This is a genomic window from Streptomyces sp. NPDC012935 (assembly GCF_042900345.1).
In the GTDB taxonomy this organism is placed as follows: Bacteria; Actinomycetota; Actinomycetes; order Streptomycetales; family Streptomycetaceae; genus Streptomyces.
The window spans coordinates 619,009-676,240 of record NZ_JBIBBC010000002.1; the positions used below are offsets into that span (position 1 = coordinate 619,009).

General features: G+C 71.0%; 48 protein-coding genes and 1 tRNA gene (2 of these 49 running past the window's edge). 26 read left to right on the forward strand and 23 right to left on the reverse strand.

Annotated elements, in window-relative coordinates; all coding sequences use genetic code 11:
* Together ACFY5C_RS08215 and ACFY5C_RS08220 are read left to right on the forward strand one after the other, a co-directional pair.
* Positions 1-135, forward strand: the end of a protein-coding gene (locus ACFY5C_RS08215) for a RidA family protein (RefSeq protein WP_389441898.1). 333 nt of this gene lie to the left of the window's left edge; 135 of the gene's 468 nt are visible here — the last part of the coding sequence; its start codon lies beyond the left edge, outside the window; its stop codon occupies positions 133-135.
* Between the two features lie 169 nt (positions 136-304).
* The gene (locus tag ACFY5C_RS08220; RefSeq protein WP_389441900.1) at positions 305-1,126 is read left to right on the forward strand and encodes a nucleotidyltransferase domain-containing protein; all 822 of its coding nucleotides are present in this window, start codon (positions 305-307) and stop codon (positions 1,124-1,126) included.
* A gap of 42 nt (positions 1,127-1,168) precedes the next feature.
* On the opposite strand, the gene ACFY5C_RS08225 is transcribed toward ACFY5C_RS08220, so the two are convergent.
* From ACFY5C_RS08225 to ACFY5C_RS08235, 3 genes are all read right to left on the reverse strand, one after another.
* Positions 1,169-1,999 carry an MBL fold metallo-hydrolase gene (locus ACFY5C_RS08225; protein WP_389441903.1) on the reverse strand — a complete coding sequence of 277 codons (831 nt, stop codon included), beginning with the start codon at positions 1,997-1,999 and terminating at the stop codon, positions 1,169-1,171.
* Between the two features lie 85 nt (positions 2,000-2,084).
* Entirely contained in the window at positions 2,085-2,951 is an 867-nt protein-coding gene (locus ACFY5C_RS08230; RefSeq protein WP_389441905.1) for an NUDIX hydrolase, read from the reverse strand.
* A 142-nt stretch (positions 2,952-3,093) separates the two neighbouring features.
* Positions 3,094-3,768 (reverse strand): Crp/Fnr family transcriptional regulator, encoded by a 675-nt coding sequence (locus tag ACFY5C_RS08235; RefSeq protein ID WP_007492020.1) that lies wholly within the window; start codon positions 3,766-3,768, stop codon positions 3,094-3,096.
* A 366-nt stretch (positions 3,769-4,134) separates the two neighbouring features.
* On the opposite strand from ACFY5C_RS08235, the gene ACFY5C_RS08240 reads away from it, so the two are divergent.
* The 4 genes from ACFY5C_RS08240 to ACFY5C_RS08255 all read left to right on the forward strand — a co-directional run bounded on the left by ACFY5C_RS08240 (position 4,135) and on the right by ACFY5C_RS08255 (position 7,501).
* Positions 4,135-4,278, forward strand: a complete 144-nt coding sequence (locus tag ACFY5C_RS08240; RefSeq protein WP_389441907.1) for a hypothetical protein — start codon at positions 4,135-4,137, stop codon at positions 4,276-4,278.
* 62 nt (positions 4,279-4,340) lie between these two features.
* Positions 4,341-5,381 (forward strand): endonuclease III, encoded by a 1,041-nt coding sequence (gene nth / locus ACFY5C_RS08245; protein WP_389442213.1) that lies wholly within the window; start codon positions 4,341-4,343, stop codon positions 5,379-5,381.
* A 211-nt stretch (positions 5,382-5,592) separates the two neighbouring features.
* Positions 5,593-6,288 carry an NUDIX hydrolase gene (locus tag ACFY5C_RS08250; protein ID WP_389441910.1) on the forward strand — a complete coding sequence of 232 codons (696 nt, stop codon included), beginning with the start codon at positions 5,593-5,595 and terminating at the stop codon, positions 6,286-6,288.
* Between the two features lie 13 nt (positions 6,289-6,301).
* Positions 6,302-7,501 (forward strand): MarP family serine protease, encoded by a 1,200-nt coding sequence (locus tag ACFY5C_RS08255; protein ID WP_389441912.1) that lies wholly within the window; start codon positions 6,302-6,304, stop codon positions 7,499-7,501.
* Between the two features lie 42 nt (positions 7,502-7,543).
* Here ACFY5C_RS08255 and ACFY5C_RS08260 read toward each other — a convergent pair whose 3' ends face one another.
* The 6 genes from ACFY5C_RS08260 to ACFY5C_RS08285 form a co-directional block, all read right to left on the reverse strand.
* Positions 7,544-7,726, reverse strand: coding sequence for a hypothetical protein (locus ACFY5C_RS08260; protein ID WP_369272531.1), 183 nt, complete (start codon positions 7,724-7,726; stop codon positions 7,544-7,546).
* Positions 7,727-7,853: 127 nt separating this feature from the next.
* Positions 7,854-8,792 carry an alpha/beta hydrolase gene (locus tag ACFY5C_RS08265; protein WP_328880228.1) on the reverse strand — a complete coding sequence of 313 codons (939 nt, stop codon included), beginning with the start codon at positions 8,790-8,792 and terminating at the stop codon, positions 7,854-7,856.
* A complete protein-coding gene (locus tag ACFY5C_RS08270) occupies positions 8,789-9,292 on the reverse strand; it encodes a phage holin family protein (protein ID WP_389441914.1) in 504 nt (167 codons plus the stop codon). Before ACFY5C_RS08270 ends, ACFY5C_RS08265 begins: the two co-directional genes overlap by 4 nt.
* Positions 9,293-9,371: 79 nt before the next feature.
* A complete protein-coding gene (nhaA, locus tag ACFY5C_RS08275) occupies positions 9,372-10,811 on the reverse strand; it encodes a Na+/H+ antiporter NhaA (RefSeq protein WP_389441916.1) in 1,440 nt (479 codons plus the stop codon).
* Between the two features lie 219 nt (positions 10,812-11,030).
* Positions 11,031-12,989, reverse strand: a complete 1,959-nt coding sequence (gene acs / locus ACFY5C_RS08280; protein WP_389441918.1) for an acetate--CoA ligase — start codon at positions 12,987-12,989, stop codon at positions 11,031-11,033.
* 414 nt (positions 12,990-13,403) lie between these two features.
* Positions 13,404-16,040: a bifunctional SulP family inorganic anion transporter/carbonic anhydrase gene (locus ACFY5C_RS08285; protein ID WP_389441919.1), complete on the reverse strand. Its 2,637-nt coding sequence runs from the start codon at positions 16,038-16,040 to the stop codon at positions 13,404-13,406.
* Positions 16,041-16,409: 369 nt separating this feature from the next.
* Between ACFY5C_RS08285 and ACFY5C_RS08290 the strand changes: the two genes are divergently transcribed.
* Positions 16,410-17,696, forward strand: a complete 1,287-nt coding sequence (locus ACFY5C_RS08290) for a hypothetical protein (RefSeq protein ID WP_389442216.1) — start codon at positions 16,410-16,412, stop codon at positions 17,694-17,696.
* Positions 17,697-17,706: 10 nt separating this feature from the next.
* Here the strand turns inward: ACFY5C_RS08290 and ACFY5C_RS08295 are convergent, their stop codons facing one another.
* Positions 17,707-18,720: an ATP-binding protein gene (locus ACFY5C_RS08295; RefSeq protein WP_389441921.1), complete on the reverse strand. Its 1,014-nt coding sequence runs from the start codon at positions 18,718-18,720 to the stop codon at positions 17,707-17,709.
* Between the two features lie 101 nt (positions 18,721-18,821).
* Between ACFY5C_RS08295 and ACFY5C_RS08300 the strand changes: the two genes are divergently transcribed.
* Positions 18,822-19,646 (forward strand): oxidoreductase, encoded by an 825-nt coding sequence (locus ACFY5C_RS08300; protein ID WP_389441924.1) that lies wholly within the window; start codon positions 18,822-18,824, stop codon positions 19,644-19,646.
* Between the two features lie 447 nt (positions 19,647-20,093).
* On the opposite strand, the gene ACFY5C_RS08305 is transcribed toward ACFY5C_RS08300, so the two are convergent.
* On the reverse strand, positions 20,094-20,927 hold the full coding sequence (locus tag ACFY5C_RS08305) for an HAD family hydrolase (protein WP_389441926.1): 834 nt from the start codon (positions 20,925-20,927) through the stop codon (positions 20,094-20,096).
* Between the two features lie 573 nt (positions 20,928-21,500).
* On the opposite strand from ACFY5C_RS08305, the gene ssd reads away from it, so the two are divergent.
* The 7 genes from ssd to ACFY5C_RS08340 all read left to right on the forward strand — a co-directional run bounded on the left by ssd (position 21,501) and on the right by ACFY5C_RS08340 (position 27,584).
* Positions 21,501-22,613 (forward strand): septum site-determining protein Ssd, encoded by a 1,113-nt coding sequence (ssd, locus tag ACFY5C_RS08310; RefSeq protein WP_389441929.1) that lies wholly within the window; start codon positions 21,501-21,503, stop codon positions 22,611-22,613.
* 452 nt (positions 22,614-23,065) lie between these two features.
* Positions 23,066-24,271, forward strand: coding sequence for a TadA family conjugal transfer-associated ATPase (locus ACFY5C_RS08315; RefSeq protein WP_389442219.1), 1,206 nt, complete (start codon positions 23,066-23,068; stop codon positions 24,269-24,271).
* Between the two features lie 189 nt (positions 24,272-24,460).
* Positions 24,461-25,321, forward strand: coding sequence for a type II secretion system F family protein (locus ACFY5C_RS08320; protein WP_389441931.1), 861 nt, complete (start codon positions 24,461-24,463; stop codon positions 25,319-25,321).
* Positions 25,322-25,361: 40 nt separating this feature from the next.
* Positions 25,362-26,150, forward strand: a complete 789-nt coding sequence (locus tag ACFY5C_RS08325; RefSeq protein WP_389441933.1) for a type II secretion system F family protein — start codon at positions 25,362-25,364, stop codon at positions 26,148-26,150.
* Between the two features lie 171 nt (positions 26,151-26,321).
* Positions 26,322-26,531: a DUF4244 domain-containing protein gene (locus ACFY5C_RS08330; RefSeq protein ID WP_389441935.1), complete on the forward strand. Its 210-nt coding sequence runs from the start codon at positions 26,322-26,324 to the stop codon at positions 26,529-26,531.
* A complete protein-coding gene (locus tag ACFY5C_RS08335; protein ID WP_389441938.1) occupies positions 26,518-26,931 on the forward strand; it encodes a TadE family type IV pilus minor pilin in 414 nt (137 codons plus the stop codon). The genes ACFY5C_RS08330 and ACFY5C_RS08335 overlap by 14 nt, the downstream gene beginning before the upstream one ends.
* 173 nt (positions 26,932-27,104) lie before the next feature.
* Positions 27,105-27,584 (forward strand): Rv3654c family TadE-like protein, encoded by a 480-nt coding sequence (locus ACFY5C_RS08340; protein ID WP_389441941.1) that lies wholly within the window; start codon positions 27,105-27,107, stop codon positions 27,582-27,584.
* Positions 27,585-28,060: 476 nt separating this feature from the next.
* Here the strand turns inward: ACFY5C_RS08340 and ACFY5C_RS08345 are convergent, their stop codons facing one another.
* Positions 28,061-30,559 carry a DEAD/DEAH box helicase gene (locus ACFY5C_RS08345; protein WP_389441944.1) on the reverse strand — a complete coding sequence of 833 codons (2,499 nt, stop codon included), beginning with the start codon at positions 30,557-30,559 and terminating at the stop codon, positions 28,061-28,063.
* Between the two features lie 82 nt (positions 30,560-30,641).
* Here ACFY5C_RS08345 and bldG point away from each other — a divergent pair, with 82 nt between their 5' ends.
* From bldG to ACFY5C_RS08400, 11 genes are all read left to right on the forward strand, one after another.
* Positions 30,642-30,983, forward strand: a complete 342-nt coding sequence (gene bldG, locus ACFY5C_RS08350; RefSeq protein WP_003975386.1) for an anti-sigma factor antagonist BldG — start codon at positions 30,642-30,644, stop codon at positions 30,981-30,983.
* A gap of 124 nt (positions 30,984-31,107) precedes the next feature.
* The gene (locus ACFY5C_RS08355) at positions 31,108-31,545 is read left to right on the forward strand and encodes an ATP-binding protein (protein WP_389441945.1); all 438 of its coding nucleotides are present in this window, start codon (positions 31,108-31,110) and stop codon (positions 31,543-31,545) included.
* A 298-nt stretch (positions 31,546-31,843) separates the two neighbouring features.
* Positions 31,844-34,249 (forward strand): sodium-translocating pyrophosphatase, encoded by a 2,406-nt coding sequence (locus ACFY5C_RS08360; RefSeq protein ID WP_389441947.1) that lies wholly within the window; start codon positions 31,844-31,846, stop codon positions 34,247-34,249.
* Between the two features lie 214 nt (positions 34,250-34,463).
* Positions 34,464-35,060, forward strand: coding sequence for a small secreted protein (locus tag ACFY5C_RS08365; RefSeq protein ID WP_389441949.1), 597 nt, complete (start codon positions 34,464-34,466; stop codon positions 35,058-35,060).
* 37 nt (positions 35,061-35,097) lie between these two features.
* Positions 35,098-36,648, forward strand: a complete 1,551-nt coding sequence (locus tag ACFY5C_RS08370) for a methyltransferase (RefSeq protein WP_389441951.1) — start codon at positions 35,098-35,100, stop codon at positions 36,646-36,648.
* 413 nt (positions 36,649-37,061) lie between these two features.
* Entirely contained in the window at positions 37,062-37,259 is a 198-nt protein-coding gene (locus ACFY5C_RS08375) for a hypothetical protein (RefSeq protein WP_369272551.1), read from the forward strand.
* A gap of 249 nt (positions 37,260-37,508) precedes the next feature.
* The gene (topA, locus tag ACFY5C_RS08380; protein ID WP_389441953.1) at positions 37,509-40,346 is read left to right on the forward strand and encodes a type I DNA topoisomerase; all 2,838 of its coding nucleotides are present in this window, start codon (positions 37,509-37,511) and stop codon (positions 40,344-40,346) included.
* Between the two features lie 188 nt (positions 40,347-40,534).
* Positions 40,535-43,738 carry a dTMP kinase gene (gene tmk, locus ACFY5C_RS08385; RefSeq protein WP_389441955.1) on the forward strand — a complete coding sequence of 1,068 codons (3,204 nt, stop codon included), beginning with the start codon at positions 40,535-40,537 and terminating at the stop codon, positions 43,736-43,738.
* A gap of 313 nt (positions 43,739-44,051) precedes the next feature.
* Complete coding sequence (locus ACFY5C_RS08390) at positions 44,052-45,257, forward strand: DNA polymerase III subunit delta' (RefSeq protein ID WP_389441958.1); 1,206 nt, start codon at positions 44,052-44,054, stop codon at positions 45,255-45,257.
* A gap of 154 nt (positions 45,258-45,411) precedes the next feature.
* Entirely contained in the window at positions 45,412-47,049 is a 1,638-nt protein-coding gene (locus ACFY5C_RS08395) for an alpha/beta hydrolase (RefSeq protein ID WP_389441961.1), read from the forward strand.
* A gap of 244 nt (positions 47,050-47,293) precedes the next feature.
* Positions 47,294-47,370, forward strand: a tRNA-Thr gene (locus tag ACFY5C_RS08400).
* 144 nt (positions 47,371-47,514) lie between these two features.
* Here ACFY5C_RS08400 and ACFY5C_RS08405 read toward each other — a convergent pair.
* The 11 genes in view from ACFY5C_RS08405 to ACFY5C_RS08455 are tightly spaced (at most 20 nt apart) and all read right to left on the reverse strand, a layout consistent with a single transcriptional unit that may run on beyond the window.
* The gene (locus tag ACFY5C_RS08405) at positions 47,515-48,786 is read right to left on the reverse strand and encodes an MFS transporter (protein ID WP_389441964.1); all 1,272 of its coding nucleotides are present in this window, start codon (positions 48,784-48,786) and stop codon (positions 47,515-47,517) included.
* Entirely contained in the window at positions 48,783-49,940 is a 1,158-nt protein-coding gene (locus ACFY5C_RS08410; protein WP_389441966.1) for an acetyl-CoA carboxylase biotin carboxylase subunit family protein, read from the reverse strand. Before ACFY5C_RS08410 ends, ACFY5C_RS08405 begins: the two co-directional genes overlap by 4 nt.
* Positions 49,937-50,620: a metallophosphoesterase family protein gene (locus tag ACFY5C_RS08415; protein WP_389441968.1), complete on the reverse strand. Its 684-nt coding sequence runs from the start codon at positions 50,618-50,620 to the stop codon at positions 49,937-49,939. Before ACFY5C_RS08415 ends, ACFY5C_RS08410 begins: the two co-directional genes overlap by 4 nt.
* 20 nt (positions 50,621-50,640) lie before the next feature.
* Positions 50,641-51,843 carry an ATP-grasp domain-containing protein gene (locus ACFY5C_RS08420; protein WP_389441969.1) on the reverse strand — a complete coding sequence of 401 codons (1,203 nt, stop codon included), beginning with the start codon at positions 51,841-51,843 and terminating at the stop codon, positions 50,641-50,643.
* Positions 51,840-52,145 carry a glutaredoxin domain-containing protein gene (locus ACFY5C_RS08425; RefSeq protein ID WP_389441971.1) on the reverse strand — a complete coding sequence of 102 codons (306 nt, stop codon included), beginning with the start codon at positions 52,143-52,145 and terminating at the stop codon, positions 51,840-51,842. Before ACFY5C_RS08425 ends, ACFY5C_RS08420 begins: the two co-directional genes overlap by 4 nt.
* Complete coding sequence (locus ACFY5C_RS08430) at positions 52,145-53,287, reverse strand: pyridoxal-phosphate-dependent aminotransferase family protein (protein ID WP_389441973.1); 1,143 nt, start codon at positions 53,285-53,287, stop codon at positions 52,145-52,147. The genes ACFY5C_RS08425 and ACFY5C_RS08430 overlap by 1 nt, the downstream gene beginning before the upstream one ends.
* A complete protein-coding gene (locus ACFY5C_RS08435; RefSeq protein WP_389441974.1) occupies positions 53,284-53,760 on the reverse strand; it encodes a YjbQ family protein in 477 nt (158 codons plus the stop codon). Before ACFY5C_RS08435 ends, ACFY5C_RS08430 begins: the two co-directional genes overlap by 4 nt.
* Positions 53,757-54,878 (reverse strand): hypothetical protein, encoded by a 1,122-nt coding sequence (locus ACFY5C_RS08440; RefSeq protein ID WP_389442246.1) that lies wholly within the window; start codon positions 54,876-54,878, stop codon positions 53,757-53,759. The genes ACFY5C_RS08435 and ACFY5C_RS08440 overlap by 4 nt, the downstream gene beginning before the upstream one ends.
* Complete coding sequence (locus ACFY5C_RS08445; RefSeq protein WP_389441976.1) at positions 54,875-55,810, reverse strand: isocitrate lyase/phosphoenolpyruvate mutase family protein; 936 nt, start codon at positions 55,808-55,810, stop codon at positions 54,875-54,877. The genes ACFY5C_RS08440 and ACFY5C_RS08445 overlap by 4 nt, the downstream gene beginning before the upstream one ends.
* Positions 55,807-56,832, reverse strand: coding sequence for a hypothetical protein (locus ACFY5C_RS08450; RefSeq protein WP_389441978.1), 1,026 nt, complete (start codon positions 56,830-56,832; stop codon positions 55,807-55,809). The genes ACFY5C_RS08445 and ACFY5C_RS08450 overlap by 4 nt, the downstream gene beginning before the upstream one ends.
* Positions 56,829-57,232, reverse strand: the 3' portion of a protein-coding gene (locus ACFY5C_RS08455; RefSeq protein WP_389441980.1) for a thiamine pyrophosphate-dependent enzyme. 169 nt of this gene lie beyond the right edge of the window; 404 of the gene's 573 nt are visible here — the last part of the coding sequence; its start codon lies beyond the right edge, outside the window — the gene reads right to left on this strand; it ends in the stop codon at positions 56,829-56,831. The genes ACFY5C_RS08450 and ACFY5C_RS08455 overlap by 4 nt, the downstream gene beginning before the upstream one ends.

Here is a 57,232-nt window from a genome sequence, read left to right on the forward strand (position 1 = left end):
AACGGCGCGAGTGAACTCCTCGCCCAGGTCCTGGGCGACAAGGGCGTCCACGCGCGCAGCGCGGTCGGCGTGGCGGTGCTTCCGCTGGACGCGCCGGTGGAGGTCGAGGTCCAGGTGGAGCTCACCGAGGCGTAGGCGACGGCGCCGGCGCAGGCCTTCGGCGGTGCGGCTGTCTGGCGGCCGGCCGCCGGGTGCCGGCCGCCGGGTGCCGGGCGGGGTGCCGGCCGCCCGGAGAGGTTGAACATCGCTGAACGGCACCGTAAATGAGCGGCCCGCCGCCCTCCCGGCAGGGCAAGGTGGCCCCATGGCTGAAACCGTCCTCCGCAGTGGGCTGGACGCCCAGGGGTACATCGCGCGCGAAGGGGCGCTCGAGCGCGTCCCCCGCGCGTTCCGGCCCGTCGTCGCCGCCGCGCGCGACCGCCTGCTGGATGTGTTCGGGGCGCGGCTGCACAGCGCGTACCTCTACGGGTCCATTCCGCGGGGCACCGCGCGCGTGGGGCGCAGCGACCTGGATCTGCTGGTCGCCCTGCGCGAGGAGCCGACCGAGGCGGACCGCGCGGACGCGCGCGGGCTCGACGAGGGGCTGGACAAGGAGTTCGCGCAGATCGACGGGGCGGGCACGCTGCTGTGCAGCCGCAGGCAGCTGCTGAGTGACCTGGAGCGGTACGACGGCGGGTGGTTCGTCGCCTGCCTCTGTACGCCCCTTCTGGGGGACGATCTCGCCGAGTATCTGCCGCGCTACCGGCCCGACTCGCTGCTCGCGCGCGAGACGAACGGCGATCTCGGCCTCCTGCTGCCTCGGTGGCGGGCGCGGATCGCCGGCGCCGACGACAGCGATGACGCCCGACGGCCGCTCGTCCGGTTCATGTCGCGGCATCTGGTGCGGACGGGGTTCACGCTCGTCATGCCGCGCTGGGGCGGGTGGACCAGCGACCTGGTGGAGATGGCGGAAGCCTTCGGCTCGTACTACCCCGCGCGCGCCGAGCAGATGCGGACCGCGGCACTCCTCGGACGGGAGCCGACGGGCGACGCGGCTGTCCTGCGGTCGTACGTCGAGGATCTCGGTCCCTGGCTTGCCGCGGAGTACGCGCGCGTGCACGGCGTCAAAGCCCCCAGGCCCGACTGAAGACGCTCAGAAGGCAGCCCTCGGCTCGACCGGATGGGCCGGTCAGATGAGCCCGTGCTCCTCCAGGTAGTCCAGCTGCGCCCGCACCGACAACTCGGCCGCGGGCCACAGGGAGCGGTCCACGTCCGCGTACACGTGGGCGACGACCTCGGCCGGGGTGCCGTAGCCGTCCTCGACCGCCGTCTCGACCTGGGCGAGGCGGTGCGCGCGGTGGGCGAGGTAGAACTCGACGGCGCCCTGGGCGTCGTCGAGGACGGGGCCGTGCCCCGGGAGGACGATGTGCACGCCGTCGTCGACCGTGAGGGACCGGAGCCGCCGCAGGGTGTCCAGGTAGTCGCCCAGGCGGCCGTCGGGGTGCGCCACGACCGTGGTGCCGCGTCCCAGGATCGTGTCGCCGGTCAGGACGGCCCGGTCGGCCGGGAGGTGGAAGGAGAGCGAGTCGGCGGTGTGGCCGGGCGTCGGGACGACCCGCAACTCCAGGCCGCCCATGTCGATCACGTCCCCGGCGCCGAGCCCCTCGTCGCCGAGCCGCAGCGCCGGGTCGAGGGCACGCACGCGTGTGCCGGTCAGTTCGGCGAACCGTACGGCGCCCTCGGCATGGTCCGGGTGGCCGTGGGTGAGCAGCGTCAGCGCGACGCGCTTGCCGGCCTTCTCGGCCGTGTCGACGACATTGCGCAGGTGTCCCTCGTCCAGCGGGCCCGGGTCGACCACCACGGCCAGGTCCGAGCCGGGCTCCGACAGCAGCCAGGTGTTCGTGCCGTCCAGAGTCATCGCGGAGGGGTTGGGCGCGAGGATGTTGACGGCGCGGGCGGTGGCGGGCCCGGAGAGGACCCCGCCTCGCGGCTGGCCGGGGAGGGCTGCTGCGTCCGTCATACGAGGGGGCCTTCCAGGGCTGTCGACGCCGCGGGAACTTCGGGAAACTCCGAAACCGCGGGCGTTGCGGACACTGCGGGCAAGGTCATGCGGGGGCTCCGCCGGTCGGGATGTGCTTGGTGAACTCGTCGTGGCCGGGCCAGGACAGCACGATCTCGCCGTCGTCCAGGCGGGCCTGCGCCAGGACGGGCGTGAGGTCGCGTTCGGGAGCGGCGGCGAGGGCCTGCGCGGCGCTGTCGTACGGGGTCAGCTGGCGCAGTGTGGCGATGGTGGGCGGCATCATCAGCAGCTCGCCCTTGTCGTAGGACTCGGCGGCCTCCGCGGGACGGATCCACACTGTGCGGTCGGCCTCGGTGGAGGCGTTGCGGGTGCGCTGGCCCTCCGGGAGGGCGGCCACGAAGAACCACGTGTCGTAGCGGCGGGGTTCGAACTCCGGGGTGATCCAGCGGGTCCAGGCGCCCAGCAGATCCGAGCGCAGCACCAGTCCCCGGCGGTCCAGGAACTCGGCGAACGAACCGTCCCGGGCCACCAGAGCGGCGCGGTCCGCCTCCCAGTCCTCGCCGGTGGTGTCACCGACGACGGAGTCGTGGGTGGGGCCGGCGAGCAGGACACCCGCTTCCTCGTAGGTCTCCCGCACGGCCGCGCAGACGATCGCCTGGGCCGCCGCCTCGTCGACACCGAGCCGCTGTGCCCACCACGCGCGCGTGGGGCCCGCCCAGCGGATCTGATGCTCGTCGCGAGGATCGACGCCGCCGCCCGGGTAGGCGTACGCCCCACCCGCGAAGGCCATGGACGCGCGGCGGCGCAGCATGTGCACGGCCGGGCCGGTGTCGGCGTCCCTGAGCAGCATGACGGTGGCCGCGCGCTTCGGCGCGACGGGGGTGAGGCTTCCGTCCGCAAGCGCGCGGATACGGTCCGGCCACTCCGGTGGGTACCACTGCCCGTTTGCCATGGGCGGAGGCTATCTCCTGGTGAGCGGATGTTCGAGGGGTGGCCGATCAGGGGCTGCCGAACGCGCCGGGGCCCCGCCTCACGGAGAGACGGGGCCCCGGCGTCGTACGGCATGAGATGCGCCCGACGCTGACTCGGTGTGCCTAGCGCGAGCGCTTGGCCAGCCGCTCCACGTCCAGCAGGATCACCGCGCGGGCCTCCAGGCGCAGCCAGCCGCGACCTGCGAAGTCGGCCAGGGCCTTGTTGACCGTCTCGCGGGACGCGCCGACCAGCTGGGCCAGCTCCTCCTGCGTCAGGTCGTGCACGACGTGGATGCCCTCCTCGGACTGCACGCCGAAGCGGCGGGAGAGGTCCAGGAGCGCACGGGCCACGCGGCCGGGGACGTCCGAGAAGACCAGGTCGGACATCGCGTCGTTGGTCCGGCGCAGTCGGCGCGCGACGGCGCGCAGCAGCGCGGTGGCAACCTCGGGGCGGGCGTTCAGCCAGGGCTGGAGGTCGCCGTGGCCCAGGCCCAGCAGCTTGACCTCGGTCAGCGCGGTGGCGGTCGCCGTGCGCGGGCCCGGGTCGAAGAGGGACAGCTCGCCGATGAGCTCTCCGGGGCCGACGACGGCAAGCATGTTCTCGCGGCCGTCGGGGGACGTCCGGTGAAGCTTGACCTTGCCCTCGGTGACGACGTAGAGCCGATCGCCCGGGTCGCCCTCGTGGAACAGAGAGTCGCCACGTGCGAGGGTCACCTCGCTCATGGAGGCGCGCAGTTCCGCGGACTGCTCGTCGTCGAGAGCCGCGAAGAGCGGATTGCGCCGCAGAGGGTCGTCCACGAGTTCTCTCCTTGTCGACCTGCTCAGGGGATCGCTCCCCCGCGTACCAGGGGACCGTGTTCCCCATTTTGCCGGACGGTCCAAACAGTGTGATCTGTCACAAGGATGCCGCACAGGTGTCCTGAGGTAAGCGGCAGGGGTCCAATTGGGGGCCGATCTTCAGGGTCCGGGGCGGATGTCAGTGTCGGGCTTTAGGCTGGCCGAGTGTCCAAATCGCCGGTGAGAGCACAGGCCAAGGGGGCTGGGCGGGTGGTTGTACGTCGCGATTCCGCTGTGGGCGAACAGGACCCTGGTGGCGGACGGAAAACGGCAAAAGCGGCGAAAAAGGCGCCGGGTGAGGCGATGGCGCGTGGCGAGAAAGTGGCGGTGAAATCGGACTCTGCCGAGAAGGCCGCGGGCGGGCAGCAGCCGGGTGGTGCGAAGGCGCCGACGGGCGCGAAGGAGGCCGCGCCCTCGAAGAAGGCTGCGGCAGCCGAGCAGGCCGTGCCCGCCGCGAAGGAGCGGGTGTGAAGGAGGACGCCGACGCGAAGAAGCAGACGGCCGCCAAGCAGCAGACGGCCGCCAAGAAGTCGATGGCTGCCAAGGAGTCGACGGCTGTCAAGGAGTCAACGGCCGCCAAGAAGTCGACGGCCGCCGAGAAAGCCGCACCCGCCAAGAAGTCGGCAAGCGCGAAGAAGGCGACGAGCGCGAAGAAAACGGCGAGTGCCAAGAAGGCGACCGTGGCAAGGGCGAGCACGAAGAGGGCGGTCAGTAAAAAACCGGCCATCGTCCCCGAGAAGGCCACCGCCTCGGTGAAGGGCGCGTCTGCCGTCAAGACCGTCACCCCGAAGCCCCCCACGGCCGAGTCCCGCACCGCCCTCGTCCGCCGCGCCCGCCGAATCAACCGTGAGCTCGCCGACGTATACCCGTACGCCCACCCCGAACTGGACTTCGACAACCCGTTCCAGCTCCTGGTCGCCACGGTCCTGTCCGCCCAGACCACCGACCTGCGCGTCAACCAGACGACGCCCGCGCTCTTCGGCAAGTACCCGACCCCGGAGGATCTCTCGGCCGCCAACCCGGAGGAGGTCGAGGAGATCCTCCGTCCGTGCGGTTTCTTCCGCGCCAAGACCAGGTCGGTCATGGGCCTGTCGAAGGCGCTGGTGGAGAACCACGGCGGCGAGGTCCCGGGCAGGCTCGAGGATCTGGTCAAGCTGCCCGGCGTCGGCCGTAAGACGGCCTTCGTCGTCCTCGGCAACGCCTTCGGTCGCCCCGGCATCACCGTGGACACGCACTTCCAGCGGCTCGTGCGGCGCTGGCAGTGGACCGAGCAGACGGACCCCGACAAGATCGAGGCCGAGATCGCCGCACTGTTCCCCAAGAGCGACTGGACGGACCTCTCGCACCACGTGATCTGGCACGGCCGCCGCATCTGCCATGCCCGCAAGCCCGCGTGCGGCGCCTGCCCCATCGCGCCGCTCTGCCCGGCCTACGGCGAGGGCGAGACGGACCCCGAGAAGGCGAAGAAGCTCCTCAAGTACGAAAAGGGCGGCTTCCCCGGCCAGCGCCTCAAGCCTCCGCAGTCCTACCTGGACGCGGGCGGTAAGCCGGCCCCGCCGCTGGGGGCCGGATGACGTGGCCGAGCAGTGGTCGTACCGCAGGCCCGGAACGGACCGGGCGACGGCCGGCACGCATGCGTACGGCCCGCCCGGAACCGTTCGAGCACCCGCGGGCGTGTGGTCGTACGGCCATCCCCGGGCGGACGGGATGCCGTTCGGTGCGCGGGCGTGCGGAACGATCTAGGTGCCGTCGGGCGTTGGACTGGGCAGGACGAGGGGGGTGGCGATGACGCGGGCGAGCGATACACAGGGCGGACCGGTGGTGCTCAGCAATGAAGGGCTGCCGGCCTGGCTGGCCCCGGTGGTGCGGGTGGTGGAGACGGTCGAGCCGGTGCAGTTGAGCCGCTTCCTGCCGCCGGAGGACGGCGCCGGGCGCCAGTCCGCCGTACTGATCCTCTTCGGCGAGGGCGAGCGCGGGCCCGAGCTGCTGCTGATGGAGCGCGCCAGCTCACTGCGCTCCCATGCCGGGCAGCCCTCCTTCCCGGGCGGCGCCCTCGACCCCGAGGACGGCGACCCGCAGGCCGACGGGCCGCTGCGGGCCGCTCTCCGCGAGGCAGAGGAGGAGACCGGTCTCGATCCGAGCGGCGTCCAGCTCTTCGGTGTCCTGCCCAAGCTGTACATCCCGGTGAGCGGTTTCGTCGTGACGCCCGTGCTGGGCTGGTGGCGCGAGCCGAGCCCGGTCGACGTCGTCGATCCGAACGAGACGGCCCGCGTCTTCACCGTCCCCGTGGCGGATCTCACGGACCCGGCCAACCGTGCCACGACCGTCCACCCCAGCGGGCACCGAGGTCCGGCATTTCTGGTCGAATCGGCCCTGGTCTGGGGCTTCACGGCCGGCATCATCGACCGTCTGCTGCACTACTCGGGCTGGGAGCAGCCCTGGGACAGAGGTAAGCAGGTCCCGCTCGACTGGCGGTCATGACAGGGTGGCCTCCGTGAATGTGCTGGACATCCTGTTGCTGGTCGCCGCCGTGTGGTTCGCGATCGTGGGCTACCGCCAGGGCTTCGTCGTCGGCATCCTGTCGGTGATCGGTTTCCTCGGCGGCGGCCTCGTGGCCGTCTACCTCCTCCCGGTCATCTGGGACGCGCTGACCGACAACGCCGAGGTGAGCACGACCGCCGCCGTCGTCGCGGTTGTCGTCGTGATCGTCTGCGCCTCCGTCGGCCAGGCGCTGACCACCCACCTCGGCAACAAGCTGCGCCGGTACATCACCTGGTCCCCGGCCCGCGCCCTGGACGCGACCGGCGGCGCCCTCGTCAACGTGGTGGCGATGTTGCTGGTGGCCTGGCTCATCGGCTCCGCGCTAGCCGGGACCACCCTGCCGACGCTCGGCAAGGAGGTCCGTAGCTCCAAGGTGCTGCTCGGTGTCTCTCGGGCCCTGCCCGACCAGGCGGACACCTGGTTCGCGGACTTCTCCACGGTCCTCGCGCAGAACGGCTTCCCGCAGGTCTTCAGCCCGTTCTCGAACGAGCCGATCAACGAGGTCAGGCCCCCTGACCCGGCCCTGGCGGGCAGCCCGGTGGCCACCCGCGCCCAGCGCTCCATCGTCAAGGTCATGGGCACGGCGACGAGTTGCGGCAAGGTACTGGAGGGCACCGGCTTCGTCTTCGCCGACCGCCGCATCATGACCAACGCGCACGTCGTCGGCGGAGTCGACGAACCGACCGTCCAGATAGGGGGCGAGGGCAGGAAGTACGACGCCACCGTCGTCCTCTATGACTGGGAGCGCGACATCGCCGTACTCGACGTGCCCGACATGGACGCGCCCGCACTGCAGTTCACGGCCACGGACGCCGAGAGCGGCGACGGCGCGATCATCGCTGGCTTCCCGGAGAACGGCGCGTACGACGTGCGTGCCGCGCGCGTGCGCGGGCGTCTGCCCGCCAACGGCCCGGACATCTACCACCGCGGCACCGTGCGCCGTGACGTCTACTCGCTGTACGCGACGGTGCGTCAGGGCAACTCCGGCGGCCCGCTGCTCACGCCCGAGGGCAAGGTGTACGGCGTGGTCTTCGCCAAGTCCCTCGACGACGCCGAGACCGGCTACGCGCTCACCGCGGACGAGATCCAGGAAGACATCGTCAAGGGGCGTACCGCCAACCAGCAGGTGGACAGCGACAGCTGCGCGCTGTAGTCCCAGGTGTCGGTGCCGAGGGGCTGCTGGGCGCGGCCGGTGTCAGGTGCGCGGGTGGCGCAGCCGCACCGAGACCCAGCGGGCCCGGCGGCGCAGGATGCGCGGAATGCCCACCCGAAGGTCCGAGCCCGGCATCTGCGGGGCGGTACCTCGCTGGTGGGAGCTCAGCCCACTGGCCGAGCGGCGATTGCGTGCTGCGTCACTGTAGTCGTGCGTCCAGCCCATACCCCGACGTCTGCCCCTGCCCCAAGGTCGATAACCGCCCCCAGGGCCCCCAATTGGCCTATGCGCCAGGCAATTGGCTGTTCGTAGTACACCTGTTCAGATCCGGATACCGGGCGCATCGGCGCGGTCACCGATCGGGTTCGGGATCTTTCAGCCAGTTGATCAGTTCGGTGGAGAAAGCGACCGGGTCTTCCTCGTGCGGGAAGTGCCCGAGCCCGTCGAACAGCCGCCAGCGGTACGGCGCTTCGACGTACTCTCCGGAGCCGGCCGCGCTGCGCGTACGCATCACGGGGTCGAGCGAGCCGTGCAGATGCAGCGTCGGGACGCGCACCGGGCGCTTCATGCGCCGGTTGAACTGGATGCCGTCGGGACGGGCCAGCGAGCGCACCATCCACCGGTACGGCTCGATGGAGCAGTGCGCCGTCGACGGGATGCAGATCGCGCGGCGGTACGTCTCCACCGCCTCGTCGTCCGGCAGCCGCGGCCCCGACCAGTCCCGGACCAGCCGCGCGACGAGCGCCCCGTCGTCGGCGGTCAGCTGCCGCTCAGGGACCCAGGGCCGCTGGAACCCCCAGATGTAGGAACTCGCACTCGTCTGCTTGACGTCCGAGAGCATCGCCGAACGCCAGCGCCGCGGGTGCGGCATGGAGGCCACCGCGAGCCGTCGTACGAGCTTGGGACGCATCACGGCCGCCGTCCACGCCAGATAGCCACCCAGGTCGTGCCCGACCAGCGCGGCGTCGGGCTCACCGAGCGAGCGGACCACGCCGGTGATGTCGAGGGCGAGGTTGGCCGGGTCGTAACCGCGCGGAGTGCGGTCGCTGCCGCCGACGCCCCTGAGGTCCATCGCCACCGCCCGGAAGCCCGCGTCGGCGAGGGCGACGAGTTGGTGCCGCCAGGTCCACCAGAACTGCGGGAAACCGTGCAGGAGCAGCACCAGCGGGCCGTCGCCCATCTCGGCGATGTGGAAGCGCGCACCATTGGCGGCTACGTCCCTGTGTGTCCAGGGACCATCGGGTCGTACGACCGAGGCAGGCTGCGCCGAGGGGGTGGCGGGATCCGTCATGACGACGAGCGTGCCACAGCCTCGATGGCCGGGGGCGTCCGGCCCTCCAGCTCCGGTGCCGTCGCCGGGGCCGGACGCGGATGCGGCTTGGCCTTCTGCAGGACGCCCGCCGTCTCCTTCACCGAGGCGGCGACCTTCTGCGGCCCCTGACTCTTCTTCGCCTTCTTCGCGAACACGACACCGATCAACGCGAGCACGAGGGCGATGAGGACGTTCGCCGCGAAGGACAGCACGAAACAGATCGCGAGGTTCCAGTCGCTCCAGGTCCGAATGCCGTACGCGAGGGCGAAGTTCAGCATCGGCAGCGAGAACACCAGCACAGCGGCGGCCACCGTGAACGCGCCGCCGCTCGTCGCGCCGCGCTTGACGTCCTGCTTGAGCTGCGCTTTCGCCAGTGCGATCTCGTCGTGCACCAGCGCCGACATCTCGGTCGTCGCCGAGGCGAACAGCTGGCCGATGCTGCGTTCGGTGCCGACCGGGCTGCCGTCGGGTGCGCTCATCGCGGGGTCTCCCTCGTAGTCACGGTTCCGTCTTCTGCCTGACTGGGTGCGGTTCCGTCTTTTGTGCCGTCCCGTCAGATCATGCCCGACGCTGCTCCTCCTCGCCTGCCCCGCCCGCCACTTCGGCAAGCGCGTGGCGTGCGGCGACCTTCTCCTCGGCGATACGGCGGTGCTCGGCGGCCTTACGGTCGTGGATGGCGGCCATCCGCAGGTGGTACTCCGGAGTGTCCTCCTCGTAGATGTCTGGAATGCCGCTCTCGTCCTCGTCGCGCTCCTCGGCCTCGACCATCGCGCGGTACTTGGCGTTCCGTACCTTCAGCAGCACCGTCGCCAAAGTCGCCGCGATGAGGGAGCCGACCAGCACGGCGGCCTTGACCCCGCTGGTCAGCGTGGCGTCGCCCTCGAAGGCGAGCTCCCCGATCAGCAGCGAGACGGTGAAGCCGATGCCGGCGAGGGTGGCCACGGCGAACACGTCCGCCCACTCGAGGTCGTCGCTCAGCGAGGCCTTGGTGAAACGTGCCGTCAGCCAGGTACCGGCGAAGATCCCGATCGTCTTGCCGACGACGAGCCCGAGGACGACACCGAGCGTCTCCGGCTGGACGAACACGTCACCGAGCGCACCACCGGAGATGGCCACGCCGGCGCTGAACAACGCGAACAGCGGCACGGCCAGACCCGCCGACAGGGGGCGTACGAGATGCTCGATGCGCTCACCGGGGGAGTGCTCCTCGCCCTCGCGCCGGGTGCAGCGCAGCATCAGGCCCATCGCCACGCCGGCGATGGTGGCGTGGACGCCGCTGTTGTACATCAGCGCCCAGATGACGAGGGCGAGCGGAACGTACACGTACCACCCGCGTACGCCCATCCTCAGCAGCAGCCAGAAGACGACCAGCCCGACGACGGCACCGCCGAGCGCCGCGAAGTCGATCTGGTCGGTGAAGAAGATCGCGATGATCAGGATCGCGAAGAGGTCGTCGACGACGGCGAGGGTGAGCAGGAACGCGCGCAGGGCGCTCGGCAGGGAGGTGCCGATGACGGCGAGCACGGCCAGCGCGAAGGCGATGTCCGTCGCGGTCGGGACGGCCCAGCCCGCCGACGAGCCGCCCCCGGTGACATTGGTCAGCGTGTAGACCAGCGCGGGCACCGCCATCCCGCACAGCGCGGCGACGACCGGCAGCACGGCCGCCTTGGGGTCCCGGAGATCGCCGGCGACCAGCTCACGCTTGAGCTCGATACCGGCGACGAAGAAGAAGATCGCGAGGAGTCCGTCGGCGGCCCAGTGCTCGACGGACAGATCCAGCCCCAGGGCCTCGGGGCCGATGTGGAAGTGGCTGACGCTCTCGTAGCTGTCGTGCAGTGCGGGAACGTTTGCCCAGACCAGCGCGGCGATCGCGGCGACGAGCAGCAGCACACCACCGACGGTCTCGGTGCGCAGCGCGTCCGCGACGAAGTTCCGCTCGGGGAGGGACAGCCGCGCGAAGACCTTGCGGGCGGGAGCGGTGGTGCGGGACGCGGCCACGAGGAAGACCTCCGGTCGGTGGGCAGGACAGAACACATGCCGACCAGACTTCCCGGCGCACCTGAGCGTGAGGCTATTTTTGGTTAGCTTACCTAAGGGTGCGTCGGGGTGCATCCGTCGAGTTCCACCGTACGTACGCGAAGGGCACCCGGCGCGCTTGACGCCGGGTGCCCTTCGCGGTCGTGCTCAGTCCCTGCCGTACTCGGACTGCTTGCCGGCTCAGTCCTCGCTCGGCGCCGCCGGGAGCTTCGCCTGGATGAGGTCCATGACGGCCGAGTCGGTCAGCGTGGTGACATCACCGAGCTGGCGGTTCTCGGCGACGTCCCGCAGCAGTCGGCGCATGATCTTGCCGGAGCGGGTCTTCGGCAGCTCGGCCACCGGCAGGATCCGCTTCGGCTTGGCGATCGGGCCGAGGGTGGTGCCGACGTGGTTGCGCAGGTCGTTGACGAGGCCCTCGTCCTCGGCGTTCGCCGTACCGCGCAGGATCACGAAGGCGACGATCGCCTGCCCGGTGGTCTCGTCGGCGGCACCCACGACGGCCGCCTCGGCGACGGACGGGTGGGAGACCAGCGCGGACTCGACCTCCGTGGTGGAGATGTTGTGGCCCGACACGAGCATGACGTCGTCGACGCGCCCGAGGAGCCAGATGTCCCCGTCGTCGTCCTTCTTCGCCCCGTCACCGGCGAAGTACTTGCCCTCGAACCGCGACCAGTACGTGTCGATGAACCGCTGGTCGTCGCCCCAGATGGTGCGCAGCATCGACGGCCACGGCTCGGTCAGGACCAGATAGCCACCACCGCCGTTGGGCACCTCGTTCGCCTCGTCGTCGACGACGGTCGCGGCGATGCCGGGCAGTGGCGTCTGCGCGGAACCGGGCTTGGCCTCCGTGACACCCGGCAACGGCGAGATCATCATCGCGCCGGTCTCCGTCTGCCACCACGTGTCCACGATCGGGGTGCGGTCGCCGCCGATGTTCTTGCGGTACCAGATCCACGCCTCGGGGTTGATCGGCTCACCGACGGACCCGAGCACCCGGAGGCTGCCGAGGTCGAACTTCGCGGGGATGTCGTCGCCCCACTTCATGAACGTACGGATCGCCGTCGGTGCCGTGTACAGGATCGTCACCCCGTACTTCTGGACGATCTCCCAGAACCGGCCCTGGTGCGGAGTGTCCGGCGTGCCCTCGTACATGACCTGCGTCGCGCCGTTCGCCAGCGGCCCGTACACGATGTACGAGTGCCCGGTCACCCAGCCGACGTCGGCGGTGCACCAGTAGACGTCCGTCTCCGGCTTGAGATCGAAGACCGAGTGGTGGGTGTACGCGGTCTGGGTGAGGTAACCGCCGGAGGTGTGCAGGATGCCCTTCGGCTTCCCCGTCGTCCCGGACGTGTACAGGATGAAGAGCGGGTGCTCCGCCTCGAACGCCTCAGGCGTGTGCTCGGCGCTCTGCCGCTCGACGATCTCGTGCCACCACACGTCGCGGCTGTCGTCCCAGGCGACCTCCTGCCCGGTGCGCCGGACGACGAGCACATGCTCGACGTTCTCCACGCGCGCGACCGCGTCGTCCACGGCCGGCTTGAGCGCGGACGGCTTGCCGCGTCGGTAACCGCCGTCGGAGGTGATGACGACCTTGGCGTCGGCGTCCTGGATCCGGGTGGCGAGCGCGTCCGCCGAGAAGCCGCCGAAGACGACGGAGTGCGCGGCGCCGATACGCGCGCAGGCCAGCATCGCGACCGCCGTCTCGGGAATCATCGGCATGTAGACCGCGACCCGGTCGCCCTTCTGAACACCCAGCTCCAGCAGGGCGTTGGCGGCCTTGGAGACCTCGTCCTTGAGCTCGGCGTAGGTGATCGCGCGGCTGTCGCCGGGCTCGCCCTCGAAGTGGATGGCGATCCGGTCGCCGTGTCCGGCCTCCACATGCCGGTCCACGCAGTTGTACGCGACGTTGAGCTCGCCGTCCTTGAACCACTTCGCGAACGGCGGGTTCGACCAGTCCAGCGTCTCGGTAGGCTCCTTGGCCCAGGTCAGCCGGCGGGCCTGCTCGGCCCAGAAGCCGAGCCTGTCAGCCTTGGCCTGTTCATACGCCTCCGCGGTGACGTTGGCGCCAGCGGCCAGGTCGGCGGGGGGTGCGAACCTGCGTTCTTCCTTGAGCAGGTTGGCCAGGCTTTCGTTGCTCACGACATCTCCCTTTCCCAGGGTGTCCGTTGTGTCCCAGGCCACAGCTCATCAGACCCGGGGGCCCGATGACAAGGGTCGACGGAAAATTGGTTTAGACCTGTCGGCGGGGTGGTCCCGGGAGGCCCGGAGTGCTTTCCGGACGCCGGGGTGAACGCGCCGCGGTCATCCGTTCCCACGGACGCCGTCCGGACGCGGTTCAGGTCTGTAATCCCTTTCACATTCCATCCCGGTCCAGCCCATCCCGGTCCAGGCGAAACGCCGACCCGGCGGGAAAGCCGCTCCGTGGGTCGGCGCCCCGCCCGGACGTGCCTCCTCCCACGTGAAGCGCGCCGCACGTGAAGCGTGAAGCGCGCCCCACGCGGCCCAAGTGAAGCGCGGCCCCGCACCGAGCGGGGCCGCGCGCACCTCCCCGCTTCACGCCGACAGATCCGCCACTCCCACGTGGTCGAACACGTCGTCCGTACCTTCCTCGCCCTCCTCGGCGAGCAGATATGCCTGCGCCTCGCCCACGTGGAAGTACATCCCGTGCAGTTCCAGCGCCCCCTCCCGCAGGGCCCGGTCCACCGACTCGTGCGCTCGCAGATGCTCCAGCTGCTGGACCACGTTGGTCAGGCACAACTGCTCGACCGCGTCGGCCGGTGCCCGCCCGGCGAGTCTGGCCCACGGTCGGTCCTCGTCGGACATCCGCTCCAGGCTCGGCAGCCCGTGCCGCAGCCATCTCCGGAGCGGGGTCTGCGGGGCCAGCGGGCCGTCCGGTTCGGCGTTGAGCAGCGCCTGCATGGCCCCGCACCCGGAGTGCCCGCACACCGTGACGGACCGCACCTCCAGCACGTCCACCGCGTACTCGATCGCGGCCGCCACCGAGTCGTCCCCGCTCTCCTGGCCGGGCAGCGGAACGAGGTTGCCCACATTGCGCACCACGAACAGGTCGCCGGGGCCGCTGGAGGTGATCATCGACGTGACCAGCCGTGAGTCCGCGCAGGTGAGGAACAGCTGGGACGGCTGCTGCCCCTCCCGCGCCAGCCGCGCCAGCTCGCCCCGCACCAGAGGCGCGGTGTTGCGCTGGAACGCGCTGATGCCACGGGCCAGTTGCCGGCCGCTCCGGCTCCCGTCGGTGCCGCCGACCGTCCCGCGGATCTCGCCGCCCGAGCCGGCCCTGTCGGCCCCGCTCTCGTCGGGCCGGCCGGATCCGGCGGGGCCTTCGGTGCCGCCGGACCTCTCGGCACCGTCGACGGTGGCGAGTTCGCCGGTGCCGTCGGAGGAGCCGGTGTCGCCAAGGGCATCTGTGCTGCCAGAGGCTCCAGTGCTGCTGGGCGGGCCTGCCTCGTCGCTGTCGCCGGTCGCGATCTCCTGCGCTTCCCCGGCCTCTCCGTCGCGGGATGCCTGGGACTCCGGGATCTCGCACTGGTGGTTGCGCCAGGCTGTCCACGGGTGGCAACGGCAGTCGGCCGACTCGGCCGCGCCCGTCCCGTCGAGATGGAGACCGACCGGTCCTGTCGGCTCACCGATCCGGACCCCGGATCTGCGGCCGATCAGCTCGACGGAGCCGCCGTGGGCAGTGTGCGTGTTCTGCCAGTCCTGCAGTGACTCGTAGGCCGCGTGGTCCATGAACGAACCGTCCAACTCCACCACGGCCTGGGCGCCTTGGGGTACGAGATGCAGGGCCCGGCTGAGCCGCGGCACCGCGAGGAACGTCAACTGGCCTCTGACGTGTACGTGATGGACTCCTTCCTTCTCGTCATGCGTGATGCGGGTGCGGGTGAGGCGGTGCAGGGCGACGGCGACGGCCATGGCGATTCCCAGCGCCACGCCCTCCAGTACGCCGAAGAGCACCACGCCGAGGGTGGTGATGGCGTACACCAGCACCTCACGGTGGCGGGTCACCGTGCGGATGTGGTGCAGGGACACCATCTGGATGCCGACGGCCATCACCAGGGCGGCGAGCGAGGCGAGCGGGATGACCTCCAGGATCGGGACCATCAGCAGCGCGGCGACTACTACGAGAACGCCGTGCAGCATCGTGGAGTTCCGGCTGACGGCACCGGCTTGCACATTCGCGGAACTGCGCACGGCCACCCCGGCGATGGGGAGCCCGCCGAGCACGCCTGAGACGACGTTGGCGGCGCCCTGACCGAGCAGCTCACGGTCCAGGTCGGAGCGCCCGACGCGGGCGGACAGCTCCGGCCGGGTGGCGACCAGCTTGTCCACGGCGACCGCACCGAGCAGCGACTGCACGCTGCACACCAGCGTGATGGTCAGCACGGCGGCCACCAGGCCGAGGACCGGGCCCTCGGGAAGTGCGGCCAGCGCGTGGCTGCTCCAGGACGGCAGGTCGACCTTGGGCAGGCTGAGCCCGGCGAGTGAGGCGGCTGTGCTGGCTCCGGCGACGGCGACGAGCGGGGCCGGCACCTTGCGCAGGAGCCCACCCGTGCGGCCTGGAATCCGGGGCCAGGCCAACAGCAGGGCGAGGGTCAGCGCGCTCACCGACAGGGCAGCCGCATGCACACCGGCCAACTGGGCCGGCAGCTCACGCACGTTGTCGAGGACGGAGCTGTGCGGGGTGCCGCCGAGGACGATGTGGAGCTGGGCCACGGCGATGGTGACGCCGATGCCGGCGAGCATGCCGTGCACGATGGCGGGGCTGACGGCGAGCGCGGAGCGTGCCACGCGCACGAAGCCGAGCCCGAGTTGGGCGACGCCGGCGAGGACGGTGATGGCACAGGTCGTACGCCATCCGTATCGCTGGATGAGCTCGGCGGTGACGACCGTGAGACCGGCCGCGGGGCCGCTGACCTGGAGCGGGGTGCCGCCGAGATAGCCGACGACGATCCCCCCGACGGCGGCGGCGACGAGGCCGGCCTGGAGGGGCGCGCCGGTGGCGAGGGCGATGCCCAGGGACAGGGGGAGGGCGATCAGGAAGACCGCGATCGAGGCCGACACGTCGGCGCCCGCGATGCGGTGACGGGGCCGGCTCGGGGGCGGGCTGTGGGGCTCGTGGAGGCGCTTTTCGCGGCTCGGTTCGTCGGTGCGGGTGGGGACGAAGGCTGACATGTTTTCCCGTCTCCTCCGGGGCAGCGCGGTCGCGGATCTGGTGGTCCCCCGCTCTTCGGCGAGGGGTCGGGTCGCGGCCGTGTGGTCACGGCTTGCAGCGGCGGGATGCATCAACAGTCGGTAAATGGATCGTAATGCAGAGTAAAGGACCGGAATAGTTTTTCCGAGCAAATGGACTAATAAATCCCCCTGAAGAGTGAAGTGGTCAATTAGTCGGCTTGTCGTACTAATTCCTTCTCGGTCCCATGCGACTTTGACGGCGCTGTCGGCACCCGAGAGAAGGAAGAAGGTGGACGGAACATGGCCGCCACCCGCCACAACGCTGCCCCCCGCAGAATCGCCGCATCACGCAGGGCCTCCGCGACGCACATGCTCGTGGCGACGCACAGGATTACCGCGGGCACCGCGATCGCGGCGGTCTGTGCCGCTTCGCTCGCCGGTTGCTCGACCGGCACCGACGCCGGGCAGGGCGTGCCCGGGCCGCCGAAGGCCAAGCCGGCGGCACCCGCGCCGCAGAACGTCGTCCGCCTGATCGGCGACGGATCCACCGCGTACACCGGAGCGCAGCCGCACCTGCCCAGACCTGAGCGACTGAAGCCCGGTCAGAAGCCACCGCAGTTCGTGGTGTTCTCCTGGGACGGCGCCGGCGAGGACAGCCAGAAGCTGTTCTCCCACTTCCGCGAGGTCTCCAAGGCGAACAACGCGACGATGACGTATTTCCTCAGTGGCGTGTACATGCTGCCGAACCACAAACGCGACCTGTACCGGCCGCCGCAGCACTCCCCGGGCCGCTCCGACATCGGCTTCAACGACGAGGAGGGCATCGCCGACACCGTGAAGCAACTGCGCCTCGCGTGGCTCGAAGGCAACGAGATCGGCACACACTTCAACGGCCATTTCTGCGGCAGCGACGGCGGAGTCGGCGAGTGGTCGGTGGAGGAATGGAAGGAGGAGATCGCCCAGGCGAAGAAGTTCGTGAAGTCGTGGAAGACAAACGCCGGCATGACGAAGGCGACCCCTCTGCCCTTCGACTACGACAAGGAGCTCATCGGCGCCCGCACACCCTGCCTGGAAGGCCAGAAGAACTTCGTGAAGGCCGCGCGGGATCTCGGCTTCCGCTATGACTCCAGCGGCGTCAACACCCAGCTCTGGCCCACGAAGAAGGAAGGCCTGTGGGATCTGTCGCTGCAGCTCGTGCCCTTCCCCGGGCACTCCTACGAGCAGCTCACCATGGACTACAACTTCATGGTCAACCAGTCGGGCACCGACAGTCAGGGAGACCCCGCCAAGCACGACTTCTGGGGCGACCAGATGCGCGACGGTCTGCTCAAGGGCTTCCATCGGGCTTACGACGGCAATCGCGCACCCCTGATCATCGGCAACCACTTCGAGTCCTGGAACGGCGGCACCTACATGCGCGCCGTCGAGGACGTCGTCGAGGCCGTCTGCAACAAGCCCGACGTGCGCTGCGTGTCCTTCCGCCAGCTCGCTGACTGGCTGGACGCCCAGGACCCGGCGACCTTGAAGAAGCTGCGCACCCTTGGGGTCGGTGAGGCCCCGAAGGAGGGCTGGGCCTCCTTCCTGTCGGGGCGCCCGGCCCCGGCACCGAAGGGGGTGCCCGGGGCTCCGGCGGTCGGGGAACGGGACAAGGGCTAGGACAAGTCGGTCAGGCAGTCGGATGCAGAGGGGAGTTGTTGCCCCCGGACAGGGCCGCGACCTTCTCGCCGAGTACGAATCCGGGGTCGATCTGTGCCGCCAGGTCGGCCCCGGTGCGCTCGTTTCCCCAGGACTGGGCGTTCTTCAGGTGGAAGTGCACCATCTGGCGGGTGTAATGCTCCCAGTCCCGCAGCTCGTACGTGGCGTCCACGGCCGTGTGCAGGCGGCGCAGGGCGCTTTGGTTGATGTCCTCCAGGAGCTCGAACCGAGGCGGGCGGCCCTTCTCCATGGCGCGCACCCAGTCCGAGTGCCCGACGGTCACCAGCAGGTCGTCCCCGACCTCGGCGCGGAGGAAGTCGAGATCATCCTGACTCTGCACCTTGTTGCCGACGACTTTCAGGATGACGCCGAAGTCGCGGGCGTACTCCTTGTACTGGCGATAGACGGAGACCCCCTTCCGGGTCGGCTCGGCGACGAGGAACGTGATGTCGAAGCGGGTGAACATCCCGGAGGCGAAGGAGTCCGAGCCCGCTGTCATGTCGACCACGACGTACTCGTCGGGGCCGTCCACCAGGTGGTTCAGGAACAGCTCCACCGCCCCCGTCTTGGAGTGGTAGCAGGCGACCCCGAGATCGGAGTCGGTGAAAGGGCCGGTGACCATCAAACGGACAGCGCCGCCGTCGAGTTCCACCGGCCGGGCGCAGGCGTCGTACACCGCATTGCTCTCACACACCCGCAGCAGCCGCGATCCCTGGCCCGGGGGCGTCGTCTTGATCATCGTCCGCGCCGAGGCGATCCGCGGGTTGGAACCGCGCAGGTAGTCCTTGATCAGAGACAGCCGCTCGCCCATCGCGGGCAGTGCCGCGGCCTCCGTGTCGTCGAGGCCCAGGGCGGCTCCCAAGTGCTGGTTGATGTCGGCGTCGACGGCGACGACGGGTGCGCCGGCCGCGGCGAGGTGGCGGATGAACAGGGAGGACAGGGTCGTCTTGCCGCTGCCGCCCTTCCCGACGAAAGCAATTTTCATGTTCACAAAGGGTAGTGGAGTGATAGCTGTACGTGGCATGCGTGCGTGAAGAAGGCCACTCGATCGTGGGGTGCGCGCCCTGGTTGCGTAGTGTCGTACTCATGAGTACGACAGGCGCGTCCGCCGATCCGCTGGCGACTCTCGGTTCCCTGCCCGGTGTGCCCGAGTCCGTGGAGTCCGTGCGTAAGTCCGTGGACCGGGTGTACGGGCACCGGATCATGCGGCGCCGCAGCAACGAGATCACCGCCGAGGCGGCGCTGCGCGGCGCCCGAGGGTCCGCGTCGCTGTCCGGCGCCGACTGGGCGCTGGAAGAGGTGCGCCGGCGGACCGACTTCAGTGGTGACGACGAGGCACGCGTTGTGGGAGCCTCCCTGCGGTTGACGGCCGAGGCGGGTCAACTGCTCTCCATCTGGCGGCAGTCGCCGCTACGGGTGCTGGCCCGGCTGCACCTGGTGGCGGCGGCAGGCAAGGACGACCGGGTCGGACGGCCCCGGCAGGAAGGCGAGCCGGTCGACGAGCCGCTGGTCGAGCTGCCGCTGCCGAGCGCGGCGGAGGTGCATGGCCGTCTGGAGGGGCTGTCCGAGCTGATCATCGCCGGCGGTTCGGCGCCCGCGCTGGTGACGGCCGCCATCGTGCACGGCGAGCTTCTCGCGCTGCGCCCCTTCACCTCCCACAACGGCCTGGTCGCGCGCACGGCCGAGCGCATCGTCCTGGTCGGCAGCGGTCTCGACCCGAAGTCCGTCTGCCCGGCCGAGGTCGGCCACGGCGAACTGGGCCGCGCCGCCTACCTGGCGGCCCTCGAGGGTTACGTCTCGGGCACCCCCGAAGGTATGGCCGCCTGGATCGCCCACTGCGGCAAGGCGATCGAGCTCGGCGCGCGCGAGTCGACGGCTGTCTGCGAGGCGCTTCAGCGCGGCGCGGCGTGACGCCCGCGTGGGGTGTTGCGGGCCGCGGGGCATTTCGATGCGCAGGGCATGATGCGCAGGGCATGAAAAAAGCCCCCGCGGGGGCTTCTAAGAGTTGCGGCGGTACGAGGATTCGTACCGCCGCTGGCATGTCCACCGGGTTACCAAGCGTCCTCGATATGTTGCCCATCAGGTCGGGAACTTTGCCCGTCACCTGGTGCGGCTGGCCCGTAATCGACGGGTCGACGTCGCGTGGGTGCTCGGTGTCCATGCTCGGTCCGTGGGGCCAAATGCGTATTTAAGGTGATCCTCTCGGATGTCCTTGGTCTCGCGGGCCGTTGAGTCCTTTGTACTCCAGGACCCAACCAAGCGGAAGGCCTGGCTGCAGTTCTTTACTTTTGCTCGCAAAACGGAGACAAACGGTCATCGGTATGTCGAACGTGGTGCGCGCAGTCCGGGAAGCGCAGTTCAGGCGAGCGCGGCGCGGCGCCGACTCGCGTACCAGACGAGGCCCGCGGTGGCCGCCGCCGCTCCTATGGCCGCAGCCGCCACAAGGGCGGGACGCGGGGGGACGGAGAACGACGGAATGCGCTGCTTGAGCCGGACGGGGCGATGGAAGTCGAGAATCGGCCACCCGCGCGCGAGCGCCTCACGGCGCAGCGTGCGGTCGGGATTCACCGCATGCGGATGGCCGACGGCCTGAAGCATCGGCAGATCGGTGGCCGAGTCGCTGTAGGCGTAGCAGCGGGAGAGGTCGTAGCCCTCGGACCCGGCCAGCTCCTTGATCGCCTCGGCCTTCGTCGGGCCGTACGCGTAGTACTCCACCTCTCCGGTGAAGCAGCCGTCGTCGCCCACGACCATGCGCGTGGCCACCACGCGGTCGGCGCCGAGCAGCTCGCCGATCGGCTCGACCACCTCCGCGCCCGACGTGGACACGATCACGACGTCGCGGCCGGCGGTGTGGTGTTCCTCGATGAGGGAGGCGGCCTCGTCGTAGATGATCGGGTCGATCAGGTCGTGCAGCGTCTCGGCGACGATCTCCTTGACCTGCTGGACGTTCCAGCCGCGGACGAGCGCGGAGAGGTACTCGCGTGTGCGCTCCATCTGGTCATGGTCCATACCGCCCAGACGGAAGACGAACTGGGCATACGCGGTCCGCAAGGCGGCCCGGCGGTTGATCAGGCCGCCTTGGTAGAAGGACTTGCTGAACGTGAGCGTGCTCGACTTCGCAATGACCGTCTTGTCCAGGTCAAAGAAGGCGGCTGTGCGGGGCAAGGAGTGGTTTTCCACGACCCTGAGCATAGGGGCAGCCCATTCGGCGTAAGGTGGGCGCGTGGGTTTGCCTGAGAGGGCTCTCGGGTACACCATGGAAGTCACGGATCGTTCGCGACCGTGCTAACCCGGTCCGACTCCTCCCCCCCCGAGTCGGCCGTGGAGACGACCCCCGCTCTCCCCCCCGGCGGGGGTCGTCGCATGTCCGGGTGCGTTTTCCCCTTCTGAGTGCGGCCGCAGGGCCGAGTTGAGGCGGCTGCGGCCGCCTCTTTTGCATGCCCATGATTCATCACTGTGTGTAGCGATCGGGCTGCTCTCCGGAAGTCGCACAGGGGTCGGTGCGAGGGTCACCGGTATGGGTGATGGCGATATTCACAACCGCCGAGTTGTCCACAGTTATCGACCAAGATCCACACGATTTCCGGGATCGCTGCACCGTGATTCCAGCGAGTCCCGCTCAGGCCGACTTCATGGCCGGTTCTGGTTAGTCGGGCGCGTTTGGCCGGTTCGTATCGGCCGTTCATATGGAGGCCGTTTGCCGGTTCTTCACACGTTTGGGAATCGCGGGGCCGCAGGGCTGCGCGAGTGATGCAGCGAAGGGGGATGGAAACCGTGACCGCAACCGTCACACACGATCCGCCGCCCGCCGCCTCAGGGCGGCCGGGCAAGCCGTTGATCGTCACGGAGGACGCCGATCTGCTCGACGACCTGCTGCGCCTGTGCGCCGCGGCAGGCGCGACACCGGAGGTCCACCACGGAGTGCCCGAGCCCAGGGGAAGCTGGGAGGCCGCTCCGCTCGTCCTGGTCGGCGACGACGCCGCACGCCGCGTGCGCAGCGCCGGACGCCGGCGAGGAGTGGTGCTCGTCGGCCGGGACCAGGACGACTCCGGGGTCTGGCGCCGGGCCGTCGAGATCGGCGCCGATCACGTCCTGATGCTGCCGGACGGCGAACAGTGGCTGGTCGACCGCATCGCCGACGTCGCCGAGGGCGTCGGGCGCCCCGCCCTCACCGTCGGCGTCATCGGCGGACGCGGCGGGGCCGGGGCGTCCACGCTCGCGTGTGCCCTCGCCGTCACCGCCGCGCGTGAGGGGCTGCGCACCCTGCTCGTGGACGCCGATCCGCTGGGCGGCGGACTCGACGTACTCCTCGGCGGCGAGTCGGTGGACGGCCTGCGCTGGCCGGCATTCGCCGGCTCACGTGGACGGCTCGGCAGCGGCGCCCTGGAGGAGTCGCTGCCGAAACTGCACTCCCTGCGCGTCCTGAGCTGGGATCGAGGTGACTGCGTCGCCGTCCCGCCACAGGCGATGCGAGCGGTCCTCGCCGCGGCACGGCGCCGGGGCGGCGCGGTCGTCGTCGACCTGCCCCGCCGTATCGACGAGGGGGTCGCGCAAGCCCTTGCCCAACTCGACGTCGGGATCCTCGTGGCCCCCGCCGAACTGCGCGCCGTGGCGGCCTCCCGGCAGGTGGCCTCCGCCGTCCAACTGGTCCTGCGTGATCTGCGGGTGGCGGTACGCGGACCGTACACGGCCGGGCTCGACGACCGGGAGGTCGCCCGGCTCCTGGGGCTGCCGCTCGTGGGAGAGGTGCCGGTCGAGTCGGGGCTGTTGCGGCCGCACGAGAGCAAGGATCCGCCGGGGGCCGCGGGGCGGGGGCCGTTGGCCCGGTTCTGCCGGGAGTTCTGGGAGCGCGCGTTGCTTGAGGCGAGGGTGGCATGAGTACGGCTTCGGGGCTAGGGCGGGTTGGCGGTCACGAGGCCGGGGCGGTGCGGGTGTCGTCCACTGGGGCCCGAGAGGGTGGGGCGCCGGGCGGTGGGGTCCGTAGGGGCGTGCCGCGGGGTGGGGTCCGTAGGGGCGTGCCGCGGTGGGCGTCGGATGGCTCGGCGAGCGACGCTGCCGAGCGGCGGCCGGCCGGTCCTGGGGTTAGCGGCGATGGCGTGGGGCGGCTGTCGGAACAGACGGCGAGCGGCGAGGTCGCGGGGCGGCGGGCCGGTCTTGCGGCGAGCGGCGCTGTGGCGGTGCGGCTGTCGGACCGTACGGCGATTTCGAGCACCGGACGGCGGGAGTTGGCCGACAGGGCTGGGTCGCCGGCTGTGCGGTGGGAGTCGGCTGAGGGGGGCGGGTCGTCGACCGTGTGGTCGGGGTCGGCCGAGGGGGCCGGTTCGTCGGCTGTGCGGTGGGCGGCGGAGGGGCCGTCGGCGGGGGCCGGCGTGCCGGCGGGGTTGCTGGACGGGGTGCGGCAGTGGCTGGCCGAGAGTGGAGCTGAGCCGACTCCGGCACGGGTCGCGCAGGCCCTGCGGGAACAGGGCAGGGTGCTGGGGGACGCCGAAGTCCTCGGGGCAGCCGAGCAGTTGCGGTCCGAGCTGGTCGGGAGCGGGCCGTTGGAGCCGCTGCTCGCCGATCCGTCCGTGACGGATGTGCTGGTCTCGGCGCCGGACCGGGTTTGGGTGGACCGGGGCGGCGGCCTGGAGCTGACGTCCGTGTCTTTCCCTGACGCGGCGGCTGTACGGCGCCTCGCGCAACGCCTCGCCGCGGTGGCGGGGCGCCGCCTGGACGACGCGCGGCCCTGGGTGGACGCCCGGCTGCCCGACGGGACCCGTCTGCACGCGGTTCTGCCGCCGGTGGCCGTCGGCTGTACCTGCCTGGCGCTGCGGGTCGTACGGCCGCGGGCGTTCACGCTCGACGAGCTGGTCGCGGCGGGCACGGTGCCGCCGGGCGGGGACCGAGTCCTGCGGGCGCTGGTCGAAACGCGCCTGTCCTTCCTGATCAGCGGTGGGACCGGGAGCGGCAAGACGACGCTGCTGAGCGCGCTGCTGGGGCTCGTCGGGGCGAGTGAGCGGATCGTCCTTGCGGAGGACTCGGCGGAACTCAGGCCGGACCACCCGCATGTCGTACGGCTGGAGAGCAGGCCCGCCAATCAGGAGGGCGCCGGGCTCGTCACCCTCGAGGACCTGGTGCGGCAAGCGCTGCGCATGCGGCCGGACCGGCTGGTCGTGGGCGAGGTGCGAGGGCCCGAAGTGGTCCATCTGCTGGCGGCGTTGAACACGGGCCACGAGGGAGGCTGCGGGACCGTTCACGCCAACGCGGCGTCCGACGTGCCGGCCCGACTGGAGGCGCTCGGCACGGCAGCCGGGCTCGACCGGTCCGCGCTGCACAGCCAGTTGGCGGCGGCCCTGTCGGTCGTACTGCATCTCGTGCGCGACCGGAACGGGCGGCGGCGGATCGCCGAGGTGCATGTCCTGGAGCGGGAACCGTCGGGGTTGGTACGGACGGTGCCGGCACTGCGGTGGGGCGTGGAGGGGTTCGCGTACGAGCGGGGGTGGGAGCGGCTACGGGGGCTGCTTCGGGAGGAGGGCGATGTGAGAGCGGAGGTGTGAGGGGTGCCGGGCCTGAGGGGTGAGGGGTGCGCGGTCGTGCGGAGTGAGAGTTCGGGGGGTGGGTGGTCGTGAGAGAGGCGGGATGTGAGGGGTGGGCGGTCGTGAAGGACGCGGGATGTGAGGGGTGGCTGGTCGTGAAGGACGCGGGATGTGAGGGCTGTGAAGGCCTGATGGCTGCGGGTGATCCACATGAGTGAGATGACGTTGGGCGCTGCTGGGGCTTGCATCGGGGCGGCGGTCTGGTTGCTGGGTGGACGGAACTCCGGGGCGCGGCGGGCGCAGTTGCTGCTCGCGGGCGGTGGGGCTGTGGGTGCCGGGCCGCCCGACTGGAGGCAGATGACACAGGCACTCTGGCGGCTACGTGAGCGGATGCGAGCCGAGTGGTGGGCGCTGGTCGCCGGGTTGGTGCTGGCCGTGTTGGGGTCGTCGGTGCTGCCGGTCGTCGCGGGGGCGGCCGGCGTGCCGGTGCTGCGGCGGGTACGGCTGGCCCGGGAGGCGAGGCGGGCACGGGAGCGTCGCCGGGACGCGGTGATCGCGCTGTGCGGGGCGCTTGCCGGGGAGGTGCGGGCCGGACGCCAGCCGGGTGAGGCATTGCTGCGGGCGGCGCGGGACTCCGGTGGGCTCGGCGAGGCTCAGGCCGCGGTGCTGGCGGCGGCACGGTTCGGCGGGGATGTGCCTGGCGCCCTCGCTTCCGCGGCACGGCAGCCCGGCGCCGATGGCTTGTCGGGCCTGGCGGCGTGCTGGCGAGTGGCCGTGGACCAGGGCGCGGGGCTCGCAGCCGGACTCGATCGACTGGAAGGAGCGTTACGGGTCGAGCGGGACCAATGCGCTGACCTGCGTGCTCAGTTGGCGGGTGCTCGCTCGACGGTGGTGATGCTCGCCGGGCTGCCGGCCCTTGGATTGCTGCTCGGTGCCGCCATGGGGGCCGAACCGTTGCGGGTGCTGCTGCATACCGGAGCGGGGATCGGGTGCCTGGCCGCCGGGGGCGTGCTCGAGGGGCTCGGGATGTGGTGGGCGCTGCGCATCGTGCGGGGAGCGGAGGCGGCGTGATGACTCGAACCGATCGATGGCGTGAGAGTGCGGGTGCGGCGTGAACGCGGAGGTTGTCCACAGGGTGGGGACGGCGTTGGGGGTCGTGCTGGTCGTGGGGTGGCTGTTGAGGTGGTTGGTCGCGGCCCGGAACGAAAGAAGGGCCCGGCGACGGCTCGCCGAATTGATGACGACGGTCGATGTGGAGTCGAGTCGTCCGCGGTTCGACGTCCGGCGGAACGTGCGGCCGGCGCTGCCCATGGCGGCTGTGGTGGCTGCCGGTTGGGCTGTGGTTGGCGGTGCCGCGGGGTTGGCGGTGGGGCTGGTCGTCGCGGGCGGACTGTGGCTGTGGCGGCGTCGGCAGGAAGCCATCCGCCCCGCGGAGGAACCCGACGCCGGTGAAGCGGCAAAGCAACTTCCGCTCGCGGCGGATCTGTTGGCGGCCTGCATCGCTGCGGGTGCCGGTCCGGTGATCGCGGCACAGGCCGTCGGCGAAGCCCTGGGCGGACCCGTCGGGGACCGGCTTGCGCGAGGCGCCGCGGAAGTGCGGCTCGGCGGTGAACCGGGCGAGGCATGGCATCGGTTGGCCTTGTTGCCGGGGGCCGGGGGGCTGGCGCGGCTGCTGGAACGGGCCGACGTGTCCGGGCTCCCTGCGGCCGGGCCGGTCGCGCGGCTGGCCGCGGAGGCCCGCGCCGACTGGGCGCGGGCGGCGACGGAACGTGCCAGGCGTGCGGCCGTCATGGTGAGCGCGCCGGTGGGGCTGTGCTTCTTGCCGGCGTTCATCGCTGTCGGGGTGGCGCCGGTGGTGATCGGGCTTGCGGGCGGGGTGCTGGGAGGGGGTGGCGGATGAGGCGGTGAGTGAGCGAGCGCGGCAGACGGCTGCGCAGCAGGACATCCCACCGATCAGCAGGACATCCAATGGGTCAGCGGGATCTTCAAAGGGTCACCGGGATCTTCAACTGATTAGTAGCAGGACATTCAACAGCTGGTTTCAACGGAACTGAGTTCTACGGGGGTTGAGATGTACAAGGCGGTACAGGCACGGATGCGCGCATGGGTGCGCAGGATGCGGGCAGCGCGGAGGGACGCGGGGATGGTCACCTCCGAGTACGCGATGGGGATCGTCGCGGCGGTGGCGTTCGCGGTGGTGCTCTACAAGGTCGTGACGAGCGGGCAGGTCAGCGCGCAACTGCAGGACATCGTGAAGCAGGCGCTCGATGCGCGGATGTGAGCCGAGGAGCGGGAGGAAGAGTAAGCGGGCGCACGGCCGACCCACGGTCTGGAGTTCGGACCAGGGATTCGTGACGGCGGAGTCGGCTGTCGTGCTGCCCGTGCTGGTGATGTTCGCGATGGCCTTGGTGTGGGGGCTGCTCGTAGTGGCCGCGCAGATCCAGTGCGTGGACGCCGCTCGGACGGGCGCCCGCGCGGCAGCCCGGCAGGATCCGGCCGACGCGGTCATCGAGGTGACCCGGGAGGCGGCACCGCGCGGCGCGACGGTGTCGGTCGGTCGGGAGGGGGACGAGGTCCGCGTGGTCGTCGTGGCCAAGCCGCCGGTGCTGGGCGGCCTTCCCTTCGAGGTACGGGAGGAGGCCGTGGCGTCGGCGGAGGAAACGGTGGGGGCGGGGACATGAGAGGGAGTTGGGCAGTACGCCCCGGGGCTGGTGCCGGGCAGGGCCCTGAGCGTGGGGCGGCGGGCGGTCGGCGGCCGGGGCGGGCCGCCGGCACAGACGCCGAGGCCAGCTGGGCCCAGGGCCAAGGCCAAGGCCAGGGCCAGGGCCAGGACAGGGGCTGGTCCTGGGGCCGAATGGCTCAACGGCGCGCCATCGCCCTCCGTTCCGATCGCGGCTCCGCCACCGTCTGGAGCGTCGGCGCCATCGCCGTGCTCTGTGTCGTCTTCGTCGTCGTACTCGCTCTGGGACAGGCCGTCATGACCCGGCACCGCGCGGCGGGCGGTGCCGATCTCGCGGCGCTGGCGGCGGCCGACCATTGGGCGGAGGGCGGTACAGCGGCTTGCGATCGGGCGGAACGGGTGGCCGAGGCGCAGGGCGTGCGGCTGGTGCGGTGCGTGCTGGCGGGGGAGGTGTCGGATGTGACGGCGGCGTCGGGGCGGGGGCCGTTCGCGGCGGAGGTCAGGGCGCGTGCGGGGCCGGCGGGGCCCGCCGAGCCGACTCGCGCGTCCCTGCTGCCGGGGGCTCAGCCGTTCGGCCCCGAGGGGACGGACCGGCTGAGGGGGAGTCCGCAGGATCCGCTTGAGGGCACCGAACGGCCGACGCCACCTCCCTGATCGGGTACGCGGCCACCGACGTCTCCTCCTGCCGCCAGGGGGCAGGGACAGGCCCTTCTCCCGTCCGGCTCGGGACAGACTCGCTCTCGGGGCCAGGGGCTGGCTCTCTGTTGGTGCGGTACAGCCGCGCCCCGGGGCCAGGGCCAGGGTCCAGGGAGTGCGGTCCCGGGGTCCCAGGACCGAGGTCGCCTCGCCCTCCCGATCCGCAACGACAACCTCCCCCTACCGGTCCGAGACGGCCTCGCCCTCCCGATCCGCGACGAGAGCCTCCCCAGCCGGTGCCGCGGCAGCGTCCCCCTCCCGCTCCAAGGCAACTCCCCGCCCCCAGCCTGGCCGGCCTCCTCGCCGTCACTCACGTCAGGCTGCCCGGCCTCGCCCGGGCCAGACTGTCCGGCCTAACCCGGGCCACGCCCCCCCGGCCCTAACCCAGGCCACGCCCCCCCGGCCCTCACCCAGGCCACGCCCCCCCCCGGCCCTCACCCGGGCCGGACCCCCCGGCCCTCACCCAACCCGGCCTCCGCCGTCTCCTCCGGCGCCCCCCGCAACAACACCGTGAGCAGCCGCACCGCCCCCCGCTTGTGCAGCGGATCGTTGCCGTTGCCGCACTTGGGGGACTGGATGCAGGACGGGCAGCCGGCGTCGCACTCGCAGGAGGCGATGGCCTGGCGGGTGGCGGTGAGCCAGCTGCGGGCGGTGTGGAAGGCGCGCTCGGCGAAGCCCGCGCCGCCGGGGTGGCCGTCGTAGACGAAGACCGTCGGGAGCAGCGTGTCGGGGTGGAGCGGGATCGAGACGCCGCCGATGTCCCAGCGGTCGCAGGTCGCGAAGAGGGGCAGCAGGCCGATCGAGGCGTGTTCGGCGGCGTGCAGGGCGCCGCCGAGGATCTCCGGGTTGATCCGGGCCTCGTCCAGCTGGTCCTCGGTGACCGTCCACCACACCGCGCGCGTGCGCAGCGTACGAGGAGGGAGGTCGAGCTTCGTCTCGCCGAGTACTTCGCCGGTGATCAGCCGGCGCCGCAGGAAGGAGACCACCTGGTTGGTGACCTCGACGGAGCCGTAGCACAGGCGGCCGTCACCCCATGGGACCTCGGTGTCCGTCTCCAGGACGGAGATCGCCGTCGTGTCGCGGGCGACCGTCGAGTACGACGGGGAGGCCTCCTCGACCAGGGCCACCGAGTCCTCCAGGTCCAGGGAGCGCACCAGGTACGTACGGCCCTGGTGCAGATGCACCGCACCCTCGTGCACCGTCCCGTGCGCGGCGCCCGCGTCGACGGTGCCGAGCAGCCTGCCCGTCCCGGACTCGACCACCTGGACCGGACGGCCGCCCTCGCCGCGAATGTCGGTCAGGTCGGCGGCCCGTTCCCGGCGCGTCCAGTGCCAGGCCTTCGTACGGCGGCGCAGCAGCCTCGCGGCCTCCAACTGCGGCAACAGCGCCGCGGTCTCGGGGCCGAACAACTCCAGGTCCTCGTCCGTCAGCGGGATTTCGGCGGCCGCGGCGCACAGGTGCGGGGCGAGGACGTACGGGTTGTCGGGGTCGAGGACGGTCGACTCCACCGGACGGTCGAACAGGGCCTCGGGATGGTGGACGAGGTAGGTGTCCAGCGGGTCGTCGCGGGCGACCAGGACGGCCAGCGCGCCCTGCCCGGAGCGCCCGGCCCGGCCTGCCTGCTGCCACAAGGAGGCGCGCGTGCCCGGGTAGCCGGCGATCAGTACGGCGTCCAGGCCGGAGACGTCGATGCCGAGTTCCAGGGCGGTGGTGGCGGCGAGGCCGAGGAGTTCGCCGGAGTGGAGGGCCTGTTCCAGGGCGCGCCGTTCCTCGGGGAGGTAGCCGCCGCGGTACGCCGCGACACGCCGGGCGAGGGAGCGGTCGACCTCGGCGAGGCGTTCCTGGGCGATGACCGAGATCAGCTCGGCGCCGCGCCGGGAGCGCACGAAGGCGACCGTGCGGGTGCCCTGGACGGCGAGGTCGGTCAGGAGGTCGGCCGTTTCGGCGGTGGCGGTGCGGCGGACGGGTGCGCCCTTCTCGCCCTGGAGCTCGGTGAGCGGGGGTTCCCAGAGGGCGAAGACCAGTTCGCCGCGGGGGGAGGCGTCGTCGGCGACCTCCACCACCGGGAGGCCCGTGAGGCGGCCGGCGGCGACCGCGGGCTCGGCGGAGGTCGCGGAGGCCAGCAGGAAGACGGGAGAGGCGCCGTAGCGGGCGCACAGGCGGCGCAGGCGGCGCAGGACCTGGGCGACGTGGGAGCCGAAGACGCCGCGATAGGTGTGGCACTCGTCGATGACGACGTACTTCAGCGACTTCAGGAAGGAGGACCAGCGGGGGTGGGACGGGAGTATGCCGCGATGCAGCATGTCGGGGTTGGTCAGGACGTAGTTGGCGTACTGGCGGATCCACTCGCGTTCCTCGAACGGAGTATCGCCGTCGTACACGGCCGACCGTACGGAATTGCCCAGCGGATGTGAAAGTTCCTTCACCGAACGGCACTGATCCGCCGCAAGAGCTTTGGTCGGAGCCAGGTAGAGGGCGGTGGCGCCGCGCCCGTTCGGCGCCTCGGAGCCGTCCAGAAGCGTCGAGAGGACCGGCACCAGGTAGGCCAGGGACTTGCCCGACGCCGTGCCGGTGGCCACGACCACCGAGTCGCCGTCCAGGGCGTGCTCGGCGGCGCGTGCCTGGTGGGCCCAGGGATGTTCGATTCCGGCCGTCTGCACCGCGGCGACGACCTCCGCGCGGATCCGGTCAGGCCAGACGGCATGGCGACCGGCGCGCGGGGGCACATGCTCCGTATGAGTGATGCGCGAAGCCCGGTTCGGTCCCGAGGCGAGCCGTTCCAGCAGCGTGCCCGGGTCCACCCGGGAAACGGGGCCCGTCGGGGATCGATCGGATCGGAGATTCTTGGCCATCGGCACCGAGTGTGTCACTGGCGTGACGGACAATGGGACCAAGGCGTCGTGCACGCCTGCCGGTAAGTGATTGAATGCCATCGCGGCTGGCGAACCGTCCTGGGGGCTGTAAGCCGAGGTGTCCTTAGGGGCGACCGCTCGATAGCAAGGTGCTGGAGGATCCGTGGACCTGTCCCTGTCGACCCGTACCGTCGGCGATCGTACGGTCGTCGAGGTCGGTGGCGAAATCGACGTATATACCGCGCCCAAGCTGCGCGAACAGTTGGTCGAGCTTGTGAACGACGGGAGTTTTCACCTCGTCGTCGACATGGAGGGCGTGGACTTCCTCGACTCCACCGGGCTCGGCGTGCTGGTCGGCGGCCTGAAGCGTGTGCGAGCCCATGAGGGCTCCCTGCGCCTGGTCTGCAACCAGGAGCGCATTCTGAAGATCTTCCGTATCACCGGCCTCACCAAGGTGTTCCCGATCCACACCTCGGTCGAGGAAGCGGTAGCGGCGACCGACTGATCACCGGACCCGGGCGTGCCGTACGGCGGCGTGCCCGGGTTCGCAGAAGGTGAAAGTGAAGGGGGATCGGGCTTTCGGCGGCCCGGTCCCCCCGACAGCACGCCCGTAGTTCTGAGGGGGATGCATGGCCACCGTTGAACTCCGCTTCAGCGCGCTGCCCGAGCACGTCAGGACCGCCCGACTGGTGGCGGCAGCGGTGGCGCGCAGGGCCGGAGTGGACGAGGCCGTACTCGACGAGGTCAGGCTCGCCGTCGGCGAGGCCTGCAGCCGTGCCGTCGGACTGCACCAGAGCGTCGGCATCACGGCGCCGGTGAAGGTGGCGCTGATCGAGGAGGAGAAACAGTTCTCCATCGAGGTCGGCGACGAGGCACCACGCTCCGTTCCGGGTGACCGGGCAGCCGGCGCCGCGGGCGGCGACGGCGAAGTGGAGGCCGAGGAGGACGAGATGGGCCTCGCGGTCATCAGCGGACTCGTCGACGACGTCGAGGTCTCCGCCGGAGAGCACGGTGGGTTGATCCGTATGACCTGGCCGACCACACCGCCGGCCGCGGTGCTCGCCTGACCGACCCACCCGTCACATCGCGAAGGGGCCCTGCTGAGCAGGGCCCCTTCGCGTTTTCCGGAGAGTGCGCGGGAATTCGTGAATGAATTCACGATCAATCCGCCGATAATTTGATCAAGTAAACGCGGGCGTCAATGGTTTTGGGGCATTAGCGCTTTCGGGTTCCGTGGCGGTACGCCGATCATTTGCTGAACGGCATGTGAAGGCTGATTCCGTTTACCGCGCTCTGTTTTGATCAGGTTCCGGTACCTAGAATCCGTCCACATCTTGAGCTCAGCCCAAGCGTCAAGGAGGACGAATGGCGGGGCTTCTTACCCCTCATCAGCTGGACCAACCCACTACCCTCGCAGCCGCAGTGCTGACGGACGACAACCGGATCATCATCACGATCATCGGTGTCGTCGCACTGGCAGCGCTCGTGGTCGCCGGAGTCCTGGTACGCCAGGTGCTCGCGGCGGGCGAGGGCACCGACAGCATGAAGAAGATCGCGGCCGCGGTCCAGGAAGGAGCCAACGCCTATCTGGCCCGGCAGCTGCGCACGCTCGGCGTATTCGCCATCGTCGTGTTCTTCCTGCTCATGCTGCTTCCCGCGGACGACTGGAATCAGCGCATCGGCCGATCGGTGTTCTTCTTGATCGGCGCTGCGTTCTCGGCGGGCACCGGTTATATCGGTATGTGGCTCGCCGTACGCAGCAATGTGCGCGTCGCCGCAGCCGCGCGCGAAGCGACGCCGGCGGAGGGTGAGCCGGAAAAGGATCTCACCGCCGTCTCGCACAAAGCCATGAAGATCGCTTTCCGCACCGGCGGCGTCGTCGGCATGTTCACGGTGGGGCTCGGTCTGCTGGGCGCCTCCTGTGTGGTGCTGGTGTACGCGGCCGACGCGCCGAAGGTGCTCGAAGGATTCGGCCTCGGCGCCGCGCTGATCGCGATGTTCATGCGTGTCGGCGGCGGCATCTTCACCAAGGCCGCCGACGTCGGCGCCGACCTGGTCGGCAAGGTCGAACAGGGCATTCCGGAGGACGATCCGCGCAATGCCGCGACCATCGCCGACAATGTGGGCGACAACGTCGGCGACTGCGCGGGCATGGCGGCCGACCTCTTCGAGTCGTACGCCGTGACCCTGGTCGCCGCGCTGATCCTCGGATCGGCGGCGTTCGGTGACTCCGGGCTCGCCTTCCCGCTGATCGTGCCCGCGATCGGCGTGATCACCGCGATGATCGGCATCTTCGCCGTGGCACCGCGCCGCAGCGACCGCAGCGGCATGACGGCGATCAACCGCGGGTTCTTCATCTCCGCCGTGATCTCGATCGTGCTGGTCGCGGCCGCCGTGTTCATCTACCTGCCGTCGTCGTACGCCGACCTCGACGGTGTCACCGACGCGGCCATCGCGGCCAAGGACGGCGATCCGCGGATCCTCGCGCTCGTCGCGGTGGGCATCGGCATCCTGCTGGCCGCCGTCATCCAGCAGCTGACCGGCTACTTCACCGAGACCAACCGCCGCCCGGTCATGGACATCGGCAAGACCTCGCTCACCGGTCCGGCCACCGTCGTCCTCGCCGGCATCTCGGTCGGTCTCGAATCAGCCGTCTACACCGCCCTGTTGATCGGCCTCGGCGTCTACGGGGCGTTCCTGCTCGGCGGTACGTCGATCATGCTGGCGCTGTTCGCGGTGGCGCTGGCCGGCACCGGTCTGCTCACCACGGTCGGCGTGATCGTCGCCATGGACACCTTCGGTCCGGTCTCCGACAACGCGCAGGGCATCGCCGAGATGTCCGGCGATGTCGAGGGCGCGGGCGCCCAGGTGCTCACCAACCTGGACGCGGTCGGCAACACCACCAAGGCCATCACCAAGGGCATCGCCATCGCCACCGCCGTCCTCGCGGCAGCGGCGCTCTTCGGGTCGTACCGCGACGCCATCACCACCGGCGCGCGGGACGTGGGCGAGAAACTCAGCGGCGAAGGCGCGCCGATGAACCTGATGATGGACATCTCGCAGCCCAACAACCTCGTCGGCCTGATCGCGGGCGCGGCGGTCGTCTTCCTCTTCTCGGGGCTCGCCATCAACGCCGTGTCGCGGTCGGCGGGTTCCGTGGTGTACGAGGTGCGGCGGCAGTTCCGCGAGCGGCCCGGGATCATGGACTACACGGAGCAGCCGGAGTACGGCAAGGTCGTCGACATCTGCACCAGGGATGCCCTGCGCGAACTCGCCACGCCCGGACTGCTCGCCGTATTGGCGCCCATCTTCATCGGGTTCACGCTCGGGGTCGGTGCCCTGGGCGCGTTCCTGGCGGGCGCGATCGGCTCCGGCACGCTGATGGCGGTGTTCCTCGCCAACTCCGGCGGCGCCTGGGACAACGCCAAGAAGCTCGTCGAGGACGGCCACCACGGCGGCAAGGGCAGCGAGGCCCACGCCGCGACGGTGATCGGCGACACGGTCGGTGACCCCTTCAAGGACACCGCCGGTCCCGCGATCAACCCGCTGCTGAAGGTGATGAACCTGGTCGCACTGCTCATCGCGCCCGCGGTCATCCAGTTCAGCTACGGCGAGGACAAGAACGTCGGGGTACGGGTCGTGATCGCCGTGCTCTCGCTCCTTGTGATCGTCGGCGCGGTGTACGTCTCCAAGCGGCGCGGTATCGCCATGGGTGACGAAGGCAACGCCGACAGGGTGGCCAAGCCGGCCGACCCCGCGGTGGTTTCATAGCCGGTCTTACGACGGCCCAGCTCAAGATGCGGGCGGGCGGCGCGCGTTGGCGTGCCGCCCGCCCGCCTTGTGTCCGTTCACGCCCTAGCCGTGACCCTTCTCTCACATGGTGCAAAGACTTTGACAACGCCATGAATGCCGCATTCTGCGCACGGCTGCCCACCGCCCGCCGTGTAAGGTCCGGTGGCCGAGAGCCACGGAAGGGACCAAACCGGTGAACAAGAAGCTCACGGCCGCACTGTCCGGCGGTGCGGTGCTGCTGCTGGCGCTGACGGGATGCACGAGCGACGAGGGCAACCCGGAGCTGGACGCCTGGGCCAAGAAGGTCTGCGACGCCGTGCCGGCGCAGAACGCGAAGATCTCGGCGGCCTATGTCGCGATCACCAAGGCGGCCAAGGACACCACCAGCACGCCCAAGGAGCTCCAGCAGGCCGATTCCGAGGCCTTCCAGGACCTCGCCGACGGCTACAAGGCGCGTGCGGCCCTCATCAGCAACGCCGGTGCGCCTCCTGGCGTGGAGGACGGCGCGAAGGTCCAGCAGGACGTCGTCAAAAAGCTCACCGCCCTGTCCGCGGCCTACGGCGACCTGAAGAAGCGGGTCGACGGCCTGGACACCAAGAACCAGGCGAAGTTCGCGTCCGGACTGAAGGACGTGTCCGCCGAGATGAAGCAGGTGGAGACCCAGCGCAAGAGCGCGGTCAAGGCGCTGAAGACGCTGGAGTCGGGCGACACGAAGAAGGCACTGACCTCCCAGGAGGGCTGCAAGCAGGCCGCCGCGGTGACCGCGTCGGCCGGCGCTGCCGGCAGCTGAGCCCCCTGCGCGCGCAGGCGCGGGTCACAATGAGGGCGTGAGTGACTCCAGCCTGCCTGCCCTGCCCGCCTCCGACCGCCACGATGTCGCCGCCCGGCTGCGGGAGGCCCTGCTCGGGGCCTCCTTCACCGCCGACGGGTTGCTCGAACTGCTCGGCGCGCCCGCGTACGCGGCGCTCGCGCGCAGCGAGACCGTGCCCGCGCTCCGGGCGACCCGCGGTGACACGCCCCTGGAGGCGCTCGTACGGCTGTTCCTGTTGCAGCAGCCCGTCCCGCACGCGCGCGTGGCGGGCGTGCTGCCCGTGGACGCGTGCCTGGAGAGCGGGTGGCTGGTCCGGGTCGGCGGAAACCCGGCCGGATCCGAAGGCCCCGGCGACGACGTCGCCGCGACCGTCGACGTACGGCCGTATGGCGGGCCCGCGGGCGAGGACTGGTTCATCGTGTCCGACCTGGGGTGCGCGGTCGGCGGTGCCGGCGGCATCGGCAGCAGGGACGAGGGCGTCGTCCTCGGCGTCGGCGGCGCGTCCACGACCCTCGCAGGCATCACTGTGCGTACGCCCGTCTCCGCTGCCCTCGACCTCGGCACCGGTTCCGGAATCCAGGCGCTGCACGCCGCACAGCACGCCACACGCGTGACGGCGACCGACCTCAACCCGCGCGCGCTGCACATCACCGCGCTCACGCTCGCGCTGTCCGGTGCCCCGGCCGCGGATCTGCGCGAGGGCTCGCTGTTCGAGCCGCTGAGGAACGGCGAGACGTACGACCTGATCGTGTCCAACCCGCCCTTCGTGATCTCGCCGGGCGCGCGGCTGACGTACCGCGACGGCGGGATGGGCGGGGACGATCTGTGCCGGTCGATCGTTCAGGGGGCAGGGGAGCGGCTGAGTGAGGGCGGGTTCGCGCAGTTCCTCGCCAACTGGCAGCACGTGGAAGGGGAGGACTGGCAGGACAGGCTGCGGTCGTGGGTGCCGCGCGGGTGCGACGCGTGGATCGTGCAGCGCGAGGTCCAGGACGTCACGCAGTACGCCGAGCTGTGGCTCAGGGACGCCGGTGACCACCGGGGTGACGCGGCCGAGTACCAGGCGCGGTACGACGCGTGGCTGGACGAGTTCGAGGCGCGCAAGGTGAAGGCCGTGGGGTTCGGGTGGATCACCCTGCGCAAGACGTCGGCCGTCGTGCCCGCAATCACGGTGGAGGAGTGGCCGCACCCGGTCGAGCAGCCGCTCGGGGAGACGGTCCGGGCGCACTTCGACCGGCTCGACTACCTGCGCGCCAACGACGACGCGGCTCTGCTGGAGGACCACTTCAGGCTCGTCGCCGAGATCGTGCAGGAGCAGATCGGGATGCCCGGCGCCGAGGACCCGGAGCACGTGGTGCTGCGCCAGCATCGCGGCATGCGCCGGGCCACCCAGGTGGACACGGTCGGCGCGGGCTTCGCGGGTGTGTGCGACGGCTCGCTGAGCGCGGGGCGCATTCTGGACGCCATCGCCCAACTCATGGGCGAGGACCCGGTGCTGCTCCGCGACCGTACGCCCGCGCAGATCCGGCTGTTGGTGGAACAGGGCTTTCTCGAGCCGGCCAGGTCATAGGCACAGTTCATGCGTCCGGCGAAATGATCCACAAGAAGGGATCGGACAACACCGCCAAGCTCTGCAGCATCAAATTCGAGTCGATCTGGACGCCGCGTGCGGGGGAGATCATCCACGGCTCATCCACGGCTCATCCAGGGCTGGGACGCAGGGCTGGAACCCAGAGGTGAGACCAGGACTGAGATCAGGACTGAGACCAGGACTGAGACCAGGACTGAGACCAGAGAGGACCGTGGGTCTCGTGGGCCTACGGACCCTTATGGGGTGCTTCGGAACGGCTGAGTCCACCAGGGGCGGGAGTCCACAGGCGCGTCGGTTCCTCGTTCACCTCAGGTTCGCCTGTAAGCCGTCCGTGCGTGTCAGCCTCGCTGGGCTGGGCGCATACTGACGGGAGAAAAGGGGCAAGCGGAACCATGGAAACGGGACCGGCGCTCTTCGCCGGGGTTGTGTTCGCCCTGTTCGGAGGCGGCCTGCTGGCCTGGACCGTGGTCCGGGTGCGGCAGCGTCAGCCCGTCGCTCAGGGTGTGAGTCCCGTCGCATCGGCGACCCTCGCGGGCCTGGTCTCGGTGATCGCGCTGATCATCGGAACATGGTGCTTCACCCGACTATGAGAACGGCCCACGAGCTGGGCGGCCGGTAATTGGGAGGCCCTCTTCCGGAAAGGCTCGAAAAGGCCGGTGGGCACTCCGGGCGGCAGGAATGGCGGAAGTCGGGTTACCGTTCGAGTGGCCGTTGCGGGCTTTTCCCGTTTGACAACCGGGCGGGATGTACCGTCACACTCCGCAGCGTCACCACCACCCGACCCCGGGATCCAAGCGACCCTGGGGAGGCCCCAGCGTCGACCGGAGAGAAGAGCGAAGTTGTCCCCGACCAGCGAGACCGCACAGGGCGGCCGCCGACTCGTCATCGTCGAGTCGCCTGCCAAGGCGAAGACGATCAAGGGCTACCTGGGCCCCGGCTACGTAGTCGAAGCGAGCGTCGGGCACATCCGCGACCTTCCTAACGGCGCCGCGGAGGTGCCGGAGAAGTACACCGGCGAGGTCCGCCGCCTCGGCGTGGACGTCGAGCACGACTTCGAGCCGATCTATGTCGTCAACGCCGACAAGCGGGCTCAGGTCAAGAAGCTCAAGGACCTGCTCAAGGAGTCCGACGAGCTCTTCCTCGCCACCGATGAGGACCGCGAGGGCGAGGCCATCGCGTGGCACCTCCAGGAAGTGCTCAAGCCCAAGGTCCCGGTCAAGCGGATGGTCTTCCACGAGATCACCAAGGCCGCGATCCAGGCCGCCGTCGCCAACCCGCGCGAGCTGAACCAGAAGCTGGTCGACGCCCAGGAGACCCGCCGCATCCTCGACCGCCTCTACGGCTACGAGGTCTCGCCGGTCCTGTGGAAGAAGGTCATGCCGCGTCTGTCGGCCGGCCGTGTCCAGTCCGTCGCCACCCGGCTCGTCGTGGAGCGGGAACGCGAGCGCATCGCGTTTCGTTCTGCTGAGTACTGGGACCTGACGGGCACCTTCGCGACCGGCCGCGCCGGGGACTCGTCGGACCCGTCGTCGCTGGTCGCCCGCCTGCAGACCGTCGACGGCAGGCGGGTCGCGCAGGGCCGCGACTTCGACTCCCTGGGACAGATCAAGAGCGCGAACACCCTCCACCTCGACGAGGCGAACGCCCGCGCCCTCGCCGCCGCCCTGGAGAACACGCAGTTCGCGGTGCGCTCCGTCGAGTCCAAGCCGTACCGCCGCTCGCCGTACGCCCCGTTCCGTACGACGACGCTGCAGCAGGAGGCGAGCCGCAAGCTCGGCTTCGGCGCGAAGGCCACGATGCAGGTCGCGCAGAAGCTGTACGAGAACGGCTACATCACGTACATGCGTACGGACTCCACGACCCTGAGCGACACGGCCGTCGCGGCGGCCCGCGCCCAGGTCACGCAGCTCTACGGCGCCGACTACCTGCCGTCGGCCCCCCGGACGTACGCCGGGAAGGTCAAGAACGCGCAGGAGGCGCACGAAGCGATCCGCCCCTCCGGTGACCGCTTCCGCACGCCCGCCGAGACCGGGCTGACCGGTGACCAGTTCAAGCTCTACGAGCTGATCTGGAAGCGGACGGTCGCCTCGCAGATGAAGGACGCGACCGGTAACTCGGTCACCGTCAAGATCGGCGGCAGGTCGGCCGACGGACGGGACGTCGAGTTCAGTGCGTCCGGCAAGACGATCACCTTCCACGGCTTCCTGAAGGCCTACGTCGAGGGTGCCGACGACCCGAACGCCGAGCTGGACGACCGTGAGCGCCGCCTCCCGCAGGTCAGCGAGGGCGACGCGCTCAGCGCCGAGGAGATCACGGTCGACGGGCACGCCACCAAGCCCCCGGCCCGCTACACCGAGGCGTCGCTGGTCAAGGAGCTGGAGGAGCGGGAGATCGGCCGCCCGTCGACGTACGCGTCGATCATCGGCACGATCCTCGACCGCGGCTATGTGTTCAAGAAGGGCACGGCCCTGGTGCCGTCCTTCCTGTCCTTCGCCGTGGTCAACCTCCTGGAGAAGCACTTCGGGCGGCTCGTCGACTACGACTTCACCGCCAGGATGGAGGACGACCTCGACCGCATCGCCCGCGGCGAGGCCCAGTCCGTGCCGTGGCTGAAGCGCTTCTACTTCGGCGAGGGCACCCACAACGGCGGCGCGGCCGAGGCCGGCAACGGCGACGGGGACCACCTCGGTGGCCTCAAGGAGCTGGTGACCGACCTGGGCGCGATCGACGCGCGTGAGGTGTCGTCGTTCCCGGTGGGCAACGACATCGTGCTGCGGGTCGGCCGCTACGGCCCGTACATCGAGCGCGGTGAGAAGGACTCCGAGAACCATCAGCGGGCGGACGTCCCCGAGGACCTGGCCCCGGACGAGCTGTCCGTGGAGCTGGCGGAGGAACTGCTCGCCAAGCCGAGCGGTGACTTCGAGCTCGGTGCCGACCCGCAGACCGGCCACCAGATCATCGCCCGTGACGGCCGCTACGGCCCGTACGTCACCGAGGTGCTCCCCGAGGGCACCCCGAAGACCGGCAAGAACGCCGTCAAGCCGCGTACGGCCTCGCTGTTCAAGTCGATGGCGCTCGACACCGTGACGCTGGAGGACGCGCTCAAGCTGATGTCCCTGCCGCGGGTCGTCGGCAAGGACGCGGAGGGCGTGGAGATCACCGCGCAGAACGGCCGCTACGGCCCGTACCTGAAGAAGGGCACGGACTCGCGCTCGCTGCAGGCCGAGGAGCAGCTCTTCACGATCACGCTGGAAGAGGCGCAGGCGATCTACGCCCAGCCCAAGCAGCGTGGCCGCGCGGCCGCCAAGCCGCCGCTGAAGGAGCTGGGCTCCGACCCGGTGAGCGAGAAGCCGGTCGTCGTCAAGGACGGTCGCTTCGGGCCGTACGTCACCGACGGGGAGACCAACGCGACCCTGCGCTCCGGCGACAGCGTCGAGACGATCACCCCGGAGCGCGGCTTCGAGCTGCTCGCCGAGAAGCGGGCCAAGGGGCCGGCCAAGAAGACGGCGAAGAAGGCCCCGGCGAAGAAGGCGACCGCCAAGAAGGCCGCCCCGGCCAAGAAGGCAGCCGCCAAGAAGACCGCGGCGAAGAAGACGACGACGGCTGCCAAGAAGACGACGGCGAAGAAGACGACCGCCAAGAAGGCGACGGCTTCGAAGTCGGCGAGCGAGGACTGAACCACCGCCTTTGCGCCCAGCGATCGGTCTTCGTGAAGTCCAACAGGGCTCTCACGGGGGCCGATTGAGGGTCCGGTTCCTCACTTGCGGTTCGCAAAACGAACGCCTCGGCATCAGTTTGGTGTCGGGGCGTGCGTACGTTCGGGCGGGAGCGCCGGGCTGTCGGTGGGTCCCGATAGGCTGAAAGCATGACGCGAGCCGACCAGCCAACGGCCCACCACTCCGCCCCCGACGACGCCCTGGTCGCGGACTCCCGCGAGCGTGCCGTCCGCGCCCTGCTGCGCCGACCGCAGCTCAAGCGGCTGTGGAGCGCGCAGCTGGTAGGGGGTGTCGGCGACATCCTCGCCCTCCTGGTGCTGGTCCTGCTGGCCCTCCAGGCGGCGATCGCCGAGGGGTCGTTCGGCGGGGGTTACCGGGGCGTGGCGTTCGCAGTGGCGACCGTGTTCGGGGTGCGCATCCTGGCGACGCTGCTCTTCGGCGCCGTACTCCTCGGCCCGCTGACCTCGCTCACTTCCCAGGAGGGCCCGCTCGACCGGCGCTGGACCATGGTCGGCGCGGACGGCCTGCGGGCCGCCATGCTGATCGTCGCGCCCCTGTGGATCGACTGGACGCCGGACAATGCGCTGGCGCTCCTCCTGGTCACGGTCTTCGTGACCGGCGTCGCCGAGCGCTTCTGGACGGTGTGCCGGGAGAGCGCGGCGCCCGCGCTGCTGCCGCCCCCGCCGCCGGAGGGCGCGACCGTACGACCGCTGCCGGACCACATGGACGCCCTGCGCCGCCTGTCGCTGCGTACGGGCTTCGTGGCGATCCCGCTGGCCGCCGCCGCACTTGTCGTCGCGGCCCTGCTGAACAACCTGCTCGGGACCGGTCTCGACTGGTTCGAGCAGCACCAGGCGGCTCTCGCGTCGTATGTCGCGGCCGGCCTGTTCGCCGCCTCCCTGTCCGTGCTGACCTTCCTGGAGCTGCCCGACACGCGCACCCCCCGCGCGCGGTCCCCGCTCGAGGGGCTGCGCCGTCCGAAGACCGGCTCGGGTATCGACAAGGGCCGTACCGGCGCGATCCCGCTGCTGGTGACGGCGTGCGCGGCAGTCGCCGGGGCGGTGTCCGCCGTGGTCGCCGTGTCCGTGCTGCACGCCAAGGACCTGGGCGGCGGCCCGGTGCTGTACGGCCTGCTGGTGCTCCTGCTGACCGGCGGCGTGGTCGTCGGAATCCGTACGGCGCCCTCCGTGCTGCCCTCCCTGTCGCGGCGCCGGCTGCTCGCGCTGGTGATCGCCTTCACGGGCGTCGCGCTGCTGGCCGCGGGACTCGTCCCGGACGTCACCACCGTGCTGCTGATCATCGCGCTGGCCGGGGTCGGCGCGGGCGTGGCCGCCAACACCGGGCACACCCTGCTCGACCAGGAGGCCGAGGAATTCCGGCGCGCGCGCACGACGGAGCATCTGCACGCGGTTGTACGGGTCTGTGTGGCGCTCGGCGCGGTGATCGCGCCGCTGGTGGCCGCGCTGATCGGGCCGCACCGACTGGAGAGCGGCAAGTTCGTCTTCGCGCACGGCGGAGCGGCGTTCACGCTGATGCTGGTCGGGGCGCTGCTGCTGCCGGTGGCCGTGCTGGTGCTGGCCAAGGTCGACGACCGCTCCGGAGTGCCGCTGCGCCACGACCTGCGGGACGCGCTGCTCGGCGGGGACGACCCCGAGCAGGTGCCCGCGACGACCGGCTTCTTCATCGCCCTGGAAGGCGGCGACGGCGCCGGGAAGTCCACCCAGGCCGAGGCGCTCGCCGAGTGGATCCGTGGCAAGGGCCACGAGGTCGTCGTCACACGCGAGCCGGGGGCCACGGCGGTCGGCAAGCGGCTTCGGTCGATCCTGCTGGACGTGTCCAGCGCGGGCCTGTCGCACCGGGCCGAGGCGCTGCTGTACGCGGCGGACCGCGCGGAGCACGTCGACACGGTGGTCCGGCCCGCGCTGGAGCGCGGCGCGGTCGTGATCTCGGACCGGTACGTCGACTCCTCGGTCGCCTACCAGGGGGCGGGCCGAGACCTGTCCCCGACGGAGATCGCCCGTATCAACCGCTGGGCGACGAACGGCCTCGCGCCGCACCTGACGGTGCTGCTGGACGTCTCGCCGGAGATCGCCCGCGAGCGGTTCACCGAGGCGCCGGACCGGCTGGAGTCGGAGCCGGCCGAATTCCACGCGCGCGTGCGCTCCGGGTTCCTGACGCTCGCCGCGTCCGACCCCGGGCGGTACCTGGTGGTGGACGCGGGCCAGGAGCCCGAGGCCGTGACGACCGTCATCCGGCACCGGCTCGACCAGACGCTGCCGTTGTCGGAGGCGGAGATCCAGGCGCAGGAGGAAGCGCGCCGCAAGGCCGAGGAGGAGGCCCGCCGCAAGGCCGAGGAAGAGGCCGCCCGCAAGGCAGAGGAGGAGCGCCTCGAGCGTGAGCGCCAGGAGCAGCTCGCCCGGCTGCGTGCCGAGGAGGAGGAGCGCAAGCGGCGCGAGCTGGAGGAGGCGCAGCGGCGCGAGGCCGAGCGGCAGGCGGAGGAGGCCCGGCTGCGGGCCGAGGAAGCACGCCGACGGGCCGAGGAGGAGCGTCAGCGGCTCCTCGCGGAGGAGAAGGTGCGCGCCGAGGAGGAAGCGCGCCGCAAGGCCGACGAGGAACGCCGTCGCAAGCAGGCCGAGGAAGAGGCCCGGCTGCGCGCCGAGGCGGAAGCGGTCCGGCTGGAGAAGCAGCGCAAGGCGGAGGAGGCCCTGCTGCGGGCCGAGGAGGCCCGGCGGCTCGCTGAGCAGGCGGCGGCGCAGGCCCAGGCGGGCCCGAAGCCGGCGGCGCCCGCTGCCGGGGCTGCTCCTGGTGACGCGCTGACCGTGCCGACGCCGGTCGTTACGCCGGGGCAGGCACCCGGCGGGGCCTCGGACGAGACGACTGTGCTGCGGCCGGTACGGGACGAGGACCGGCGGGGGACGGGCGGTGAGGGGTCTTCGGGTAACCGTGCCTCCGGTGGCCGAGCCTCGGGTGAGTCCGAAGCCGAGGTGACGGCGAAGCTGCCGCAGCCGCCGGCGCCTTCTGGAGCGGCTGACGAGACGGCCGTGCTGCCGCCGGTGGTGCCCGGGGCCGCCGATGAGACCGCGGTGCTGCCGCCGGTTCCGCCGGGGGCCGCGGATGAGACCGCGGTGCTGCCCCCGGTGTCGGGGGAGTCCGCGGATCGGGTTCCGCCGGGGTACTTCCGCGAGGAGGAACGCACGCGCGAGATGCCTCAGGTCGACGAGGCGGGGGCACCGCGCCGAAGGGCTCGGTCCGACTGGGCCGAGGAGACGCCGCTGGACGATCTGCCCACGTTGGCGGATGAGCTGCTGGGGCCGCATGAGGACGAGGACGGGGGCCGGGGCCGGCGGCGCTGAAGCCGTCGGCCTGAGGTCGGGCCGCCCTGAGACCGGGCGCGGCATCGAGGCCGTTCGGTCAGCCGGGCGGACTGCCGCTCGGCGCCGGGCAGCCGGCACCGGACGGCCCGGTGCGGGGTCGTCACCGAGGTGGGCCGATTCGCCTCAGGGTCCGCTTGGGGTGCCGCCGCAGATTCCGCTTGGGATGCCGTCGGCCCGACACGACGCCGGAGCCGTCCGCGGGTCGGCTCCACCCGCTCCGTCACCCGTTGTCAGTGCTGCCCCGCACAATGGATCCCGCACCTCGAATCGTGAGCGAAGGGCGGCGTGACCCGTGAGCGTGTGGGACGACCTGGTGGGACAGGACAGGGTGAGTGAGCAGCTGGGTGCTGCCGCTCGGGACGCCGATGCCCTCGTCACCGCCGTTGCCGCCGACGCGCCGCCCCCGGAGGCGTCCAAGATGACGCATGCCTGGTTGTTCACGGGGCCGCCAGGGGCGGGCCGCAATCAGGCGGCGCGGGCCTTCGCCGCCGCGCTGCAGTGCGTCAGCCCTGACAGGGCGCTGGGCGGCGCCCCCGGATGCGGCTTCTGCGACGGATGCCATACGGCACTCGTCGGCACGCACGCCGACGTCACGACCGTCGCCGCCGTCGGCGCCCAGATCCTCGCCGACGACATGCGGGACACCGTCCGCAAGTCGTTCACCTCGCCGGCGAACGGCCGCTGGCAGGTCATCCTGGTCGAGGACGCCGAGCGGCTCAACGAGAAGTCCGCCAACGCCGTGCTGAAGGCCGTGGAGGAGCCCGCCCCCCGCACGGTCTGGCTGCTCTGCGCCCCCTCCATCGAGGACGTCCTGCCCACCATCCGCTCCCGCTGCCGCCACCTGAACCTGAGCACGCCCTCGGTCGACGCCATCGCCGACATGCTCGTACGGCGAGAAGGCATCGAACCCGAAGTCGCCGCCGCCGCGGCCCGTGCCACCCAGGGCCATATCGACCGGGCGCGACGCCTGGCCACCGACCCCGCCGCCCGCGATCGCCGGGCCGCCGTGCTGAAGCTGCCCCTCCGGCTCGGCGAGGTCGGAGCCTGCCTCAGGGCAGCCCAGGAGCTGGTGGATGCCGCCGCCGAGGACGCCAAGCAGCTGGCCGAGGAGATGGACGCCAAGGAGACCGAGGAGCTGAAGGCTGCGCTGGGTGCGGCCCAGGGCGGCAGGATGCCGCGCGGCACGGCGGGTGTGATGAAGGACCTGGAGGACAAGCAGAAGCGGCGACGCACGCGCACGCAGCGCGACAGCCTCGACCTCGCCCTGACCGACCTCACCGCCTTCTATCGCGACGTCCTCGCCCTGCAGCTCGGCTCCCGCGTGGCCCTCGCCAACACCGATGCCGAGGACGCGCTGGAGCGCCTCGCCCGCGACAGTTCCCCGGAGTCCACACTCCGCCGCATCGAGGCGATCGCCGCCTGCCGCGACGCCCTCGACCGCAACGTGGCGCCGCTGCTGGCGGTGGAGGCGATGACCATGGCACTCAGAGCGGGCTGAGTCCCCGGGCGGGCCGACGTATTCCCCTGCCCTCTGCCCTCTGCCCCCGGCCAGGCACCCACAAGTGAGCAACACGAGGTTGACCATGTAACACGTACGAGCCGCGACGTGCACGCACAGCATCCAAGCCACTGCGCAGAGTTACGCTCGCCAGATGCACACCAGGCGCAGCTCTTCATTCAGCCCAGACCCGAGGCCCAGCGGGCAGGGCCCACGCAACCGTCGCTCGACCCCACGGCGGGCCGGCGCATTCGGCACCCTCGTCGCCGTTGCCGCGCTGCTCGTCTCCGCCTGCTCCTCCGGTGGGGCCCCCGACGCGACGATGAAAACCGGAAGCCCGGCGGCCGGGGCCGCGCTGGCCGCGCTGCCCAGGTCGACGCCGGCCGCGATCACGCCGTACTACGCACAGAAGCTGACCTGGCACAGCTGCGGGGTGCCCGGCTTCCAGTGCACGACCTTGAAGGTGCCCCTCGACTACACCAAGCCGAACGCGGGGGAGACCCGTCTCGCGGTGGCCCGCAAGAAGGCGACGGGGCCGGGCAAGCGGCTCGGGTCGCTGCTCGTGAACCCGGGCGGCCCGGGCGGTTCGGCGATCGGCTACCTCCAGCAGTACGCGGGGATCGGCTACCCGATGGAGGTACGGGCCCGGTACGACATGGTCGCGGTCGACCCGCGCGGTGTCGCGAGCAGCGAGCCCGTCGAATGTCTCGACGGCCCTGAGATGGACGCGTACACGCAGACGGACTTCACGCCCGACGACGCCAAGGAGACCGGTCGGCTCGTCAGCGCGTACAAGAAGTTCGCGGAGGGCTGCGGAGCGGACGCGCCCGGCCTGCTCCGGCATGTCTCGACCGCCGAGGCGGCCCGGGACATGGACCTCCTGCGGTCGGTGCTGGGGGACGAGAAACTGTCGTATGTGGGCGCGTCGTACGGCACCTTCCTCGGGGCCACATACGCCGGGCTCTTCCCGGACCGGGTGGGCCGCCTGGTCCTGGACGGCGGCATGGACCCGTCCCTGCCCGCTCGCCGGATGAACCTCGACCAGACGGCGGGCTTCGAGACGGCGTTCCAGGCGTTCGCACGGGACTGCGTGCGCAAGCGGGACTGTCCGCTGGGCACGAAGGCGAGCGAGGTCGGCAAGAACCTCAAGGCCTTCTTCGCGAAGCTCGACGCGCGGCCGATTCCGGCCGGCGACGCGGCCGGCCGGAAGCTCAGTGAATCCCTCGCCACCACCGGTGTGATCGCGGCGATGTACGACGAGGGGGCCTGGGCCACCCTGCGCGACGCACTGTCCGCGGCCATGCGGGAGAACGACGGGGCGGGTCTCCTCGCCCTCTCCGACAGCTACTACGAGCGCGACTCCGACGGCCACTACACGAACCTGATGTTCGCCAACGCGGCGGTCAACTGCGTGGACCTCCCGGCGGCCTTCTCCACCCCCGAGGAGGTGCGCTCCGCCCTCCCGGCCTTCGAGAAGGCGTCCCCCGTCTTCGGCAAGGGCCTCGCCTGGGCCACCCTGAACTGCGCGTACTGGCCGGTGGCACCGACCGGCGAGCCGCACCGCATCGAGGCGAGGGGCGCGGCCCCCATCGTCGTGGTCGGCACCACCCGTGACCCGGCCACCCCCTACCGCTGGGCCAAGGCCCTCTCCCGCCAGCTCTCCTCGTCCCGCCTCCTCACCTACGACGGAGACGGCCACACGGCGTACGGGCGGGGCAGCACCTGCATCGACAGGACGATCAACGCTTATCTCCTCCGCGGGACGCCGCCTGCTCGGGACAAGCGCTGCTGAGAGTGGCGTGGCCGGTGGGCCCGGGGCCGTTGACCCCGGGCCCGGAGTACCGACCCGAGGGCCCCGGAGCACTCCGCTCCGGGGCGCGGGGCGGGCGGGCCGACGGGAGATCGGCGGAGGTCGGGAGGGGGCTTGGGAGGGCCGCCGAAGGCCGGGGCGGGCCGGGTGGGGGCCGGTACGGAGCACCCTCAGAAACTGTGTAGACTTACCGACGTTGCTGATCGCACCATAGTGCGGACAGCGCGCCGCCTTAGCTCAGATGGCCAGAGCAACGCACTCGTAATGCGTAGGTCTCGGGTTCGAATCCCGAAGGCGGCTCCAGCAAACCCCGGGTCGGAAGATACTCCGACCTGGGGTTTTCTCGTTCTTCGAATCGGCTGCCTCCCCGGCTTGCAGAGAAGCCCGCCCCCGCCCCTGAGCCTGGCCCCGACGCGGATCGCCGTTGTCGAGCGGCCCGTGCGTCGTTCACTCCGTGGCAGGCGACAGGGACGGCTCGCGTACCGTCGCTCCCCGCGCCTGCAGTGCCAGCGGAGCCGCCGCGCCTGCCACGGCGAACAAGGTGCCGAGTACGAGCCATCCCGCCTGGGGGCGGTCGCCGAGGCAGAGGACGGCTATCAGTACCGGTGCCACCGCGGTCGCGGCGCCGCGTCCCAGGGAGAAGAAGCCCTGGTACTGGCCGTGCATGCCCTCGGGTGCGAGTGAGAAGCTCAGCCCGAACGAGCCCGCCGACAGCCACAGTTCGCCGAACGTGAGCGCGGCCGCGAACAGCAGCAGCACAACCGTCGCCGACCAGCCGCCCATCCCTGCGGTGAAGGCCACCAGCGCGCACGCGGCGAACAGGGCGATTCCCGCGTTGCGGCACATCCGGGCGGCCCGGCCGTTGTCCTCGGCGCCACGGCTGAACCGGATCTGCAGACAGATCACCAGCACCGTGTTGACGGCGACGATGGTGGACACCAGCACCGGCGGCGCCTCGGTGTGCTGGAGCACCCACAGCGGCACGGCGAACGACAGCACCTGCGCCTGCAGGGACAGCACACCGCAGATCAGGGTGATGGCCGCGTACCGCCGGTCGCGCAGGACCTGCCAGCCGGAACCGGTGTGCGCGGCCTTCCCGGTGGGCCGGGTCTCGCGTGCCCGTAGCCACCACAGCGGCACCGCCGCCGCCGGGTAGGTCAGCGACGTGCACCACAGCAGGGCCATGTACCCGGCCTCGGTGTCGGCTTGGATGACCAGGGCCGAGGCCGCCGCGCCGATCGTGATGCCGACATTGGTCACCACCCGCAGGTAGGCCCGCAACCGTACGCGTGCGGCGCCCTCCCCGACCGTGGCGACCAGCGCGCCACGGGCCGCCGTGCTGCCCTGCTCGGCGAGGAGGAAGACCAGGATCAGGGCCAGGAACGCCGGGAAGGTGCGGGCGAAGGCCAGCGCGGCCATCGTGGCGAACTGGACGCCGAGCAGGACGGTGTACGTCCGCCGCGGGCCGAAGCGGTCGGCCAGCCTGCCCAGCGGTACGGCACCGGCCAGCGCCACGATCCCGGCGACGGTGAGGCCGGAGGCGACCTGGTGGACGGGCAGTTCGACGACCCGGGTGAAGAACAGGGTGCTGGTGGTCAGGTAGAGACCGCTGCCGACCGTCTTGACCAGCCAGGACACGGCGAGCAGTCGGGGTTCGCCGTGGGCGGGCAGGCAGGCGTCGAGCAGGGCGCGTGCCCGGCCGGGAGCGGGTGTGGTCATGCCGTGGGCCCTGCCATCTCGTGCAGCCGCGCGATGAACGCCTCCGCGGCCGACTCGTCCGTGGCCGTGAAGTACGCCTCCAGGTGTCCCGGGCTCGCGCACTCCTCGGGCGTCAGGACCTCCAGCACTCCGGGCAGGGCCAGTACGCGCTCGCGAAGGCCGGGCAGTGCGGGCAGCCGGGTGCGGCCGGTGGTCTCGGGGTGTGGTGCGCGGTCCGGCCGGCTGGGCCGTTCGCCGGTCGAGACGCGGACGAACTCCTCCCACAGGTCCACGCCGAAGGCGTGCCACCACATCCGGGAGATGCCCATTCCGCCCGGTCGTACGGCCACTTCGCCGATGACCGGTCCCGCCTGGGTGCGGAACACCTCCAGGTGTGTCACCCCGGCCGGCAGGCCGAGCGCGGTGACCACCCGGCGGTGCAGGTCCAGGACTTCCCTCGAGAACGGGTCCGTCTGGTCTGCGACGTACCCGCTGTTCAGATTCGGCGAGATGCGCAGCGGCGGGAGGAAGTAGCGGGAGACGGCCGCGCGGGCCACCTCGCCGTCGTGGACGACGCCGTCGCAGTGGTATTCGTGCGTGAACCGCACCAGGCGCTCCACCTGGACCGGCAGCCGCTTGTCCGCGAGGTCGGCGAAGCCGGCGGCCCGGTGCCGTTCGGCGAACTCCTCGGGGGAGTCGACGCGGTAGGTGCACTTCGAGCCGGCGCCGAACACCGGCTTGATCATGACGGGCCAGCCGGTCCGCTCCGCCGCCCGGGGCACCTCGTCGACCGTGGCGGCCTGGGCGTAGTCCGTCACCGGAAGACCGGCGGCGCGCAGCCTGTCCTTCATCGCCCGCTTGTGGGCGCCCCACAGGGACCCCTCGAAGCCCGGCCCGGGCACCCCGAGCAGGACGCGGACCAGCCCGGCCGCCACCACGCTCTTCTCCGTGGCCGCGATGACGTGGTCGACGGGGCCGTACGCGGCGAGTTCGTACGCCGCCTGCTCGACCTGTGTCAGGTCGGCGAAGCTGTCGACGTACGCCACCTCGTGGTTTTGGTACAGGTCGGCGTACACCTTGCGGGTGATGACGCGGACGGTGACGTCGGGGCGGCGGGCCAGGGCCTCGAGGACCTCGGGCTTGTCCGAGTTGAGCAGGAGTACCTGCCGGGTCACTGCTTCTCCGTGGGTTGTGGGGCCGTGGGGAGTGGTGCGTGGTGGTAGGTGACGGTGGCGGCGGCCTCGTCGACGACGGTCCAGACGGGGGAGGGGCCGCGGTCCGGCGCGCAGTCGGTGACAGCGCCGACGTTGACGACGTAGCGGCCGTCCGCAGCGAGCGGTACCGGCTCCCCGAACCGGACGGGCAGGCGCTGCACCCGCACCGGGCGGCCGCGGTCGCCCGGCCACAGCCGGTACAGCGCGCTGCGGTGATGGTGCCCGTGCACCAGGGCCCGCCCGGGAAATTCCGCGTCGGCCGGGCACCACAGCCCCGGCTCCAGTTCGCGCCACGGCAGCGGATGGCCGTGGCAGTACAGCGCGAAGCCGGTGCGGTGCTCCAGAGGAGCGTCGAGCAGCGGGCGGGTCCAGGCGGGCAGGTCGGGATCGGGCACGAGGGCGCGGATCCGCTCCTCCTGGTTGCCCCGCACGAGGCGTACCCCGTCCAGGAGCCCGGCGAGTTCCGGGTCCGGGTCGAAGACGTCGGCGAGCCGGCCGCCGTACTCGTACCCGTCGACCTCCCGCTTTCCGATCCGGCACTCGAAGACGTCGCCGAGGCAGACCACCTGGTCCACCCCTTGGGCGCGGATCCCGGCGAGGACGGCCCTCAGCCGCGCGGTGTCCCCGTGGATGTCCGTCACGACGGCATGGCGCACCGCGGTCACTCGCCCGTTTCGATCAGCACCCGGCCCGCCAGCTCCTCGCAGACACGGGCCGCGTCGGCGGCGTTCGCGCCGTCGCCGATGACGTATCCGGCACGGTCCTGCGAGCTGCGCACCGGGCGGACCCGGTCGCCGACCGCGACGTCCAGCCGGATCTCGGCAGTGGTGCCGTCGGTGTCGGGCAGGGCGATGTTCCTAACCGTTCCGGGCGGCGGGGTGAGGAAGCGGATGGCGGCTCCCCGCCGGGCCACGGGCGGGTCGGCGGGCGGCCGCAGCAGACCGAGCGGGCAGCCCGCGGTGAGAGCCACCACGTCCAGTCCGTAGGCCCTGCGCAGCAGTTCGCGGATCTTGTCGCCGCCGATGCGGTTGTGCGACTCGAGGATCCGGGGGCCCTTTCCGGTGACCTTGACCTCGGTGTGGGCAGGGCCCTCCGTGAGGCCCACGGCGTCCAGGAAAGCGTGGACGAGCGCCGCGACGTCCGACAGGACGGGCGCGGGCAGGGCGCTGGGCTGGGTGTGCCCGGTCTCCACGAACGCGGTGCCGACCAGCTTGTCGGTCACCGCGAGCACGGCGTGCTTCCCGTCGTACGAGAAGGTCTCCACGCTGATCTCGGGCCCGTCGAGGTACTCCTCGGCGATCGGCTGGGTGCCGCCCGCAGCCTCGAACGCCCGCCACACGTCCTGGGCGGCCTGTGCCGAGGGCACCCGGAACACGGCCTGACTGCTGGTGCCGGCCGCGGGTTTGAGGATGACCGGCCCGCCCGCCGTACGGCAGAACGCTGCGAGGTCGGCCGGGTCGCGCGGGACAGCGGTGTGCACCGGGCCGATGCCGCGGGAGTTGAGGAGCTCCCGCATGCGCTGCTTGTCCTGCAACAGGCTCACGGTGTGCAGCGAGTTGCCGGGCAGGCCGAGCCGCTCGGCGACCGCGGCTGTCGGCAGCAGACCGCGCTCGGTGAGCGACAGGACGCGCGCGAAGGGGCGTTCGGCGTGCAGCGGCGCCAGGGCCGCGTGCAGTGCGTCGGTGTCCGTGAGGTCCACGGCGAGGGCCATGTCGGCCTCTGCGGCCACCGCCGGTGCGGACTGCGCCGCGTCGTGCACGAACACGGTTTCGATGCCCGACGCGCGGGCCGTGCGGACCAGTTGGGGGGTGCCCGCGAGCACCGCGATACGCGGTGTCGCGGGCACCTGCTGACCGAAGGTCATGTGCGTGGCTCCGGCTGCGCCTGCCCAGGGCTTTCTGCCTCGGGCGCCACCGCCTCCGGATCGCCGAAGCGCTCCTTGAGGTAGGCGACGATGTCGGCGTTCTCGCGCAGCTTGCCCGGGATGATCGTGGCGCCGTCCACCAGGGCCGGAATGAACTTGCTGCCGGTGGTGCGGATCAGCTCGTGCCGCTCCTCGCGCGGCTTGGGCACGTTGATGTTGATGTAGGAGACCTGGAGCTTGGTGAGCAGTTCGCGCACCGGCTTGCAGTCGGGGCAGGTCTCGCGCTGGAACAGGACGAGCATCAGCGGCCCTCCTCGTGGAACGTACGGATGATCTCGCCCACGCCGGAGCCCGGTGTGAACGTGTGGCCCAGGTCGAGCAGTGCCATTTCCAGGGCGCCGAAGATCCCGCTCAGGTCGAGGGCGTCGGCCGCGCCCACGTGCCCGACCCGGATGAGCTTGCCCTTGAGGTGCGCCTGGCCACCGGTCATCGTGACGCCGTACGAAGTGGACAGCGTCTTCAGCAGCTGCCCGGTGTCGACGCCCTCCGGCGCGAGGGCCGAGGTGATGACGTGGCTGCGCCGGTGCGGGGCCTGCACGAACGTGCTGAACCCGAGCTTCAGCAGGCCGCGTTCGGCCGCCTCGCCCAGCACGGCGTGGCGCCTGCGGAAGGCCTCCGTGCCCTCCTCGTCCAGCATCTTCAACGACTCGTGCAGGGCGAGCAGCAAAGACACCGCGGGGGACGAGGACGACATCGGGTAGAAGTGGCGCAGCCGCTCGAACGACCAGTAGTAGTTCGGCCCGGTGGACCGCTCCACGGACGTCCACGCCTTGTCGGACAGGGCGACGAAGGCGAGCCCCGGCGGCAGCATGAAGCCCTTGTGGGAGGCGGCGAGGACCACGTCCAGGCCCCACGCGTCCATCTCCAGCGGGTGCACCAGCAGACCGCTGATGGCGTCGACGACCACGACCACGTCGGTGTCGCGGAAGATCCGCCCGATCGCCTCGACGTCGTTGAGCGCCCCGGTGGACGTCTCGCTGTAGACGACGAACGCGCCCCGGATCTCCGGGTGCTCGCGGTAGGCGGCCGCGACCCGCTCGGGGTCGGCGCTGGTGCCCCAGTCGCTCTCGACGACGTGCACGACGAGACCGTACGACGTGCAGATCGCCTGGAAGCGCTCGCCGAAGTAGCCGTTGGAGACCACCAGGACCTCGTCGCCGGCCGAGAAGCAGTTGGCGACCGCGGCCTCCATCGCGCCGGTCCCGGAGGAGGCGATGGTGTACACCGGGGCACTGGTGCCGAACAGCGGGGGCAGACCGCCGCTGATCTCGTGGATCAGCTGCTCCATCTCGGTGGAGCGGTGGTGGATGATCTCGCGGGCCCCGGCCAGCAGCAGGCGCTGCGGCACTTCGGTGGGTCCGGGTGTGGCCAGCCGCAGCTTCACCGGCTGTTCTCCTTAACGTCGGTCGGCACGTCGGTGTCGTGGGCGGTGGTCGCCGCGGGCGGGGGCGCGTCGACGAAGACACGGCGGGTGGCGGGCTTCAGGTCGAAGTCGAAGAGCACCACGCGGTGACTCGGCGACATGGCGAGGCGGCCGTCCCGGAAGGGGACGAGCAGACTGGTGCCGAGCAACGACGACTTCAGGTGGGAGAAGCCGTTGGGGTCGGCGGTGGTCAGCTCGTGCAGATAGCGGCCGCCGTCGGCGGGGGACTCCGGGGCGATGCGCTCAAGGGTCCGCAGCAGGTCCTGCACGGCGCCCGGTTCGTAGCGCATGACGGTGAGTCCGATGGTGCTGCCGTGCGCGAACACGCCGGCCAGACCGTCGCCCGTGCCGTGCTCCTGGAGAGCGGCGGCGATCCGGTCGGTGAGGTCGTAGTGGGAGTTGAGGCCTGTGCTCTCCACCGTCAGTTCGATCACCGGGCCACCTCCGCGGGCCCGCCTATCGCGGGCGGCACGTTCTCGGCCGTCAGGTCGCCCGGTCCGGTCAGCGTCCAGGCGGGCACCCCGGCCAGGATGTCGGTGATGCGGGTGAGCTGCGCGATGTGGGCGGCGCGGCCGTCGTCGAGGTAGTGGTGCCAGCCGGCGTTGGCGCCGTCGAACGCCGATTCCACGTTGGCACGCAGCACTTCGGCGTGCTCCTGGCGACTGCCGGTCAGCGGTTCGACGACCGTGCGCTCGCCGTGGCCGATCGCCGGGTGCAGGATCGCCGCGACCGGTACACGCACGCCGACCGGGGCGCTCGGGAAGCGGTCCCGGAACGGCAGGGGGTCCACCGCGAACTTCCCCACCGGCGAGAACGCGTGGCCCTCGGCGGGCACGTAGTCGTCCCCGATGCCCGCGATCTCCTTCAGGCCCGGGTACTTGGCGACGGTGCCGTAGCCGAGGTGCGGGTAGTCGGGCCAGCCGGCCGCGACGACCGAGCCGTCCGGCAGCTCGTGCAGCACGGTCTTGTCGCCGCTGAGCACCTCATACCCGAAGTGCTCCACCAGCTCCAGGAGAACCGTGCTCTTGCCGGCCCCCTTCGCCCCGGTGACCAGCACGACCTCACCGTCCCGGTAGGCGGCGGTGGCGTGCAGCACCGCGGCGCCGGTGTTCTCCTGGTGCTTCAGCACCAGGTCGCGCACCAGCTCGACGAGGTCCATGTGCCCGCCGGCCCCGAGCGTCACGTCGATCGCGCGGGCGGCGCGGTCGAAGACGAAACGGCTGCCCGTCTTGGTGCACTCCAGGTACTCGCGGCCGTCCACCGTGGCCCGCCGGGCCGGCACGGTGAAGAACTCGCTGGCGCTCTTGCGGAGGTAGATGTCCTCCTGCACGGTCCCGGCCGGCGGCGCGAGGCGTTCGGGACCGAAGGCGTGGATGCGCAGGGTCGCAACCGGCTCGCGGCCGGTCTCGTCGGGCTTGGCCTCCTCGGCGGTCAGATGCGTGGCGAGGAAGGCGAGCGCGTCGTCGACGCCCGGGCCGGCCCCGGGCGCCACCTCCAGGTCGAGCTGGGTGCCGTGGAAGTCCAGCCGCAGGGCGGTGGGGTGGGTGGTCACTGTGCGGCCTCCGCGAGTTCGCGTCCCAGGGACTCGTAGCGCTCCTGCTGCTCCAGCATCTGGGGCATGCGCTGCAGGTCGAAGATCTCCTTGAGCGGGGCGAGTTCGGACTCCACGTTCAGCGTGGTGCCGTCCCGCATGATCCGGGTGAGGGTCTCCCGCATGGCCCGGATCGAGCTGCGCAGCGCCTGGTTGGCGTAGATCGCCATGGCGAAGCCGCGCTGCTCCAGCTCCTCGACGGTGACCTGGTTGTAGGTGGTCGGTACGACGATCACCGGGAGGTCGCCGCGGTAGGCCTCGCGGAAGGCGAAGACCTCCTCGGGGTCCTTGCGCTTGGAGTGGATGAGCAGGGCGTCCGCTCCGGCCCGCTCGTAAACGTCGGCCCGGCGCAGCGCCTCCGCCATGCCCTGCCCCGAGATCAGCGCCTCCAGGCGGGCCACCACGGCCATGTCGGTACGGGTCTCGGAGGCGGCCCGGATCTTGCCCGCGAAGTCGTCCAGCGGGGCGAGGTCCTGGTTGCCCTCGACGAAGCTGTTGAGCTTGGGGAACTGCTTGTCCTCGATGCACACGCCGGCCACGCCGCGCGCCTCGTAGGAGCGCACCATGTGGACGACGTTGTTGACGTTGCCGAACCCGGAGTCGCAGTCCGCGAGGACGGGGATGTCCACCGCACAGGCGAGGTCGGCCGCCGCGTCGAGGCATTCGCCCATGGCGAGGATGTTGGCGTCGGGCACGCCGGCCGTGGCGGAGATCTCCAAGCCGCTGGACCAGACGACGTCGAAGCCGGCCTCCTCGGCGAGGCGCGCGCTGAGCGGGCTGTGCGAGCCCATGGCACGTGTCAGTCGCGGAGCGGCGAGCGCCGCGCGCAGCCGCTGTGCCGCACTCGGCGACGGGTCGTTCTGTTCCTGCTGGGGTGATCGGCTCCCGGTCATGCGTCCCCTCCGTTGGTCTTTTCGGCCTGCTCGGCCAGTTCCCGGCACATGTCCTCGACCGTCTCGTCGAGGACCTTGCGCGGCCGTGCCGCACCGACCCGCCGCCCGACCTCCCACGGGTCGAGCCCGTGGCGGGCGCTGATCTTCTCGATGCGGTCCTGGAAGTAGAAGTGGTGGTCGTTGATCCCGGCCGCGATCTCGGCCCGGCGCACCGTCATGGGGCGCGGCAGCACCTGCTCGGCCACGTACTCGGCGGCCTCGCAGACCAGCGGCAGATCGGCATGGGTGTCGTACTTGGGCCATGCGGTGAGGAAGGCCGCGGCCTGCTCGGTGGCCAGGTTCCCGGCGCCCCGGGCCATGGCGCACAGCGAGGCGTCCAGCCAGCTCACGCCCGCGTCCAGGCCGGCTGCCGCGTTGGCGGCGGCCAGGCCCAGGTTGTTGTGGGCGTGGAGGCCGAGCGGTGTCGGCAGCCGCTCGGTCAGCAACTCGACGCGCCGGTGGACGTCGTCCGGGGTGAGCGCGCCGAAGGAGTCGGCGATGTAGAACACGTCCGGCGTTTCCGCCGCCACGACCGCGGCGACCTCGGCCAGTTGCTCCTGGCTGGTGTAGCTGACGGCCATCAGGTTGACGCCGACCTTCAGACCGAGCGCCCGCACGGCACGGACGTACTCCGGTACCCCGTCGATGTTCCACGGGTAGGCGGCGATGCGCACCATGGACACCGGGCTGTCGGGCAGGTCGTCCATGGCGCCCACCGGGCACACGGTGGGAACGACCATCACGGCCAGCTCGGCGTGCGAGACGGCCGGCAGCGCCGCGAGGTACTCGGGCGTGCAATGCGCCGAGGGCCCCGCGGTGGCGCTGGCCTTGCTCCCGGAACCACCGCGGTAGCCGACCTCGATGACGTCGATGCGGGCGGCGTCCAGGGTGCTCACGATGGTGTGGACGTCGACGGCGCTGAACTGCCAGTCGTTCTGGTTCCCGCCATCGCGCAGCGTGCAGTCGAGCAGGGTCGGTTTCACACGGCTCCTTCCAGGTGTGCCGCAGGATCGTCCAGTTGGGCGCGGAAACGTTTCACCAGCTCCTGGGGCGTCTGCTCCACGCGCTTTCCGGCGGGGTGGCTGCGCGCCTTGCAGCGGATCCGCACCAGCGTGGGCGTGCCGGTCAGGTCCAGGGCGGCCAGCTGGTCGAGATCGGCCACGGTGTGGGCGGCGGCGTAACCGGCCGCGAGGGCCATGGCCGCCGGGTCGCCGAGGGCGGCGGTGCGCTGGCCGCCGGTGCTCTCATGGGCGCCGTTGTCGAGGACGACATGGAGCAGATTCGGCCTGTGCTCGGCGATCATCGGCAGACAGCCCGGGTTCATGGCGAACGATCCGTCGCCGTCCAGCACCAGCACCCGGCGGTCCGGGTGGGCCAGCGCGA

Excerpts from the sequence above, each read along its gene's own strand:
- ACFY5C_RS08220 (WP_389441900.1), top strand. The coding sequence starts at position 305 with ATGGCTGAAACCGTCCTCCGCAGTGGGCTGGACGCCCAGGGGTACATC.
- ACFY5C_RS08225 (WP_389441903.1), bottom strand. The coding sequence starts at position 1,999 with ATGACGGACGCAGCAGCCCTCCCCGGCCAGCCGCGAGGCGGGGTCCTC.
- ACFY5C_RS08230 (WP_389441905.1), bottom strand. The coding sequence starts at position 2,951 with ATGGCAAACGGGCAGTGGTACCCACCGGAGTGGCCGGACCGTATCCGC.
- nth (WP_389442213.1), top strand. The coding sequence starts at position 4,341 with ATGGCTGCCAAGGAGTCGACGGCTGTCAAGGAGTCAACGGCCGCCAAG.
- ACFY5C_RS08250 (WP_389441910.1), top strand. The coding sequence starts at position 5,593 with ATGACGCGGGCGAGCGATACACAGGGCGGACCGGTGGTGCTCAGCAAT.
- ACFY5C_RS08260 (WP_369272531.1), bottom strand. The coding sequence starts at position 7,726 with ATGGGCTGGACGCACGACTACAGTGACGCAGCACGCAATCGCCGCTCG.
- ACFY5C_RS08265 (WP_328880228.1), bottom strand. The coding sequence starts at position 8,792 with ATGACGGATCCCGCCACCCCCTCGGCGCAGCCTGCCTCGGTCGTACGA.
- ACFY5C_RS08270 (WP_389441914.1), bottom strand. The coding sequence starts at position 9,292 with ATGAGCGCACCCGACGGCAGCCCGGTCGGCACCGAACGCAGCATCGGC.
- ACFY5C_RS08285 (WP_389441919.1), bottom strand. The coding sequence starts at position 16,040 with ATGTCAGCCTTCGTCCCCACCCGCACCGACGAACCGAGCCGCGAAAAG.
- ACFY5C_RS08290 (WP_389442216.1), top strand. The coding sequence starts at position 16,410 with ATGCTCGTGGCGACGCACAGGATTACCGCGGGCACCGCGATCGCGGCG.
- ACFY5C_RS08295 (WP_389441921.1), bottom strand. The coding sequence starts at position 18,720 with ATGAAAATTGCTTTCGTCGGGAAGGGCGGCAGCGGCAAGACGACCCTG.
- ACFY5C_RS08300 (WP_389441924.1), top strand. The coding sequence starts at position 18,822 with ATGAGTACGACAGGCGCGTCCGCCGATCCGCTGGCGACTCTCGGTTCC.
- ACFY5C_RS08305 (WP_389441926.1), bottom strand. The coding sequence starts at position 20,927 with ATGCTCAGGGTCGTGGAAAACCACTCCTTGCCCCGCACAGCCGCCTTC.
- ssd (WP_389441929.1), top strand. The coding sequence starts at position 21,501 with ATGGAAACCGTGACCGCAACCGTCACACACGATCCGCCGCCCGCCGCC.
- ACFY5C_RS08320 (WP_389441931.1), top strand. The coding sequence starts at position 24,461 with ATGAGTGAGATGACGTTGGGCGCTGCTGGGGCTTGCATCGGGGCGGCG.
- ACFY5C_RS08330 (WP_389441935.1), top strand. The coding sequence starts at position 26,322 with ATGTACAAGGCGGTACAGGCACGGATGCGCGCATGGGTGCGCAGGATG.
- ACFY5C_RS08335 (WP_389441938.1), top strand. The coding sequence starts at position 26,518 with ATGCGCGGATGTGAGCCGAGGAGCGGGAGGAAGAGTAAGCGGGCGCAC.
- ACFY5C_RS08340 (WP_389441941.1), top strand. The coding sequence starts at position 27,105 with ATGGCTCAACGGCGCGCCATCGCCCTCCGTTCCGATCGCGGCTCCGCC.
- ACFY5C_RS08345 (WP_389441944.1), bottom strand. The coding sequence starts at position 30,559 with ATGGCATTCAATCACTTACCGGCAGGCGTGCACGACGCCTTGGTCCCA.
- ACFY5C_RS08355 (WP_389441945.1), top strand. The coding sequence starts at position 31,108 with ATGGCCACCGTTGAACTCCGCTTCAGCGCGCTGCCCGAGCACGTCAGG.
- ACFY5C_RS08360 (WP_389441947.1), top strand. The coding sequence starts at position 31,844 with ATGGCGGGGCTTCTTACCCCTCATCAGCTGGACCAACCCACTACCCTC.
- ACFY5C_RS08375 (WP_369272551.1), top strand. The coding sequence starts at position 37,062 with ATGGAAACGGGACCGGCGCTCTTCGCCGGGGTTGTGTTCGCCCTGTTC.
- tmk (WP_389441955.1), top strand. The coding sequence starts at position 40,535 with ATGACGCGAGCCGACCAGCCAACGGCCCACCACTCCGCCCCCGACGAC.
- ACFY5C_RS08395 (WP_389441961.1), top strand. The coding sequence starts at position 45,412 with ATGCACACCAGGCGCAGCTCTTCATTCAGCCCAGACCCGAGGCCCAGC.
- ACFY5C_RS08405 (WP_389441964.1), bottom strand. The coding sequence starts at position 48,786 with ATGACCACACCCGCTCCCGGCCGGGCACGCGCCCTGCTCGACGCCTGC.
- ACFY5C_RS08420 (WP_389441969.1), bottom strand. The coding sequence starts at position 51,843 with ATGACCTTCGGTCAGCAGGTGCCCGCGACACCGCGTATCGCGGTGCTC.
- ACFY5C_RS08425 (WP_389441971.1), bottom strand. The coding sequence starts at position 52,145 with ATGCTCGTCCTGTTCCAGCGCGAGACCTGCCCCGACTGCAAGCCGGTG.
- ACFY5C_RS08445 (WP_389441976.1), bottom strand. The coding sequence starts at position 55,810 with ATGACCGGGAGCCGATCACCCCAGCAGGAACAGAACGACCCGTCGCCG.